55 protein-coding genes and 1 pseudogene (1 of these 56 running past the window's edge) are annotated in these 57,671 nt (G+C 41.9%); 25 read left to right on the top strand and 31 right to left on the bottom strand.

The features are described from left to right. From B9T20_RS09550 to B9T20_RS09525, 5 genes are all read left to right on the top strand, one after another. Nucleotides 1-533 carry the 3' portion of a DUF975 family protein gene (locus tag B9T20_RS09550; RefSeq protein WP_094490839.1) on the top strand. It extends 145 nt beyond the left edge of the window, so the window shows 533 of its 678 coding nt (coding positions 146-678); its start codon lies off the left edge, out of view; it ends in the stop codon at nucleotides 531-533. 86 nt (nucleotides 534-619) lie between these two features. Then, nucleotides 620-1,363, top strand: coding sequence for a hypothetical protein (locus tag B9T20_RS09545; RefSeq protein ID WP_233491668.1), 744 nt, complete (start codon nucleotides 620-622; stop codon nucleotides 1,361-1,363). 16 nt (nucleotides 1,364-1,379) lie between these two features. Beyond that, nucleotides 1,380-1,982 (top strand): nicotinamide riboside transporter PnuC, encoded by a 603-nt coding sequence (pnuC, locus tag B9T20_RS09540; RefSeq protein WP_094490837.1) that lies wholly within the window; start codon nucleotides 1,380-1,382, stop codon nucleotides 1,980-1,982. Between the two features lie 312 nt (nucleotides 1,983-2,294). Continuing rightward, entirely contained in the window at nucleotides 2,295-2,774 is a 480-nt protein-coding gene (locus B9T20_RS09530; protein WP_094490835.1) for a protoglobin domain-containing protein, read from the top strand. Between the two features lie 217 nt (nucleotides 2,775-2,991). Then, on the top strand, nucleotides 2,992-3,471 hold the full coding sequence (locus B9T20_RS09525; RefSeq protein WP_094490834.1) for a hypothetical protein: 480 nt from the start codon (nucleotides 2,992-2,994) through the stop codon (nucleotides 3,469-3,471). Nucleotides 3,472-3,847: 376 nt separating this feature from the next. Here the strand turns inward: B9T20_RS09525 and B9T20_RS09520 are convergent, their stop codons facing one another. From B9T20_RS09520 to cls, 5 genes are all read right to left on the bottom strand, one after another. Next, a complete protein-coding gene (locus B9T20_RS09520) occupies nucleotides 3,848-4,093 on the bottom strand; it encodes a hypothetical protein (RefSeq protein WP_094490833.1) in 246 nt (81 codons plus the stop codon). Between the two features lie 16 nt (nucleotides 4,094-4,109). Then, nucleotides 4,110-5,216: a ribonucleotide-diphosphate reductase subunit beta gene (locus B9T20_RS09515; RefSeq protein ID WP_094490832.1), complete on the bottom strand. Its 1,107-nt coding sequence runs from the start codon at nucleotides 5,214-5,216 to the stop codon at nucleotides 4,110-4,112. A gap of 9 nt (nucleotides 5,217-5,225) precedes the next feature. After that, nucleotides 5,226-7,469 (bottom strand): ribonucleoside-diphosphate reductase subunit alpha, encoded by a 2,244-nt coding sequence (locus tag B9T20_RS09510; RefSeq protein WP_094490831.1) that lies wholly within the window; start codon nucleotides 7,467-7,469, stop codon nucleotides 5,226-5,228. Nucleotides 7,470-7,862: 393 nt separating this feature from the next. Continuing rightward, the gene (locus B9T20_RS09505) at nucleotides 7,863-8,105 is read right to left on the bottom strand and encodes a SemiSWEET family transporter (RefSeq protein WP_094490830.1); all 243 of its coding nucleotides are present in this window, start codon (nucleotides 8,103-8,105) and stop codon (nucleotides 7,863-7,865) included. A 23-nt stretch (nucleotides 8,106-8,128) separates the two neighbouring features. After that, entirely contained in the window at nucleotides 8,129-9,607 is a 1,479-nt protein-coding gene (gene cls / locus B9T20_RS09500) for a cardiolipin synthase (RefSeq protein WP_094490829.1), read from the bottom strand. A 59-nt stretch (nucleotides 9,608-9,666) separates the two neighbouring features. Here cls and B9T20_RS09495 point away from each other — a divergent pair, with 59 nt between their 5' ends. The 7 genes from B9T20_RS09495 (at nucleotide 9,667) to B9T20_RS09465 (ending at nucleotide 16,668) form a co-directional block, all read left to right on the top strand. Beyond that, nucleotides 9,667-10,185, top strand: a complete 519-nt coding sequence (locus B9T20_RS09495; protein WP_094490828.1) for an adenylyltransferase/cytidyltransferase family protein — start codon at nucleotides 9,667-9,669, stop codon at nucleotides 10,183-10,185. Nucleotides 10,186-10,250: 65 nt separating this feature from the next. Continuing rightward, on the top strand, nucleotides 10,251-11,762 hold the full coding sequence (gene ilvA / locus B9T20_RS09490; RefSeq protein ID WP_094490827.1) for a threonine ammonia-lyase, biosynthetic: 1,512 nt from the start codon (nucleotides 10,251-10,253) through the stop codon (nucleotides 11,760-11,762). Nucleotides 11,763-11,861: 99 nt separating this feature from the next. Continuing rightward, nucleotides 11,862-13,685, top strand: a complete 1,824-nt coding sequence (locus B9T20_RS09485; protein WP_094490851.1) for an ABC transporter ATP-binding protein — start codon at nucleotides 11,862-11,864, stop codon at nucleotides 13,683-13,685. A gap of 194 nt (nucleotides 13,686-13,879) precedes the next feature. Further along, nucleotides 13,880-14,887 carry an isopenicillin N synthase family oxygenase gene (locus tag B9T20_RS09480; protein ID WP_094490826.1) on the top strand — a complete coding sequence of 336 codons (1,008 nt, stop codon included), beginning with the start codon at nucleotides 13,880-13,882 and terminating at the stop codon, nucleotides 14,885-14,887. Between the two features lie 12 nt (nucleotides 14,888-14,899). Beyond that, entirely contained in the window at nucleotides 14,900-15,709 is an 810-nt protein-coding gene (locus B9T20_RS09475; protein WP_094490825.1) for a MetQ/NlpA family ABC transporter substrate-binding protein, read from the top strand. A gap of 27 nt (nucleotides 15,710-15,736) precedes the next feature. Next, a complete protein-coding gene (locus B9T20_RS09470) occupies nucleotides 15,737-16,396 on the top strand; it encodes an alpha/beta fold hydrolase (RefSeq protein ID WP_094490824.1) in 660 nt (219 codons plus the stop codon). A gap of 92 nt (nucleotides 16,397-16,488) precedes the next feature. Then, entirely contained in the window at nucleotides 16,489-16,668 is a 180-nt protein-coding gene (locus B9T20_RS09465; RefSeq protein ID WP_008316302.1) for an alanine-zipper protein, read from the top strand. A gap of 59 nt (nucleotides 16,669-16,727) precedes the next feature. On the opposite strand, the gene B9T20_RS09460 is transcribed toward B9T20_RS09465, so the two are convergent. From B9T20_RS09460 to polA, 24 genes are all read right to left on the bottom strand, one after another. After that, nucleotides 16,728-17,708 carry an NAD(P)H-dependent glycerol-3-phosphate dehydrogenase gene (locus B9T20_RS09460; protein ID WP_094490823.1) on the bottom strand — a complete coding sequence of 327 codons (981 nt, stop codon included), beginning with the start codon at nucleotides 17,706-17,708 and terminating at the stop codon, nucleotides 16,728-16,730. A 77-nt stretch (nucleotides 17,709-17,785) separates the two neighbouring features. Beyond that, on the bottom strand, nucleotides 17,786-18,970 hold the full coding sequence (locus B9T20_RS09455) for a porin (RefSeq protein WP_094490822.1): 1,185 nt from the start codon (nucleotides 18,968-18,970) through the stop codon (nucleotides 17,786-17,788). 214 nt (nucleotides 18,971-19,184) lie between these two features. Continuing rightward, complete coding sequence (gene coaBC, locus B9T20_RS09450) at nucleotides 19,185-20,387, bottom strand: bifunctional phosphopantothenoylcysteine decarboxylase/phosphopantothenate--cysteine ligase CoaBC (protein WP_094490821.1); 1,203 nt, start codon at nucleotides 20,385-20,387, stop codon at nucleotides 19,185-19,187. Nucleotides 20,388-20,393: 6 nt separating this feature from the next. Beyond that, a complete protein-coding gene (gene rng, locus B9T20_RS09445; protein WP_094490820.1) occupies nucleotides 20,394-21,917 on the bottom strand; it encodes a ribonuclease G in 1,524 nt (507 codons plus the stop codon). Between the two features lie 9 nt (nucleotides 21,918-21,926). Next, nucleotides 21,927-23,102, bottom strand: coding sequence for a phosphoglycerate kinase (locus tag B9T20_RS09440; RefSeq protein WP_094490819.1), 1,176 nt, complete (start codon nucleotides 23,100-23,102; stop codon nucleotides 21,927-21,929). 10 nt (nucleotides 23,103-23,112) lie between these two features. Then, on the bottom strand, nucleotides 23,113-24,066 hold the full coding sequence (gene trxB, locus B9T20_RS09435) for a thioredoxin-disulfide reductase (RefSeq protein ID WP_094490818.1): 954 nt from the start codon (nucleotides 24,064-24,066) through the stop codon (nucleotides 23,113-23,115). A 99-nt stretch (nucleotides 24,067-24,165) separates the two neighbouring features. Then, entirely contained in the window at nucleotides 24,166-24,528 is a 363-nt protein-coding gene (locus tag B9T20_RS09430) for a roadblock/LC7 domain-containing protein (protein ID WP_008316295.1), read from the bottom strand. Between the two features lie 25 nt (nucleotides 24,529-24,553). Continuing rightward, nucleotides 24,554-25,204 carry a hypothetical protein gene (locus B9T20_RS09425; RefSeq protein ID WP_094490817.1) on the bottom strand — a complete coding sequence of 217 codons (651 nt, stop codon included), beginning with the start codon at nucleotides 25,202-25,204 and terminating at the stop codon, nucleotides 24,554-24,556. After that, complete coding sequence (locus B9T20_RS09420; protein WP_094490816.1) at nucleotides 25,201-25,731, bottom strand: ATP/GTP-binding protein; 531 nt, start codon at nucleotides 25,729-25,731, stop codon at nucleotides 25,201-25,203. Before B9T20_RS09420 ends, B9T20_RS09425 begins: the two co-directional genes overlap by 4 nt. Nucleotides 25,732-25,752: 21 nt before the next feature. Beyond that, a complete protein-coding gene (locus B9T20_RS09415) occupies nucleotides 25,753-26,985 on the bottom strand; it encodes a hypothetical protein (protein WP_094490815.1) in 1,233 nt (410 codons plus the stop codon). A gap of 11 nt (nucleotides 26,986-26,996) precedes the next feature. Then, complete coding sequence (locus B9T20_RS09410) at nucleotides 26,997-27,332, bottom strand: hypothetical protein (RefSeq protein WP_008316286.1); 336 nt, start codon at nucleotides 27,330-27,332, stop codon at nucleotides 26,997-26,999. Between the two features lie 22 nt (nucleotides 27,333-27,354). Further along, nucleotides 27,355-28,452 carry an extracellular solute-binding protein gene (locus B9T20_RS09405; RefSeq protein WP_094490814.1) on the bottom strand — a complete coding sequence of 366 codons (1,098 nt, stop codon included), beginning with the start codon at nucleotides 28,450-28,452 and terminating at the stop codon, nucleotides 27,355-27,357. A 68-nt stretch (nucleotides 28,453-28,520) separates the two neighbouring features. Beyond that, on the bottom strand, nucleotides 28,521-28,952 hold the full coding sequence (locus B9T20_RS09400; protein WP_094490813.1) for a cytochrome c: 432 nt from the start codon (nucleotides 28,950-28,952) through the stop codon (nucleotides 28,521-28,523). Nucleotides 28,953-29,053: 101 nt separating this feature from the next. Further along, nucleotides 29,054-30,679, bottom strand: coding sequence for a ubiquinone biosynthesis regulatory protein kinase UbiB (ubiB, locus tag B9T20_RS09395; RefSeq protein WP_094490812.1), 1,626 nt, complete (start codon nucleotides 30,677-30,679; stop codon nucleotides 29,054-29,056). Between the two features lie 16 nt (nucleotides 30,680-30,695). Then, nucleotides 30,696-31,445: a bifunctional demethylmenaquinone methyltransferase/2-methoxy-6-polyprenyl-1,4-benzoquinol methylase UbiE gene (gene ubiE, locus B9T20_RS09390; RefSeq protein ID WP_018122483.1), complete on the bottom strand. Its 750-nt coding sequence runs from the start codon at nucleotides 31,443-31,445 to the stop codon at nucleotides 30,696-30,698. Nucleotides 31,446-31,478: 33 nt separating this feature from the next. Beyond that, nucleotides 31,479-32,297, bottom strand: a complete 819-nt coding sequence (gene aroE, locus B9T20_RS09385) for a shikimate dehydrogenase (RefSeq protein WP_094490811.1) — start codon at nucleotides 32,295-32,297, stop codon at nucleotides 31,479-31,481. Further along, nucleotides 32,298-34,142: a DNA mismatch repair endonuclease MutL gene (mutL, locus tag B9T20_RS09380; RefSeq protein WP_094490810.1), complete on the bottom strand. Its 1,845-nt coding sequence runs from the start codon at nucleotides 34,140-34,142 to the stop codon at nucleotides 32,298-32,300. It lies immediately after the preceding gene. Nucleotides 34,143-34,197: 55 nt separating this feature from the next. After that, nucleotides 34,198-35,244, bottom strand: coding sequence for an outer membrane protein assembly factor BamC (bamC, locus tag B9T20_RS09375; RefSeq protein ID WP_094490809.1), 1,047 nt, complete (start codon nucleotides 35,242-35,244; stop codon nucleotides 34,198-34,200). Nucleotides 35,245-35,310: 66 nt separating this feature from the next. Further along, nucleotides 35,311-36,183, bottom strand: a complete 873-nt coding sequence (gene dapA, locus B9T20_RS09370; RefSeq protein WP_094490808.1) for a 4-hydroxy-tetrahydrodipicolinate synthase — start codon at nucleotides 36,181-36,183, stop codon at nucleotides 35,311-35,313. Nucleotides 36,184-36,240: 57 nt separating this feature from the next. Further along, nucleotides 36,241-37,008, bottom strand: a complete 768-nt coding sequence (gene xth / locus B9T20_RS09365) for an exodeoxyribonuclease III (protein ID WP_094490807.1) — start codon at nucleotides 37,006-37,008, stop codon at nucleotides 36,241-36,243. A gap of 1 nt (nucleotide 37,009) precedes the next feature. Continuing rightward, nucleotides 37,010-38,635, bottom strand: coding sequence for a DUF6056 family protein (locus B9T20_RS09360; protein WP_094490806.1), 1,626 nt, complete (start codon nucleotides 38,633-38,635; stop codon nucleotides 37,010-37,012). Beyond that, entirely contained in the window at nucleotides 38,632-39,561 is a 930-nt protein-coding gene (locus B9T20_RS09355) for a glycosyltransferase family 2 protein (protein ID WP_094490850.1), read from the bottom strand. The genes B9T20_RS09360 and B9T20_RS09355 overlap by 4 nt, the downstream gene beginning before the upstream one ends. Before the next feature lie 30 nt (nucleotides 39,562-39,591). Then, nucleotides 39,592-39,936 (bottom strand): GtrA family protein, encoded by a 345-nt coding sequence (locus B9T20_RS09350; protein WP_094490805.1) that lies wholly within the window; start codon nucleotides 39,934-39,936, stop codon nucleotides 39,592-39,594. After that, a complete protein-coding gene (gene polA / locus B9T20_RS09345; RefSeq protein WP_094490804.1) occupies nucleotides 39,936-42,680 on the bottom strand; it encodes a DNA polymerase I in 2,745 nt (914 codons plus the stop codon). The genes B9T20_RS09350 and polA overlap by 1 nt, the downstream gene beginning before the upstream one ends. A gap of 172 nt (nucleotides 42,681-42,852) precedes the next feature. Here polA and B9T20_RS09340 point away from each other — a divergent pair, with 172 nt between their 5' ends. The 13 genes from B9T20_RS09340 to B9T20_RS09280 all read left to right on the top strand — a co-directional run bounded on the left by B9T20_RS09340 (nucleotide 42,853) and on the right by B9T20_RS09280 (nucleotide 56,359). Beyond that, nucleotides 42,853-44,127 (top strand): Wzz/FepE/Etk N-terminal domain-containing protein, encoded by a 1,275-nt coding sequence (locus B9T20_RS09340; protein ID WP_094490803.1) that lies wholly within the window; start codon nucleotides 42,853-42,855, stop codon nucleotides 44,125-44,127. A gap of 20 nt (nucleotides 44,128-44,147) precedes the next feature. After that, on the top strand, nucleotides 44,148-45,209 hold the full coding sequence (gene rfbB / locus B9T20_RS09335; RefSeq protein ID WP_094490802.1) for a dTDP-glucose 4,6-dehydratase: 1,062 nt from the start codon (nucleotides 44,148-44,150) through the stop codon (nucleotides 45,207-45,209). Next, nucleotides 45,206-46,084 carry a glucose-1-phosphate thymidylyltransferase RfbA gene (gene rfbA, locus B9T20_RS09330; protein ID WP_199415242.1) on the top strand — a complete coding sequence of 293 codons (879 nt, stop codon included), beginning with the start codon at nucleotides 45,206-45,208 and terminating at the stop codon, nucleotides 46,082-46,084. Before rfbB ends, rfbA begins: the two co-directional genes overlap by 4 nt. Continuing rightward, entirely contained in the window at nucleotides 46,085-47,194 is a 1,110-nt protein-coding gene (locus B9T20_RS09325; RefSeq protein ID WP_094490800.1) for a DegT/DnrJ/EryC1/StrS aminotransferase family protein, read from the top strand. Beyond that, nucleotides 47,191-47,895, top strand: a complete 705-nt coding sequence (locus B9T20_RS09320; RefSeq protein WP_094490799.1) for a WbqC family protein — start codon at nucleotides 47,191-47,193, stop codon at nucleotides 47,893-47,895. Before B9T20_RS09325 ends, B9T20_RS09320 begins: the two co-directional genes overlap by 4 nt. Before the next feature lie 16 nt (nucleotides 47,896-47,911). Continuing rightward, nucleotides 47,912-48,484: an acyltransferase gene (locus B9T20_RS09315; RefSeq protein WP_094490798.1), complete on the top strand. Its 573-nt coding sequence runs from the start codon at nucleotides 47,912-47,914 to the stop codon at nucleotides 48,482-48,484. 6 nt (nucleotides 48,485-48,490) lie between these two features. After that, nucleotides 48,491-49,984, top strand: a complete 1,494-nt coding sequence (locus tag B9T20_RS09310) for an oligosaccharide flippase family protein (protein ID WP_094490797.1) — start codon at nucleotides 48,491-48,493, stop codon at nucleotides 49,982-49,984. Further along, nucleotides 49,959-50,918: a glycosyltransferase gene (locus B9T20_RS09305; protein ID WP_094490796.1), complete on the top strand. Its 960-nt coding sequence runs from the start codon at nucleotides 49,959-49,961 to the stop codon at nucleotides 50,916-50,918. Before B9T20_RS09310 ends, B9T20_RS09305 begins: the two co-directional genes overlap by 26 nt. A gap of 238 nt (nucleotides 50,919-51,156) precedes the next feature. Continuing rightward, a complete protein-coding gene (locus B9T20_RS09300; protein ID WP_148138456.1) occupies nucleotides 51,157-52,215 on the top strand; it encodes a hypothetical protein in 1,059 nt (352 codons plus the stop codon). A gap of 31 nt (nucleotides 52,216-52,246) precedes the next feature. Then, nucleotides 52,247-52,984, top strand: a complete 738-nt coding sequence (locus B9T20_RS09295; RefSeq protein ID WP_158520539.1) for a glycosyltransferase — start codon at nucleotides 52,247-52,249, stop codon at nucleotides 52,982-52,984. Continuing rightward, nucleotides 52,981-53,727, top strand: coding sequence for a glycosyltransferase family 2 protein (locus B9T20_RS09290; RefSeq protein ID WP_094490793.1), 747 nt, complete (start codon nucleotides 52,981-52,983; stop codon nucleotides 53,725-53,727). The genes B9T20_RS09295 and B9T20_RS09290 overlap by 4 nt, the downstream gene beginning before the upstream one ends. Before the next feature lie 15 nt (nucleotides 53,728-53,742). Continuing rightward, the gene (locus B9T20_RS09285) at nucleotides 53,743-54,906 is read left to right on the top strand and encodes a nucleotide sugar dehydrogenase (protein ID WP_094490792.1); all 1,164 of its coding nucleotides are present in this window, start codon (nucleotides 53,743-53,745) and stop codon (nucleotides 54,904-54,906) included. A gap of 55 nt (nucleotides 54,907-54,961) precedes the next feature. Next, nucleotides 54,962-56,359: a phosphomannomutase CpsG gene (locus tag B9T20_RS09280; RefSeq protein WP_094490791.1), complete on the top strand. Its 1,398-nt coding sequence runs from the start codon at nucleotides 54,962-54,964 to the stop codon at nucleotides 56,357-56,359. 34 nt (nucleotides 56,360-56,393) lie between these two features. Here the strand turns inward: B9T20_RS09280 and galE are convergent, their stop codons facing one another. Both galE and B9T20_RS09270 read right to left on the bottom strand, forming a co-directional pair. Beyond that, nucleotides 56,394-57,413, bottom strand: a complete 1,020-nt coding sequence (gene galE, locus B9T20_RS09275) for a UDP-glucose 4-epimerase GalE (RefSeq protein ID WP_094490790.1) — start codon at nucleotides 57,411-57,413, stop codon at nucleotides 56,394-56,396. After that, nucleotides 57,406-57,671 (bottom strand): annotated as a pseudogene (locus tag B9T20_RS09270) (glucose-6-phosphate isomerase); the annotation flags it as partial. The gene galE and the pseudogene B9T20_RS09270, both read right to left, overlap by 8 nt.

Genomic DNA, 57,671 nt, shown 5'->3' with positions numbered 1-57,671 from the left:
TGGTGGCCACCATTCTTTTGTATGTGTTGGCCGGTGTCATTTTCTCAGGGATTTCTGAACAAGCGGCGGCCATTGCCATTTTTCCCATTGAGCTCATCGCCTTTACATTGGGGTTTGGCCTAATCATTGTGAGCTTAAAACTCTCTAATCGTGAAACCGTGAATGTTTGGCAAGATTTTCTCTCCTTTAGACATTACTTTTGGCCGTTGTGCTTAATGGTGATCGTGACTGGCATTGTCACCACAATTGGTTTTATGCTGCTCATCATTCCCGGCATCTATTTAGTCACCGCCTATTCTCTCACCTATTGGATTTTGATCATCCATCCGGATGCGGGCTTTTGGAACATCATGGAAGCTTCCCGAAAAATCGTCACGCGCCATTGGTTTAAATTTTTCTTCTTAAATTTAATTCTTGGCATCATTCTATCGATTTCTGCCATTCCCTTAGGCATTGGCTTAATTTGGACGATTCCGCTCTTTACATTAAGTTATGCGGCGCTCTTTAAAAAGATCTTCATCAAAACCCCATAATGCATCAATCCTAAGCGAAGCGCCCGATCAGGGCGCTTTTGCGCTATACTACATAGATCTTTTGCAGTACATCTATTTAGGTTTTCATGAAGTCACTCTCTCGACTCCTTCGGTTTTTCTGGTATCTTTTCATCCCGAATAATGTCTATGCGATTCCAAAAAGCGTGGGCAAAGGCTATTGCATGTTGCGCCATCCAGTGGAATTCATCATTACCAAACGCAATACAAGCTGCGAGTCGCAACACATCATCCAACGCATTAAAGGCGGCGGCAATCAGCTCAACACCATTTGGATCAACACGCATCTACACGATTATTTAGACCGCTCCTCCTGTAAACCTTGGAAAAACCAGCGTCCGATGTTTAGGCTCTTTGGCAGCAAAAATTTAGAGCGCGGTTACATGATCGGCACTTGGGCCAATGGTTTTCATTTTGTGACTTATGATCATCATGGGCGCGGTAAATTGAATTTATATCGCTGGGATGCTGTCACCCATTTAGTGACCGGTTGGACAAGCCTTGTCAACTATCCTCAAAAAGAGCTCAATTATCTCCTCTATCAACTCTCTTTACTCGGCTCAGGTCGTTCCACACAAATTTTAGATGCCATTTTAGGCATCGGCATTGATTTGGTTGAACTGGCGCTTGGGCTCATTTACTCCGTGCTTGGCGTTTTCATTGGGGCATTGATGCACCCATTTGATACCCTTCGCAACCTCATTCCCGGCGCATTATTGCTCATCACAGGTTCGATCCAAGCCATTCGTCAATTGCTCTCTGGCTTTGCTGCTGTCTTAACGGTGGGCAAAGTGGGCGGCTGTTCCCCTTAAATTTATGGATATCACTATGGATGCCATCCTCAACTATCTTGCCACACACACCTTTGACGTCATTGGCATGGTCATTGGCCTGATTTATCTCTACCTTGAATTCAATGCTCAAAAAAGCATGTGGATTGTCAGCCTCATTATGGCCGTGCTGTACATTTACATTTTCATGGAGAGCAAAATGTACGCGATGAGCCTCATTTATGTCTATTTCTTTTTTGCCTCCATCAATGGTTGGCGCGAATGGCATAAAGTGACACGGCGTAAAAAAGTGGTGCCCATCATGCGCATGCCCCATCAATACAGCGCTGTGATTGCGCGCCTCTTTCTGGTGGCATCGGTCGCGATCTTCCTGCTTTTAAAGCTCCTGACGGACAATACCATGGAAATGATCATGGGAGATACCATTGCCACCGCTTTGAGCGTGGTGGCCATCTGGATGGCGGCTAAACGCTGGGCAGAACAATGGTGTTTACTCATTCCGGCAAATTTATTCACCTGTGTGATTCTCTATGGACAAATGGAATACGCCTCAAGCTTCCTCTTTTTCATCTATTTCGTTGCCTCCATTTTTGGCTTTCGTCGCTGGGTGCAACTTGCTCAACGCAATCAACCGGCCTAAAGGGTTGCCCTGACGCATTCAAGGCGATGCGTTCTTTACATTCAAAAAATCGAGAACACTCATTTTTTTGACATAGATCATATTTATATTGATCAAAGAGTTAATACAACCTCTAAAACTTACACTTCTAAAATAATAAAAATATTTAATAACAAAACTAGTAATATTTATTTTTTGTATTACAATAGCCCATATCGTATAGATATTGAGCATGCTCAATGTTTGAAACAAGAGATTCATCAGGGTCCATTCATTCTAATCTCGCCTTGATAATCACTCATACAATCCACTTAAATGAAGGCAGAAGCGATCATGATTTGTACAGAAGTTAAGAAACACATCAACGAATTGGCTGTTTTAAATGAATTATCACAAAATGACATTGATAAAATGCATTTAATCAATGCACATTTACAAAATGTGATTCCGGGATTAACAGAAGATTTTTATCGCTCTGCATGGGCGCCTTCTTTGGGCATGAATTTCCCTGAGCTCTCTCAAACGGCTGTAGAAGTGATCTTTAACACATGGATCAAAAGCGTATTGAGCTGCCCAACGACTGCCCCACAAAAATACACAGAAGCATTATGGACCATGGGCGAATTACATGCAGAACATCGCCTTTCACCCGTTGTGCTTGCCGCTGCGATTCCATTTATGAAAGAGACAGTGAAACAATGCTTAGTACAAAATGATTCAGCCTTGCCATACACATTAAAATTGGAATTGGCGGCATCTTTACTGAAAACATTAGAGATGAATGAGTCGATTTTATACGATTGCGTTGCATAATCTTATGGTGAACATTTGATTACAAACTCGCTTCGGCGAGTTTTTTTAATGCCTCATTCTTAGATTATAAGACTTTTTCATCCATAACCACCCGTGTTTTCCTATGTTTTGATAATGATAAATAAAATTTATTCTGAGATTCATTTTTTATCTGATATATCTATTTATCAGCCAAATATTTCAAATATAAATTAAAAAATATTATTGAGGGTTATTTATGATCAATGCAGAAATCAGTAAAAATGTAGAGAAATTTGTTGTATTCAATGAAATGTCGCAGTTTGACATGGATAAAATGCATCTCATCAGCGCAAATCTGCATGAGATCATCCCAAGATTATCGAATGATTTTTATTTAGATTGGCAATCACATGCCGGTATGTATTTCCCCGAATTATCTGAATCCATGGTTAAACATCTTGCCACCGCATGGTTGCGTAACTTTTTTGATTGTCCAAACTCCACCCATGAAAAATATGCCAATACCTTATGGGCACTCGGTGAATTACAGTCACAAGATCGCCTTGCTCCCGTTGTGATGGCAGCCATCATCCCCTTTATGCAATCTGCCATTGAGCAGTTCATACAAGCAAAAGATCACACCATTGCCTACCATGTGCGCTTAGAGTTGGCGACATCACTATTTAAAACCTTGGCAATGAATGAAAATATCTTATATCACTGTGTGGCTTATTAGTTTTAGACAGCCCTTTCGGGCTGCCTTAATCAGCGCTAAATTACAATGTATCAATCAGTGATAACCAATTTTGTATGCCTACTGGTAAGTCCACAACTAAAAATTGGACAACGATATAGCACATAAATTGTTTGGAACTCATACAACTCCTCCTGCATTTATGCATGTTATAAGGGCTGCCTCACAGATTGACCAATCATTACGCAATGACCAATCAATAGCTTAGCAGTCTTGATTTGATTATGATCTACCTTATAAGATACAATAAATACGCCAATATTCTGTTTGTAATCTTATTATGAATAGACCAAAGCGGTTTAACCGCTGTTAAAGCTCAGTCGTTTCGATTGGGCTTTAATTTTTGCAACACATCGATTTACAATTCTCTAAAGATTGCATCCTGCAATTGCCGAAGCCTTGCCACATCAATCAAGTGGCCGCCGGATGCTGTCATTTGAAGCATCATTAAAACGTCTTCAATGTATTCATTCAGTTTTTGTAATTCTTTTTGGTGTTTATTATTTTTAAGGGCTTGAATCTCTTCATCCGTAATCGCGGACAAAAAAGCGATGATGTCATCAGGTTCTTCATTTATTTGCTGAATCCACTGATCGAATCTCATTCAAGCCCTCATGTCATTAAATGTCAAAAATTTCGTCTTCTGAGTCATCTAACACGCTGTTTAAGCGGTAGTTAGTGTTGTCTGACTCTTGGTTCGCGTTTTGCGTTTTGTTCAAATCTAACCAGTTGTCCATCCAAACCAATGGTTTGGTTTTGATCACAGGATAAGGATTGTCCACGCCTAAGAAACGATATAAATCTTGAGCGTTATACAACACCCATTCATTCAATAATGTTTCATTCAAACCCACGATGGAACGATTTTCACTGAACAAATATTTGTTCCATGAGAACTCTTGCTCAATCACTTCACGAATGATGTTTTCCACATCGCCACGAATTTCACTGAGCACCACTTGCCACTCTTCATCCGCTAAGAGAATCTCTAAAATGGCCTCATCCATCATCACATGTACTTGCTCATCTTGGGCAATTTTTTGCACCAATTTTGCAATGCCTTGGAAAATGTTTTGCTCAGCTAAGGCAAATGTACAAGCAAATGAGCTCATGAACTCAACTTTTTCCAAACAATACAATGCCACAAAGCCTTTGAGCACCACTTGTTTTAACTTAGGATCATTTTTATCCACTTGACCCAATTTATAGAGCGCACCATATTTAGACAACTCATTGAAGGTTTCAATCACAGTGGTGGAACGATTTAACACTTCATCGTTCTTCATCACTTCTTGGAACACTTCTTTAGGATCAGAGATGCATTGACGAATGATTTCTGAATACGTCAATGCATGTAAGTTCTCAACTTCAGATTGCTTAGAGAGCATCGCCCAAAGCTCACTGTTTGACACAAAAGGTGCAAACAATGGTGCAATGGCACGCGCCGCCACAGAGTCTAATTCCCACTGGAACGCAAGGGTTTTGACCATGATGTCATAGTTATTTTTTGAGCAGTTCAACAAATCCATGCGCGACTGTTCAAGATTCACTTCATCTTCTGTCCAGTCCATGGATTTTTGTAACTTATACAAATCAAACAACTTTGGATAAGGTACATTGACGCTGTCGTATAAACCGAGCGCTTCACCTAACACTAATGGATAACGGCCTGTTTGCCAGGCGCTGTTGTCCTGGTTAAAAATTGAGGCTGGCTTACTCTCTTGCATGGTATTCTCCTATAAAGTACAAGCGCCGCCCGCACACCCTTTATCTTCCACGGTTTCAACAAAAGATTCATGGATGATGCCTGAGGCGCTGTTTAAATAATAACGCGTTTTACAGCCCATCTTCATCATATAGATGTAATCTTTGAGCAACTTACTTGTGGAGATATTTCCCTCTTCTTTTAAGTTTAAATAAAGATCCGCCGAGATGGCTTGGCCTGTAAACTTCTGAATGATTGCATACATGTCAATGAGGTCTTTCGACTCTAAATTCCATGCGATGTCATAAAATGGTCCCAATTCATCTAAGTCTGGTGCTAACAACAAGTTTTTATTGTTGCTTGATGTTTTCATCACACGAAGGTTACGAATCGGGTAAACGCCATTGGTGGTGTTGGTCAATTGACTTGATGACTCAACTGGCATCATTGCTTCTAATACGCTGTGACGGATGCCGCCTTGCGCTTTGATCTCTTTACGAAGGGTTTCCCAATCGAACAACAAGGCTTGATTGTGCACATCATCCACTGCTTTGCAATACGTATCAATTGGCAACCAACCTTCTGGATATTTGGTTTTACCAATCCATTTGGCATTGCCCTTCTCTTTTGCTAAACGAAGCGATGCTCTGTGCAACCAATAGCTGTGGCGCTCTGCAATTTGATGGATGTAGTTTTTACCCTCTTTAGAGGCATAACTTAATTTTTGTTTCGCCATTTCGTGGGCAAGGTTTGTGATGCCAACGCCAATGGAGCGACGCGCTTGCGCTGTTGTTTTCAATGATGGGAATGGATATTCCATCAATTCGATCACGTTATCGATCATCAATGCAGTGTAATACGCCACATCTTCATATTCTTCAGGCTCAACGCGACCCACCACAATAGAAGCTAAACTACATAAACCAATTTCACCTTCAGGATTTTCAGAATAAAGATCTTGAATGTCACGGAAAGGCTTAGTTGGCAATGCAATTTCTAAACACAAGTTACTTGAATAAATGGTGTCTTTAAATGGCGTGTGACGGTTCATCTCATCGATGTACGTCATGTAAATTCGGCCAGTTTCAGCCGATTCAGTTAAGGCTTTAACCGCAATGTCACGGGCTTTAACGATCTGTTTTTTGCAATCTTTGGCAAAGTAGAATTCATACAATGATTTAAATTTGTCATAATCATTGGCATAAAATGCATCGTATAAATCTGGCGCGATTTGATAGCTGATGAGCATCCAATCTTCATTTTTCGCCACTTTTTCTACAAACAAGCGGTTTGAGAGCATCGCGTAATCGATGTCACGAATGCGTTTTTGTAAAACGGTGGTTGGGTTTTTCAACACCAATAAATCATAAATTTCAGGATCTAACACGTTAAAGTAAACGGTTGCGCTACCGCCACGGCTTGATTGCATGTTTGCATGCACCGCGCTTTGGATCATGCGGTAATATGGCAATTTACCTTGATGGATCACGCGGCCTTGTTTAACAGGATCACCTTTTGAACGGGTGAGTAAATGGGCGCCGATCCCTGCAGATGCGCACGTCATCATATAGGCAATGTGATCGCCTGTGGATAAGCTGTCCACATTGTCGCCAGTGGTGTAAACGCAGCAAGATGCATAGCCTTTATGTGGCGTACGCATGTTGATCAACATTGGGGTTGGGGTATTGATTTTCAGTTCATTTAAATAGCGATAAAGCTTTTTGATGTCTTCCATGCGGCGTGATTTTGGCTGATTTTGCATGTTTTGCATCGCCATGCCCATGAACATAAATTGCGGAGATTCCAAACAATAACCCGTCACACGGTTTTGAATCAAATACTTATCTTTCATTTGACGCAACGTGGTGTAGTTATAGTTGATGTCGATGGTGTGATCTAACACGCGATCTAACTCGATGAGCTCTTCATCGGTGTAATCCATCTTTTCCCAATGACCCAATTGAATCATGTGGTGATAAAACACAGTCAAGGATGGAATTTTACGAAAACCACCAAACGCTTCTTTATAGATCGAACCAATCAAAAAGCGGCCGGCCATTTTAAGATGCTTGTGATCTTCACGCTCAACGCATGCATCGATCATCGCTTTATGGAGTTCAAGGGTTGTGCAGCCGTCATAGCACTTGCGATACGCTTCTAAAACAATGGCACTCCAATCAACTTCATAATGTGCTGCAAACTCCGCCCATTTATTCAGTTTTTCAGCATCAAACTCTTCGCGTTCGCCACTGCTTTTTAAAATGTATCGAATCATTTCCCTCACCCACGTTTTTGAACTGTAAAAAAATAAAAAAGCGAGGAAAACAAAAAGCACACTGTCATTGCCAAGTCGCTTATAGAAGCTTCCTCGCCTCTAAAAAATTTATTCCCAAGTGGTGAATTATGACCACTTAGGAAAGGCGCGCATTATAGCATTTTAGAAAAAAAAAATTTGATCTTTTTATACCCTCATTGTCCCTATTGACAAAAGTTGATACTTAATAACTTATTGATATTTAAAAATTTGTCAGAAATTTCATAAATTTCAAATAAAAATGATTCTCATTTAAATAAGTCTATAGGATTCAACTCAAAACTGCAATATTTCAATGGATCAAGCCTTTTTTTGACTAAAATTTTGGGCAATTTTTTTGCCCATTTAATTTTTTTACAGCGCGGTTAAAAATGCTGCGGCTCCAAAAAGAACACCCGGCGCATTGGCAACCGCAATCGGGTAATCTTTTTGCTTTAAACCATAGATCACCCACAATAAACAGTTCACCATCGCGGCAAAAGGCTGAACAGGATTGCCTTTATGCCCCGTTAGATTGTCCATAATTTGCGGGATGTAAGACACATACATCCCAACTGCCGTACACGTGGCCACCCAACCCAATAGTTTGACGTTCATACATCCTCCAAAGACGTTTATTTTTATAATAATGATGAGGTTAAACGCGCCACTTTCTCAATAAAGCGCTGCGTTGCACTGCGGCGTTCCCACTCAACGGGATCTAAGCGCACCGATTGCTCAAGATCTTTATTGAACTCATCGCACATTTGCTGACCCAGCGCTTCATCGTACAGCATGCCATTGACTTCAAAGTTAAGGTTAAAGCTTCGGTTATCCATATTCGCTGTCCCAACGATGCTGAATTTTCCATCAAACACCGAGGTTTTCGCATGGATGAACCCTTTTTTATAACGATAAATCTCAACGCCCGCATTCATCAACGCCGTGTAATAAGAGGCTGAAGCAAGCTGCGTAATGAAAGAGTTGGTGGCATACGGCACCAAAAGTTTAACTTTAACACCGCTTAATGCCGCGTTTTTAATCGCCTCCATCACGCTTTCAGAGGGCACAAAGTATGGCGTTGTGATGAGGATCTCTTCTTTGGCCAACATAATGGCACGCAGCACTGTATACATGATCATCGGATATTTAGAATCTGGGCCACTTGCGGCAATCTGTGCAATGGTGCCCTCTTCTTGGCGCACATGACTTGGGAACAGCGGATCAACATTCAACTTCTCTTTGGCACAAAATTGCCAATCGCAAAGGAAAATGTATTGCAATGAATAGACAACGGGCCCTTCAACACGCATGTGCATGTCACGATGATACACTTTTGAATCCGGCAGATTAATGTAATCATCGCCAATGTTGATGCCGCCCACAAAGCCAATGCGGCCATCAACCACGATGATTTTACGGTGATTGCGATAATTTAAGCGGTTGGCCAATGCAATCCAGATGATTTTACGAAATGGGTACACAAGCACGCCATTTGCTTTGAGCTCCGCCACATAATCGCCGCGGATCGCTTTACTGCCAAAATCATCATAAATGAGGCGAACCGTCACGCCTTCTTTGGCTTTACGGATCAAAATCTCTTTGATTTGATTGCCAATTTTGTCATTACGGATGATGTAATACTCAAGGTGAATGGTCTCTTTAGCATTTTCAAGGGCTTCGATGATGTTGGGAAATGCATTTTCCCCATTGATCAAAATCTTCACTTTATTGCCAATGCTGATTTGATCGGCAAAATCATGCCCCACCAACGTGGCTAAACTTTTAAATTGATCCACCGCGGCACTTTTATAACTTAAAGCCTCGGTTGATATTTTCTCAATGTACGCCTCTGCCCCTTTCTCTAAATCTTTATTCATCAATAATTTTTTAGAGTACATTTGATTATTGCGATAATTGACGCCGAGAGAAAAATATAAAATCACACCAAACAGCGGCACAAACCAAATTAAGGTTAAATAGCCCAACGTTTTGGTGGCGCCCTCTTCATTGTTGATGATGATCACCGTCACCGTCAAAATGGCCAAAAAGTAGAGGATCGTGAAAACCCCCATGTATGTACCCCAGTTTGTGATAATATCGTCGAACAGCGCTTGCATTTATATTCCTTGTTCTTTTATGAGTTTACTCAACAGTATAGTCAATGGATTGAAAATCTATGAAAAAATATCAAACGGGCCTCATTTTCGGTAAATTTTTCCCACTTCATCCCGGCCATGTCCTTATGATGGAAAAAGCTTTATCAACTGTCAATGAGCTCTATGTTTTTGTGTGCAGCGATACAGAACGGGATCAAGCATTGTTTGAACAGAGTAAGATGATCAAAATGCCCACACGCCAAGAACGCTTGGCTTGGTTTGCCCCTTTAGTGGCCAAGCATCCAAACCTTCACCCGATCGACTTTAATGAAGATGGCATCCCATTTTATCCCAATGGCTGGCTTGAGTGGTCAAACCGCGTTAAAGCCGTTTTGACAGCTCAAAACATTCATGCCGATGTGATTTTCAGTAGCGAGCCACAAGATGTTGCACCCTATGAAGAATACTTTCAATTGCCCGTGCAACTCATTGATCCTGATCGCGCTGCCATCAATATCTCCGCCACAAAATTGCGCACCGATCCTGATGCTTACAAAACTTACTTATTAGATGAAGTTTACCCCTATTTTTTTGATTAAAGTGGTGCTAACTTACTAGATCCATCAAAATCTAATCTCAAAATAAGGACAAAGGTTATTTCACCATGGATAATTTAATCCGCAATATCCTCACGGCGCGTGTTTACGATGTCGCTGAACGTACATCACTCGACTTTATGCCACGCTTATCAAAAAATCTACAAACCAATATTTGGATCAAGCGTGAAGACACACAACCTGTTTTCTCTTTTAAAATCCGCGGCGCTTACAACTGCATTTATCAGCTCTCTCAAGAAGCGCGCCGCAAAGGCGTGATTTGTGTCTCTGCCGGTAACCATGCGCAAGGCGTGGCATTGAGCGGTCAAGCCCTTGGCATTGATACCACGATTGTAATGCCCATTACCGCCCCTGCCCTTAAAGTCAATGCCTGCCAAGCGCGCGGTGCGAATGTGGTGCTCTACGGGGATACATTTGATGATGCGAGCGAATACGCAGTGCGCCTTGCCAATGAAAGCGGCAAAACCTTGATTCACCCGTTTGATGATTGGGATGTGATCGCCGGCCAAGGCACCATTGGTAAAGAGATGATCGAGCAGCAACCAGATTTAGATGCCATTTTTGTGCCCGTCGGCGGGGGCGGTTTGATTGCTGGCGTTGCCGCTTACATCAAATTCATCGCGCCCCATTGCAAAGTGATCGGCGTGGAACCTGTGGAATCGGCCTCCATGAAAGCAGCGCTTGATCAAAATGAGCGCGTTAAACTCAAGCAAGTGGGCACTTTTGCCGATGGCACCGCCGTCAAACAGATTGGCGAGAACACCTTTGAAGTGGCCAAAAACTTGGTGGATGACATTGTGTGCGTCACCACAGATGAGATCTGTGCGGCGATGAAAGACATTTTTGAAGACACGCGCGCCATCACAGAGCCTTCTGGCGCCCTTGGCGTTGCCGGCATTAAAAAATATTTAGAGATGTATCCCGACATTGGCTTTAAAAATGTGGGCAACATTTTAAGTGGCGCAAACATCAACTTTGACCGTTTACAATACGTGGCAGAACGCACAGAACTTGGCGAAGGACGCGAAGCTTTATTGGCCGTCACCATTCAAGAAGAGCCCGGCAGCTTCTTAAACTTTGTCAATGTGATTGGTAAACGCCACATCACAGAGTTTAACTATCGCTATTCCAGTGATCGCCAAGCGATCGTCTATGTGGGCATTCAATTGCAGCATGGCAAAACAGAAAAAGAAAACGTCATCGAAGCGCTTGAAGGCCACGGTTTAGCGGTGGTGGATTTGAGTGACAATGAATTGGCAAAACTCCACATTCGTCACATGGTGGGCGGGAAAAAACCACGTTCGATTAAAGGCGAGCGCTTATTGCGCATCATCTTCCCACAGCAGCCGAATGCCCTTTTCCAATTTTTGCATACACTCAATGTACAGCTCAACATCACGCTGTTCCATTATCGCAATCATGGTTCAGATTATGGCCGTGCATTGGTGGGCTTTGCCGTGACAGAAGAAAATGAAGCCATCTTCCAAGAGTTTTTATCTAAATTGGGTTATGACTACATCGAAGAGACGGACAATCCTGCCTACGAGCTCTTTTTGTAATTAAAATGAAGGGGATGAATGACATCCCCTTTTTGATTGTCATTTGATAATAATTACCATTTGGCATAAGCTATGGCCTTTGCCGCTTTAGCCGATGCCATGAAAAAACTCAATTACTTCGAAAAGATCATCCAACCGTTTCAACCTGCGCCCACTCAAACGCCGCCCACAAGCTTATGGGGCTTTTATGCCTTTTATTTAAAGCAGGTGAAAGGCCCGCTCATTGCTCTATTCATTGTGGGTTTTTTCACAGCGATTTTGGAAATTGCCCTATTTAAATACATCGGCGAGATTGTGGACATCATCCAATCCGTCAAGGATCCTTCTGAGCTTTTTGCTGAGCACGCAAGCACGTTTATTTGGATGATGGTGGTGATTGTCCTCATTCGTCCGATGGTTTCTCTCATTCATGATCTATTGATGAATCAAGTGCTCACCACAAACTTCACATCCCTCATTCGTTGGCAGCAGCATAATCATTTGATTAAGCAAAGCCTGAATTTCTTTCACAGTAATTTTTCAGGCGGGATTGCCAGCCGCGTGATGAGCACAGGGCAATCGATCCGCAATTCCGTCTTAATGCTCACCGATTCAATGTGGCGCGTCACCATTTATGCGGTGACAACGGTTGTGCTCTTTGTGGAACTCAATGTTTGGCTTGCGTTACCGATGTTGATATGGATCGTGGCGTACATTCTATTGCTGCGCTACTTTTTGCCCAAAACCCGCGAGCGCTCTCATCGCTCCGCAAAAGCCCGTTCACGCTTAATGGGGCACATTGTGGACAGCTACAGCAATATTTTGACTTTAAAGCTCTTTGCCCATTCAGATCGTGAATCTGCCAAAACCCACGAACACATGCGTCATCAAACAAACATGGCGCTGCATTCGACGCGCTTAGTGACCGCCCTTGATTTCTCTCTCACAATGCTCAATAGTTTATTGATCGCCTGCACCATCGTGATCTCATTGCTGCTTTGGCAAAATGCCCTCATCACTGCGGGCGCCATCGCCTTTACCTTGAGTTTAGTGATCCGCATCAACACCATGTCCACTTGGGTGATGAAGGTGGTCAATGCAATTTTTGAGGACATCGGCAGCGTGCAAGATGGCATTAAAATCATGACGGCTGAGCACGAGATCACCGATGCACCGAATGCAAAAACGCTTCAAGTGACGCAAGGTGCCATTGCCTTTGAGCACATTCATTTTCATTATCATGCGGATAAACCCATTTATCAAGATCTCTCCTTAACCATTGCGCCTGGCGAAAAAGTGGCGTTAGTGGGGCCATCGGGCGCCGGAAAAACCACTTTGGTGAATCTATTGTTACGCTTGTATGACGTGCAGCAAGGGCGCATCACCATCGATGGACAAGCCATCACCGAGGTCACGCAAGAGAGCCTACGACATCACATTGGCGTTGTGGCGCAAGATACAGCGCTCTTTCACTGCTCCATTCGTGACAACATCCTTTATGGGCAACCGAATGCCAGCGATGAGATGATCAACGCCGTGCTCATCCAAACCAAAGCCTTAGATTTTGTGAATGATCTTGTGGATCAATATGGCAACAAAGGGCTTGATGCCATTGTGGGGGAAAATGGCGTTAAACTCTCTGGCGGGCAGCGTCAGCGCATTGCCATTGCCCGCGTTTTATTGAAAAATGCCCCCATTTTGGTGCTAGATGAAGCCACATCCGCCCTTGATTCTGAATCTGAAGCGGTGATCCAAGAGCACCTTGAAACTTTGATGGCCGGCAAAACAGTGATCGCCATTGCCCACCGTTTATCCACCATTGCCAAAATGGATCGCTTGGTGGTGATTGATGATGGCGCGGTCATTGAAAGTGGCACACATGCAGATTTAGTGGCTCAAAATGGGCTGTATGCCTCACTTTGGCAGTATCAACAAAATCAATGATGGAAAATTTTCGAGAAATGTTTGACATCCCTCATTTTTTACTTTAATTCTATGTGTATGCCGATTTGAAAAAACAGCTTGCGGGCATAACAGCTAAAGCGTCCATCTCTTTTTAGGGATCTTCCTTACGTGCTTCACGTATGGGCAAGTCAAATCAATCGGCATGGTTGAATTGATTTTGTTAGGAGATTCCCATGTCACATGCATTACCCATTTTAGATTTTTCTCAGTTTCGTGCTGGCGGCGAAGCGCAGGCGGATTTCATTGCCAAGCTTGCAGACGTCACTCACAACATTGGTTTTTTTTACCTCAAAAACCACGGCATTGATCAAACATTGATTGATGAGGCGCTCAACTTATCCAAAGCCTTTTTTGCACTGCCCATTGAAGATAAGCTGGCCATCGAGATGATCCATTCGCGCCACTTTAGAGGCTATACGCGCCTTTATAATGAGATCACCCGTGAACGCCCCGATGGCCGCGAGCAATTAGACTACATGCCTGAATATGAAGCCTTGCCGCAAGCCTCCATTCCTGACAATCAGCCTTGGCTGCGCCTTCAAGGGCCCAATCAATGGCCGGCACAATTGCCAGCGCTTAAACCCACATTGCTTGCCCTACAAACGGCACAAGTGGCATTGGCCAAAGAGCTCCTCAGCGCCTTTGCACTCGCCCTTGGCCAACCGGCGGATGCCTTTGCCCACACATATGCACACAAGCCTTCTGTGCTCTGTAAAGCGATCCATTACCCGGGTACAGAAGATACCAAGCAAGGCGTTGGCATCCATAAAGATGCGGGCTATTTGACGTTTGTTTCCCAAGATGAAGCATCCGGGCTTGAGGTGTTAAAAGGCGATCAATGGATCACGGCAACGCCCATTCGCGGCACCTTTGTGGTGAACATCGGTGAGCTTTTAGAGATTGCCTCCCAAGGCTATTTAAAGGCCACGCAGCACCGCGTCACAACGCCGCCTGTGGGCACAGATCGCTACTCATTGGCCTTCTTTTTAACCTCTCAATTAGATGCCACCGTGCCGCTTTTATCGTTACCGGCACATTTGCAGGCTGCCAATTTTGCCATCACGCAAGACCCCAAAAATCCGCTCTTTACAGAGATTGGTAAAAACTTCCTCAAAGGTCGCTTGCGCTCGCATCCCGATGTGGCACGCGCCCATTATGCTGACCTTTTGGCCCAATTTTAAGGAATGATGAATATGAAAAAAATCTTATTGTTGCTCTCTGCTTTATTGAGCTTAACCGCTTGCTCTGATCCCGCACCAAAGGCACAAACCACACAACCAACGGTGCGTTTAATCTCATCGCCTGGTGATTTTGCCGACATGATCCGCCAGCACATTGGCCCTGAACTTGAAAAGCGCGGCTTTCGTTATCAATTGAGTGAAACCACCAATGGCATTTTACCGAATCAAGCGGTGATTGAAGGCTCAGCAGAGGCCAACCTCTTTCAACACAAGCCCTATTTAGAGGAATACAATGCCCAAGTCAAAGGGGATTTGGTGCCACTTGCCCAAGTGCCAACGGCGCCGCTGGCCATTTATCGCGCGCGGTTATCCAGCCTTTCGGATGTTAAAGAAGGCAGCAGCATTGGCATTCCAAATAACGTCACCAACTTCGCTCGCGGCTTACGCATTTTAGAATCACTGGGCTGGATTGAATTAGATCCGAATGCCAACCCGATCACCGTTTCTGAAAAAGACATCATCCACAACCCACAAAAGGTCAAAATCGTGGCCATTGATGCGGCGCAAGTGGTGCGCTCGCGCGTGGATTTAGATTATGCCATCATCAACGGGAACTTTGCCCAAGATGCCAAAATTCCTGATGAGTACATCTTAAAAACTGAGCCCGGCAAACTCTTTGTGAACTGGATTGTGGTCAAAGATGGGCAGCAAAGCAGCGATTGGGCACAAGCATTGGTGGAAATCGTCAATAGTGAGGATTATAAAGCATATGTGAAGGCAAACTTCCCAGCCTTTTATAACCTGCCACCCGCTTGGGAATGATATGATTGGGCTTTGCACGAGGCGAACATGGCAACCATTTTAATCAACGGCATTGAGCTTTACTACACACAAACCGGCGAAGGGCCGCCGCTAATCTTTTTGCATGGCAATGGTGAGGATCACACCATCTTTACGCCGCTCATTGCTCAATTGAGCCGTGATTTTACCTGCTATGCCATCGATAGCCGCAATCACGGCAAAAGTGCTGCGCACCCTGATTATCATTATGATGCCATGATGAAGGATGTTCATGCCTTCATCACCGCTTTAGATCTTGCGCCGGTGCGCATTGTGGGCTTCAGTGATGGCTCAATCATCACGATGCTCTTGGCCATGCAATACCCAAACATGGCCGAGCGCATTGTGCTCCTTGGACCGAATCTCTCGCCAAAGGATTTTACGCCCGCGTGCACGCGCTATGTTGAGCGCATGTATCGCTTAGATCCGAATCCTTTGTACAAAATGATGCTCGAAGAACCGAACATTTTGCCGGAGGATTTGCATGCGATTACCGCAAAAACCCTCATCATGGGCGGAGAAAACGATGTATACATCGAGGGAACATTTGAAACCATTGCCCACAACATTGAGGGCGCGCAATTATTTATGCTAAAAGATCACGACCACAGTAGCTATATTGTGCAAAATGATTTAATTTATGCATGGCTGTATGATTTTCTAAAATAGACTATAATTCACTTGGAGAATTGATTTTATGCCAGAAACAAGGCATGATAATACAGTCAATTTGTTATCCAACTTTAACAAGGAGTTATACAATGAAAGGTTTATTAAAAGTAACAGGTTTAATCGCTTTAGGTTTAGTGGCTACAGGCTGTGCAACAAACGCACAAAAAACAGCTGACGAAGCATTAGCAACTGCAAATGACGCTAAAAGCATCGCATTAAATACACAAGCACAGTTTGACCGTTATTTCGCAAAAACTCGTTACAAATAGTCGTTGATTTGTTAACTGTATAAAATGCATCAAAGCCTCGAGCAATCGAGGCTTTTTTCTTATTCGCTTTTTGCTGAGCGCTCTAACAGATGGCTCATTGCTAAATGAGGCGGCAAATTCTCCATTAAGATTTGATACACTTCATTGACAATTGGCAGTTCGATGCCCTGCGCTTCACCAAGAAGCTTCATATTGATGACGTTGTTCGCACCTTCCACCACTTGAAAGACCTTCTCAAAGGCTTCCTCTTTCGTCAAGCCCTGCCCGATGAATTGCCCAAAGCGGTAATTGCGTGACTCTGTGCTGGTGGCGGTTAAGGTGAGATCACCGACGCCCGCAAGCCCTAAAAATGTTTCCACCGATGCACCAAGCGATGTGCCAAGGCGCGTCATCTCTGCTAAACCTCGGGTGATTAAGGCGGCGCGCGCATTACAACCAAAACCTAAACCGGCAGAAATCCCTGCTGCGATTGCAATCACGTTTTTATACGTGCCCGCCAACTGTACGCCAATAGGATCTGAGTTTAAATACACCCGCATGTGGTGATGATGAAAGAGCGGCAAAAAGGATTTGGCATCGCGCTCGTTTTTCGAGGCAATGGTGATGGCGGTGGGTAAATGACGCGCCACTTCCGATGCAAAGCTTGGGCCCGATAACACCGCTTGCACAGGATAATCAAACAACTCATCAATCAAGGTTGAAAAAAAGCGATTGCTATCATGCTCTAAACCCTTCGTCGCATTGATGAAAGATAAGCCCGGACGCTGATATTCCTTGATCTCCTGTAAAATGCCTTGCAAGGCAAAAGATGGCACCACAAACACCAATTGATCACACTGATCCACCACTTCTTTTAATTGTGTCGTGGCGGTGATGTTCTCAGGATAGACAATGTCCCCTAAATATCGTGGGTTGGTGCGGGTGTTGTTGATGCTTTCTACATCTTCGTTGTTAAATCCCCACAGCATCACATCTTGACATTTTGCGATGTGAATGGCCAATGCACTGCCCCAAGAACCGCTGCCGATCACGCCAATCATACATTCTCCCCATAAAAATAAAGCCCGCAATGCGGGCCTTATAGTATATAACGTTATGTGACTTTAGTCAGGTCAGATTAGAAATCGTGACGGATACCTAAAGAGAACACATCGTTGTGACGTTTTTTAGATTCTACTTCTAAACCTTTAACTTTGCTGTTTTGTTTAGCAAATTCAGCCCATACTTTTGTACGAGTGGATAATTTTTGTTCAAAGCCCAATGCCCAAACAGTCATTTTATCTTTTACTTTATCTTGATCTAATTCAGCAGCATATTTGTAGTTAGTTGTAGATTGACCTACAGTTGCACGTACTGTGCTGAAGTAATCAGGACCGAATGAGAATTGTGCGCCCACGTCCCAACCTTTAGAAGAGATTTTAGCTTGGTTTTCGTTTTTACGACCACGTTCTGCAGCACCGAAGTCAGCATTTACGCCGAATTGTTCGTTAGCAAAACCAACGTTCAAACCATAAGCGTTACCACGTTTTGCATCTTCATACACATCAGCGCCTAAGTATGCAGCTTTTGCGTAGAAGCCTGATTCGTGCTCATAGTTTAAACCTACTGTGTAGATGTCAAAACCTTTGCTTGAGTTATATGCAGCATCATAGCTATCTGCATCTGCTTTAGGTGCTTTAGCAATGCCTGCTACAGTGAAGCTGAAGCCTGAGAAAGAAGGTGATACGTAAGCAATAGAGTTACCTACGCGAGTATCCATTGAATCGAAACCAATATCATCACTCGATGGTTTTTTAAATCCAGTAACAGCACCTGTTAATGGATCTGTAATTACGTTTACACCAGCATATGGTGTTGCAAATACTGCACCTGTTGCAATGCGCAATGCAGAAGTGTAACTACCGTTGAATTCGTCAGCGATTGTGCCAGCGTTCAAAGATTCAGTGAATGGGTTGTTTTGACGACCTAAAGCAACTGTACCCCAGTCACCTGTTAAACCAACGTAAGCCAAACGGTTTTCGAAGCCTTTACCGTTTTGACCACCATCCATGCCATCAAAGCCCCATTCTAATTGATAGATAACTTTAGTGCCGTTACCTAAATCTTCAGAACCTTTTAAGCCTAAACGAGAACCGAAATCTTTCATTTGAAGACCACGTTTGTTCAATTCACCTTCTTTATTGAAATGGTTCTTTTGAACTTCTGCGCCTAAACGGATAGAACCGTATAAAACTGTTTCAGCAGATGCTGCTGTGAATGCCATTGCACCCGCTAATGCTACTACTACTAAGCTCTTTTTCATATCTTAAGCTCCAAATTGATTAAAAATAATTTAGATATTTAATGAGTCAACTCTCATATCTATCCATGTGGCTAATTTAATACTATTTGTGACTTTAATGCAACTATTTTTTTCATTTTTAATACATTTTGTTGTTGCATTATTTACACAGAAAAGTTTTTTTAAATTTATTTAATATAAATCAATAATTTATATTGTTGTATTTAGGATACATCTATTTTTGCGCTGCCAACTTTTTTATCGCCAAACGGACAATTTCTTTTGCTTGGTTTTGTTTTGTGTCGGTTTTCAGTTCATATTCGGTGTGATTTGTATCAATAATGACAATATGATTCTCATCTTGCCCAAAGACTTTACCGTGCGAGACATCATTGGCACAAATGAGATCGAGCCCTTTTGCCACAAGTTTGCCTTTGGCATATTCGATGACGTTGTCCGTTTCTGCCGCAAAGCCAATCACAAAGGGTTTATCCTTACGCGCAGCAATGGTGGCCAAAATGTCTGGGTTTTTCACCAACGTTAACGTGAGTGTTTCATTGCCTGCTGTTTTTTTCATTTTGTGTGTGGCAATGGTTTCTACGCGGTAATCGGCAACAGCTGCTGCGCCCACAAAAATGGCAGCATCCGTGATGATAGATTCCACCGCTGCGAGCATCTCCTGCGCGCTTTGCACCGGTAAAATGCGAACGGATTTTGTGGGCTTTGCTTCACAAGGGCCAAGCACCAACGTGACATCCGCGCCCGCTGCACAAAAAGCATCGGCCAACGCTGCCGCCATTTTACCGCTGGAATGGTTACTGATGTAACGGACAGGATCAATGGCTTCGCGCGTTGGCCCGCCGGTGATCACAACTTTTTTCCCTTTAAGCGGTAAATCCTTAGGATCATGATCCGCCATTAAACGCGCTGCAATGTGCTCCGGCTCTGCCATGCGCCCTTCGCCCACTTCACCGCAGGCTTGCTCGCCGCTTTCTGGCGCGATCATCACATAGCGCCCGCTGCCCGTTAATGTTTGGACATTGTTCACCGTCATCGGGTTTGCCCACATCAAGCGGTTCATGCTTGGGGCAATGTGAATGGGCTTTGGAGAAGCTAAGCACATTGCGCTCACTAAATCATCGGCCAAACCGTGCGCCAATTTCGCCAGCATGTTTGCACTGCACGGCGCAATGATGATTTGATCCGCCCAGCGCGACAATTCAATGTGCCCCATGCCCATTTCATGGGCGGGATCTAAAATGTCATCCACCACAGGATGACCAGACAAAGCTTGCAGCGTCATCGGCGCGATGAAGGCCTTTGCGCCTTTGGTCATCACTACGCGCACTTCACAGTCAGCTTTTCTCAATAAACGCACCAAGTGCGCTGCTTTATACGCGGCAATACTGCCGGTGATGGCCACCACAATCTTTGTCATAAGTTCCTACAGTAAAATGATGTCAAACTGCTCCACATTATATAAGGCTTCGGCTTGCAGTTTAATGTTGAGTTTCGTGAAGGTTTGCAATTCTGCTAAATGATGCGCCTCTTCATCGAGAAGCTGCTCGATCACATCGGCAGAGGCTAAAATCAAAATGCCGCTGATGTTTGGATATTGCTTGGCTTCCCTGACCACTTCGCGGAAAATCTCATAGCAGATGCTCTCTTTGGTTTTAATGTACCCTTTGCCTTGGCAAGTTGGGCACTTTTCACACAAAATATGCTCTAAACTTTCGCGCGTGCGTTTACGGGTCATTTCCACCAAACCAAGGGACGTCACCGCGCTGATCGTGGTGCGCGCGTTGTCCATCGCTAAGTGGGATTGCAATTCATCAAGCACACTTTGCTGATGCTCAGGATTGGTCATGTCAATAAAATCGATGATGATCATGCCGCCTAAATTGCGTAACCGCACTTGATGGGCAATGGCGCCTGCCGCCTCTAAATTGGTTTTAAAAATGGTCTCTTCTAAATTGCGGTGCCCCACATATGCGCCCGTATTGACGTCAATTGTGGTCATCGCTTCGGTTTGCTCGATGATGATGTAGCCGCCGGACTTTAAAGAGACATGGTTAGAGAGCGCCTTTTCAATCTCCTCTTCAATGTTATAGAGATCAAAAATGGGGCGCGAACCTTTATAGAGCTGCAAATTGTCCAGCGTTTCTGGCAGAAAATCCTCTGCAAAGCCGCGCATTTTCTCAAAAGGTTCGGCCGCATCCACGCGAATTTGCTGAATGCCGCGCCCAACGTAATCGCGCAAAATGCGAAGCTCTAACGGGAAATTGCCATAAATGAGATCGCCCGCTTTTGATTGCTTGATGCGCTCAGAGACATTGTCCCAAAGGCGTGATAAAAACTGCATGTCCGCCCGTAAAACCCAAGGATCCACGCCTTCTGCGGCTGTTCTGGCAATGTAAGCGCCGCCCAATTCTGCTTGATATTGGGTTAAATGCTCTTTTAAACGCGTGCGTTCTTCCTCTTGCTCAATGCGAATGGAGACGCCGATCACGTCGCTTTCGGCCAAATAGACTAAATAACAAGAGGGAATGGAAATTTGTGTGGTCAAGCGTGCGCCTTTAGTGCCAAGGGGATCTTTGATCACCTGCACCACCACTTCTTGACCTTGATGCAAAATGGCTGTGATGTCCGCTTTTGGCGGCGCGATCACAGGTTTTTCGTCATTGGTGCTGCCTTCATCTTCATCGGGTAACACTTGCTTTTCCAACTCTAACGAATTGCGCACCGTATGAATGTCATTGACATGCAAGAAAGCAGCCCGTTCTAGACCAATGTCTACAAAGGCTGCTTCCATGCCGGGCAATACTCGGACAACTTTGCCCTTATAAATATTGCCCACCAAAAGGTTTCGATCCGTCCTCTCAATTAATATTTCTTGTAAAACACCATCTCGCATCACCGCTGCGCGCGTTTCGTATGGCGTTTTATTAATTAAGATTTCGTCACTCATATTCATCCTTTAGTTCGCTTTTCTTTCTAACATGGCCACGGCAGGTAACTCTTTGCCTTCTAAAAATTCTAAGAAGGCGCCGCCTGCTGTAGAAATGTAAGAGATGCTGGGCGTTAAACCAAATTGCTCAATCGCCGCAACTGTATCACCGCCGCCAGCAATGGAGAATGCGCTGCTGTTTTTAATCGCTTCGCCCACCGCTTTTGTCCCTTCTGCAAAGCTTGCAAATTCAAACACGCCCACAGGACCATTCCAGACAACGGTTTTCGAAGTTTTGATGAGATCTGCATAGAGTTTTGCCGTCTCAGGCCCAATGTCCATGATCATGTCATCGCTTGATACATCAGCAATTTTCTTCACTGTGGCTTCTGTGTTTGCATCAAAGGCTTTACCCACCACAACATCAACCGGCAACGGAATGTTTTTGCCAGTGGCTTTGGCTTTTTCAAGCAATGCTTTGGCATCGGCCACTAAATCTGCTTCTGCTAAGCTTTTGCCCACGCTAAAGCCTTCTGCCAATAACAAAGTATTGGTGATGCCGCCACCGGTGATGAGCACATCCACTTTATCTAACAATTGATTCAATACAGTGAGTTTAGTGGAGACTTTTGAGCCGCCCACAATCGCAACGATCGGATGCTCAGGCGCCATTAAGCCCTTTTTCAAAGCATCCAACTCTTGGGACAACACCATGCCAGCACAGGCCACTTTTGCAGCGTCGCCAACGCCCACAGTGGAAGCTGCCGAACGGTGCGCTGTGGCAAATGCATCCATGACAAACACATCACACAAAGCCGCCATTTTTTGGGCCAATTCAGGATTGTTTTTCCCTTCACCCACTAAAAAGCGCGTGTTTTCTAATAATTTGACTTTACCTGGCTCAACGGTGACGCCATCGATCCAATCTTTTACTAACGGTACGTCAAAGCCCAATTTGTCGCTGAGCCAAGTGGCCACCGGTGCAAGGCTGTATTCTTCATTGAAAACACCTTCTTCAGGACGACCTAAATGGGACATCACCAATACGCCCGCGCCTTGCTTTAAGGCTTGCTCAATGGTTTGCATGGATGCCACTAAACGCGCATCAGAGGTGATTTTGCCATCATGAATCGGCACGTTTAAATCTTCGCGAATCAATACGGTTTTACCAACGAGGTCCAAATTTTCCATTTTGTTGTAACGCATAATAAACTCCTTAATTGATTGTTTCTAAGTATTTTTCTACATCCAATGCTGCCATGCAGCCGGTTCCTGCGGATGTAATGGCTTGGCGATACACCGAATCCATTACATCACCACAGGCAAAAACGCCCGCAACACTTGTCGCTGTGGCATTGCCTTCGATGCCTGAACGCACTTTAATATAGCCGTCCACCATCTCTAATTGCCCTGCAAACATATCCGTATTTGGGTGATGACCAATGGCAATGAACACGCCTTGCACCGGCACAGATTTCACGGCATCCGTTGCCACATCCAAAATATTCACGCCTTGCACCACAGCGCCATCGCCCGTCACTTCATGCAACACGCTATTGAGATGGAGCTCAATTTTACCTTCTTCAACCTTTTGGTATAACTTTTCCACCATGATTTTTTCAGCGCGGAATGTATCGCGGCGATGAATCACATGCACTTTTGAGGCAATGCCACTTAAATAGAGCGCTTCTTCCACCGCAGTGTTACCACCGCCCACCACAACGACTTCTTGATCTTTATAGAAAAAACCATCACATGTGGCACAAGCAGAGACGCCCTTGCCTTTATAAGCCTCTTCAGAGGGTAAACCTAAATATTTTGCGGTCGCGCCCGTTGCGATGATCAAGGCATCACATTCATATGTACTGCTGCCGCCTTCTAAGATGAATGTAGAACCTGAAAGATCGACTTTTTCAATGTGATCCCAAATCATCTCTGTGCCAAAGCGCTCTGCATGTTCTGCTAAACGCGCCATTAATGCTGGCCCTGTTAAACCTGCTTCGCCGCCTGGCCAGTTGTCAATTTCTGTGGTGGTCATTAATTGACCGCCCTGCTGAATCCCTGTGATGATCACAGGTTTTAAATTTGCACGCGCCGCATACAATGCCGCTGTATATCCCGCAGGACCTGATCCTAATATGATCAATGGATGTTTGATTCGTTCACTCATAGTTGTCCATCTCAGCCAAAAGTTTCATTATACAAAAGATTTCACTTTTTAAGGGCGCAAAAAAACCCACTGTCAAAGTGGGCTTCTTTTTTAGCCATCTTATAGCATCGGCTTAATTGCTTCGGATGCTCGTTTGATGTCAAGGAAGATCAAACCTAAACGAGCATTTGACTTACACATGACTGATAAAACAGCATCATTACCCGCAGATGTCATAATGACATAACCAGAAGCCCCTTTAACCAACACTTGCTCTAACTCACCTCTCGCTAATTCCTTAGCGATACGTTCACCTAAAGATAACATTGCCGCACTCATCGCACCGACGTGATCTTCGTCCATACTTGCCGGCAAGAGTGAACTCATGATTAAACCATCTGTCGAAATAATCGCAGAAGCCTCTATATCCGCAGATGTACCATTCAATTCACTTAAAATTGAGTTCAACACTTCTTCACGCATATACTTTTATCCTTTTATTATATCTCTAGTTCTTTTTGAACTTAACATTGCCATATCGATATACTAACACCCATATTAAATCTCGAAAAGCTTTTTGATTTAAAAAAGGGATACCCGCAATCGTCAAGGTAAATTGATTACCTGAAACGTCCATAGCATAAATACCCAACTGCGTCATACCCTGATAGTTAGTAATACCAACACCGACATGACTATGCCCGCCTAAAATATTAGAAACCGTTGCGTAACTATCATCATATAAAGCGGCTAAACGCGTACTCATTGCTGCTATTCCGTTCAGCTCTTCATCAGGAAAACCAACGTTACCTAATAAAAACCCTAGTTGATCCGAAAGTAACGCTTTCCCTAAACTAGAATACATTGATAACATTGACGGCAGATCATTCTCGAAGTTAATCATTGGCACAGAGACAACTTTGGTCTCGGCCTGAATGAAATGCATAATCTCTAACTGGTAAAAAATGGCTTTAGCCAATTTGATTTTATCAGCATCAAAGCCGGTCAATTGACAAATCAAATCATCCGACAATTCGGGACTTTCCTTCATACTCAGCAACTTCAACAAGACATTACGCACCGCCTGATTGGTCGTTGACTTCTGTACTGCATATAACGCGCCTTGGGCCGTTACTGTAATATATTTTTTTCCTATCATCGTTCGTTAGCCTTTACAACCATCTTCTCGACCAGTTTAAGAACATCATGTTTTTTCCTAACGTCCGCGGTCATTGTATCAGAAAGCGATGGGTGATATTGAAAAATTGCGTTTAAAAATAGATCGATTTCGCCCTGATCAAACCCTTCAGATTGTGTCACACCCACAATGCAAGGCGTGCTTTCGATCACTTGCAAATATTCATATAAAATTTGACCCACTTCTTCGACTTTAATGTGGCGCATGCTCAGTAATAAAATGGTGCCAATGGTGCCTTGCATTAAAATGTCATGCATAAAATGAAAACGCTCTTGACCGGGCGCGGCATAAATATGCAATTTCAAGCCACTATTGAACGGCAAAATACCATAGTCTAAAGAGACTGTCGTATCGCCTTTAATTGACGCCACTTCATCACTGGTTTTTTTACAAGTTGTCACAACATTATCTTCGCCGCATAAGCTTTTGACTGCGGTGGTTTTACCGCTGGCAACAGGACCGACAAATAATATCTTATATTGTTTCATTGATTTATACCTTTAATTGCTTTATAGCTTTTGTAACTCTGACAACAACGTATTTAAATCCAATTGATTCCTGTTTTTATGATCCTCAACTTTGCGATCAAAATAACCGTAAAGATCGCACATCGTGTAATAGGAAAAGATGTGGTACGGATTGACTTCCGTGAGTAATTCCGCAGTATCGCGCAATGACACATTGCGATAGCGCCAAATGTTCTCCATCTCTTTTGCATGAGGCAGCGTTAAAACCATCTTCGCTTGCCCATCGTGCTTCATTAAACCTAAGGGCTCTTTGATGTCTTTACCATTGATGATTCGGCCATTTGCCCCCATCAACACTGCTCGGCACATAATGCCAAGCGCATTCCCATACGAATATTGCTCATACCGATTGAGCAATGATAAAAATTCTGCCTCAGAGGCCACGGCTTTTAGGACGATCTCATCTTTTGTGGCTTTTGAAAAATCATGCAATCTTTCCACTGCTAAGTTTGATAATACAATACCATCGGCAAATATAAATACAATACCATCGAGATAATCAAAGTAGTAGATCGGCCCTTTTGGATCCATTTTAAGCACTTTTTCAAAAAGCCAAACGCTGGCATGCTCTTTCATGTCCACAAAGCACTCTTCTTGATTGCCATATAGACACGAAGAGTCATATAAATCTTTCCCGGCCGTTTGTTCTAAATAATTGTCATATGTATATTTGGTCAGCCCTTTGCGCTCAACAAGTTCATCTTGCCATGTGCTAAACAGACGATAATCCTCTTGTTTAGGCACCGCTTCAACTAGTAACTCAGGCGCTTGATGACCTTTTTCCACAATGGCGGCAAAGGTGTTTTGCCCAGCTTTATGTTTGGCAATGTAACTTGGGTCTAAAAATTTGGCAAAAGGATTGCCGGAGACTTTGGCATCAACCATCGCGTCATTCGGTGCTTCTTGAATGGGCGGGATCATTGATGGCGCTTTGGCCGCAACTTTTTCAAGCACCGCCATGAGTTCATCAATTTTGATGGGCTTTTTCACAAAAAAGGGATGATCCCACTGTTCTGGCATGACAGAGAGAATAATGGTGTGATCATCTAAATGTTTTTGTAATGCCTTTTTCCCTTCAATGGAGTCGGCATCAATCAATGTGATTGTCCCTTTATCTGCAAGGACAAAACGATCTTTTGATTTTAATTTCAAAAATTGGGCAATGCTCGCGCGAAACCTAGCATCGGCGCCTAACAGTTCTATGGCTATGTTCATGCTCGATCAAATCAATAAGGGTTGGCAATAAAATCAAAGGTGCCTTGCACATCTTCTGTCAAGACACTTTTACAACTGCGTGGCAAAGGTGTACACGGATGCACACTCTTTTCTAAATGATCATAAAAAAAGAGCAACCAATCGTCATCTAATTGAAACATACCATCTTTCGTCACTTTAGTGCGATCGATGCTCGATTCAGCATCTGAGACAATGAAATAGTCTAATAATGCGCCCACTAAGTTTTCCGCATCCCCATGTTTGAGTTCAAACTGAATGCGCAACACATGATCGTTCGTTGTCGCTTGTTTGTTAATGATGGAGCTCAAAAACTCCTCACGACGCATTATCTCCATGACACTCTCCCCTTTACTTCCTATTTTTTAGATTCTGCCAAAATTTTACCAATTTTTTTTGATCTGAGCGCGTGTAAGGTTGCTTAATGTGAAGTTTATTGAGATCTTCTTGACCAGGATACAAGATCTTGTCATTAATAAGGTGCTCACTCACATAAGGAAAGGCCGCTTCGTTTGATGTGGCATACTCAACATAGTTCGCAGAACGGGCATTGTTTTGAGGATCTAACATAAAATTAATGAAGGCGTAGGCTTCATCTTTGTTCGGTGCATCATCTAAAATCGTGAACTGATCGAACCAAACCAGGCTGCCTTCTTTTGGCACAAAGTATTTAATGTCCACACCGGTTTTAGCCTCTTCCGCACGCGCACGGGCTAAATAAACATCGCCCGACCAACCAAACGCCACACACGCATCGCCATTGGCCAAGGCTGAAATGTATTCAGAGGAGTGGAATTTTTTAATGTAGGGACGAATCTGTTTTAACGCATCATACGCTTTGTCTAAATCTTTTTGATCGGTGGATTCTGCCGGAATGCCCAAATACATATTGATCACCGGCAACACTTCACTTGGGTTATCCACCATGTAAATGCCGCAGCTTGCCAATTTCTCAGCATATTTTGGATTCATGATGAGTTCTAAAGAATCCGTCGGTGCATCCGGAATCAATTCTTTAATTTTATTGGCATCATAGGCAATTCCGGTTGTGCCCCAAAAATACGGCACAGAGTGCTCATTCATCCCGTTAAAGGCGCTTAAACGCTCAGTGACAAACGGCCAAATGTTTTTAAGATTGGGGATTTTATCGGCTTCAATGGGCGCTAATTTATTCGCTTGAATGAGGTAAGCCACCGTATAATCCGAAGGCACAACAATGTCATAACCTGAATTACCCGCTAAACTTTTTGCCAACAATACATCATTGCTGTCAAAGGTGTCATACACCACATCAATGCCCGTCTGTTTTGTGAATTCGGTGACGAGCTCAGGATCAATATAATCCGTCCAGTTATAAATGCGCACTTCTTTCGCAAATGCCGTGGTGCCTAAGGCCATTAAACCGGTCAAAGCAGCTAAGCGGCTAAGTTTACGAACCATTGTTGTCATCAATTCCCTCTCCTATTAAAGTAAAAACAAGGTGAACGGGCACCTTGTTTATGGTTTAACCGAGCAGATTAGTCCGCACGGAAACTGTCATGGCAGCTCTTACAAGTACTGCCTAATTTACCCAATTGTGCTTTTAATGTGGCTTCAGAGCTTGCAGCTGTGATCATCGCTTCGCTCTCTTTCACAAAGTTCGCAGCATCTTTTGCAAACACTTCAGGCTTTGTATTGATTTCAGAGCGCACTTTAGAACCTGCGTAGCTGCCTGGAATGAACACTTCATCTAAAGAGATGGCCATGGCATTCATCACTTTTGCAGCTTTTTCAGCTTTAGCGGCATCAAAAGGAATTTCACCTTTGGCCATGCCCGCTAATGTGCCCATTTCCCATGCAGCCACTTGGAACATCGCTTGACGCACTTTTTTCGCTTGTTCTAAATCTTGCGCAAAACCTGCACTCATCGTGGCAACAGACAAAGCAGCCAATAATGCTAATTTCTTCATTATTTTACTCCCAAATTATTAATATTTTGACAACCGGTGTGATCAGATCACGGAGTGATTATAACGAAAATATCCGCATTGTTTAAATTCTTTACAGCCCTTTACTCGCGAAGTGCTTGATAAAATGCAAAAACTGCCAATAAGATGAGAAAAACGCCCAAGAAATCTTCTAAATTATGCCAACTAACGATCGTGGCAACCAGCGCTGCTGCACCGAGCAATCCATACACTTTGCGTGTGGTTTGTTTGGCTTGAATTTTCTGATATTTTTCCAGCGTTTTCTCATTAAGATCCGTTTTAAACTGCCCGCGCACCATGTCTTGAGAGATCAAATAGAGATTTTGCATGGCGTCCGGTAAATGATCAATCCAACTTGGGATGGCATTTTGATACTTACGCAGCACCGTTTTGGCACTCTTTTGATTTTTCACAAATTTGACTAAAAAGGGTTTAGCCGTTTTCCATAAATCCAATTCAGGATAGAGTTTGCGCCCAATGCCTTCAATGTTAAAGAGCGTCTTTTGCAACAATACCAATTGTGGCTGCACCACCATATTAAAACGGCGCCCCGTTTGAAAGAGGCTCAACAACAATCCACCGAAAGAAATTTCACTGAGCGGCTTATTGAAAATCGGCTCACAAATGGAACGAATGGCCGATTCTAACTCTTCAATCGAAGTATCTGCGGGCACCCAACCAGATTCCACATGCAATTCTGCCACGCGGCGATAATCACGGTTAAAGAACGCCAAAAAGTTACTGGCCAAATAGTGTTTATCTTCTTCACCGAGCGTGCCAATGATGCCGTAATCCAACGCAATGTAAGAAGGGTTCGCAGGGTCGGTGGCATCCACAAAAATATTCCCAGGATGCATGTCTGCATGGAAAAAGCTGTCCACAAACACTTGTTTAAAGAAGACTTCCACGCTGAGCTCTGCCAATTTAGGAATATTGACGCCAAGGTCACGCAACGTTTCCACATGATCCACCGGAATGCCGCTGATTTTCTCCATCACCATGATGTTTTTAGAAGTGTATTCTAAATAAATGTGTGGCACATACATCTCGTGGCTGCCTTCAAAGTTGCGCTTTAATTGCAAACCATTGGCCGCTTCACGGGTTAAATCAAGCTCGCTTAAAATGGTGCGTTTGTATTCTGCCACCACTTCCACTGGGCGAAGGCGATCACCGCCGGCCACATATTCCTCCACCGCTTCAGCAATCATCTCCATCAATTGCACATCCCGTAGGATCACTTTTTGGATGTTTGGGCGCACCACTTTGACCACAACGTGATCACCATTTTTAAGGATGGCGCTGTGCACTTGGGCGATTGATGCGGCCGCCATCGGCACTTCATCAAACTCACGGAACACTTCACTGATCGGCTGCTTTAACGCGCGCTCAATAATCTCAATGGCAATGTTTGAATCAAAAGCAGGCACATTGTCCTGAAGCTTTGAGAACTCCTCAATGTAATCTTCCGGAAAAAGATCATTACGTGTAGAGAGCACTTGCCCAAGCTTCACAAATGTGGGGCCAAGGGCTTCAAGGGCTAAACGAATGCGCACCGGTAACGGCGTATCCTTATATTTATTCAGCAAGTTGACTAAGGGCTTTAAAAACACAAAGAGTCTGAAGAACGGAATCAAAAACACCAATTCATACAAACCATAACGCATTAAAATCCAATGAATTTTTAACGCACGAAGCCAACGTGAGAACATAGATTACCCTTTTAGATTAAAAAACAAAGCCGCGGTGAATCGCCACGATGCCGCCCGTTAAATTTTTGTATTCCACTTCATCAAAGCCCGCTTCTAGCATCATCGCTTTCATGGTTTCTTGATCCGGATGCATGCGGATGGACTCTGCTAAATAGCGGTAGCTGTCTTCATCATTGGCGATGATTTTGCCCATCAATGGCAAAGCTTTAAAAGAGTAAAAATCATAAATGGGCGCTAAGCCTGGGGCAACGGGTTTTGAAAACTCCATCACCACAGTGCGACCGCCAGGTTTTGTCACGCGGCGCATCTCTTTGAGGGCTTTGAGTTTGTCTGTCACATTGCGTAAACCAAAACTGATGGTGACCAAATCAAAGGTATTGTCCGGAAAAGGAATCTCTTCTGCATTGATGATTTTAAAGGAGATCATTCCGCCAAAGCCTGAATTGATGACGCGCTTTCTGCCCTCTTCAAGCATCGATGAGTTAATGTCCGATAACACCACATGCCCTTCATCACCCACACGCTTGGCCACCTTCATGGCGATCTCGCCCGTGCCACCGGCTAAATCGAGTGCCATTTGCCCTTTACGCGCGCCTGTTAATTCAATCATGGTGCGTTTCCATAAGCGGTGCACACCCATGCTCATGACATCATTCATTACATCATATTTAGATGCAACCGAGTGAAACACTTCAGCAACGCGCTCTTCTTTTTCATCTTTATCAATGGTTTCATAGCCAAAGTCGATTTTTTCTTTGTCACTCATGACTCTCATTCCTTTCATGCAAAATTATGGGCATCATGATAGCAGAATTTGACGCAAATCTTGATAAACCGTTTCAGTTTGTGGTTTGATGCCCTGCCAAAACTCAAAACTGAGCGCCGCTTGCTCCACAAGCATCCCTAAGCCATCATAAATTTTACCCGCGCCCTGTTTTGCTAAATAATCCATAAAGACGGTGGGTTTTGCACCATACATCAAATCATAACCAATGGTTTGAGCATCCATCGTACAAGGGAGCGGCGTGAATTCACCATGTAATGAACTGCTTGTGGCATTGATGATCACATCAAAATGCCCTGTTAAGTCTGCCCAATCTAATGCAAACACATTGCCTGATGCATTAAATTGCTCAGCGAGCGCAACAGCTTTACTGAATGTGCGATTGCTGATCAAAATTTCTGACGGCAACTGACGCAACAACGGCCCTAAAATGCCTTTCGCAGCGCCCCCTGCCCCTAACACCAAAATGCGGCGATTGCTCAATTCAACGCCACAACGCTCTTTCAAATCACACATCAAGCCATTGCCATCGGTATTGTGCCCAAAGATCTCACCCTTTTTAAATGCAAGAGTATTGACGGCACCGGCCTCTTTCGCTTCCACCGTTAAGTGATTCGCTAAACGAAAGGCATGTTCCTTAAAAGGCACCGTAACATTTGCACCTTGTAAGCCTTGATCCATGAGCGCTTTGAGCGCACCTTCAAAATCATCGATTGGCAAACAATACGCAGAATAATCGAGCTCAATGTTCGTCAATGCTGCAAAGGCCGCATGAATCATCGGAGATTTAGAGTGGGCAATCGGATTGCCTAAAACGCCATACATGGGTTGCATTTATTGTCCTCGTAAAAATAGATTGTCTAGTTCCGTTAAACCAATGGACATCCAAGTTGGCCGCCCATGATTGCATTGATCAGCGCGTTCGGTGCGCTCAATGTCACGCAGCAGCGCATTCATCTCTGGCAATGTCATTTTACGGTGATGACGAATCGCGCTGTGGCATGCCATTGTGCTCAAAATTTCATTAATGGCCGCTTTGATCTTTTGGCTAGAACCATAACGCTCAAAATCCTCAATCACTGCGGTGATTAAGGCATCCACATCACCATTGACAAGCGAAGCGGGCACTTCACGGATCACCACTTCTTTATCTCCAAAGACATCTGCCACAATGCCCACGCCTTCTAATTCTGCCCTAAACTCTGCCACCGTTGCCACATGGCGTGCACTTAAAGTGATCACTTTCGGGATCAATAAAGGTTGGCGTACCAATGGCTCACCGTTGTGAATGTTATTTTTAAAGCGCTCATAAATGATGCGCTCATGCGCCGCATGCATATCCACCAGCACCAAGCCTTGCTGATTCTCTGCCAAAATATAAGCGCCATGCAGTTGCCCAAGGGCATAACCTAAAGGCGCATCGTCATCGCTCACATCTGTTGCCGCCGCTGCTTTAGAGTTTGGCACAAAGCTTGAGAGTGTATCTTTCTCCCCTAAGCCAAGGGCCGCATAGACATTCACTGGCTCACTTTTCGGCGCCACATATGTAGAATGACCGCTGCTGTATGCTGCTTTAAAATTGAGGCGACTTTGCTGTTGTGGGCGCATCGATTCAATGGGTGCACTTTGTCGCATTGGGCTTTCGGTCTGCGCTTCCATTTCCAACAAGGGTTTGGCCACCACTTGATGAATGGTGCGAAAGAGAAAATCATGCACAAAACGCGATTCCCGAAAACGCACTTCATGCTTTGCAGGGTGCGCATTGACATCCACACCTTCAGGATCCATCGTCAAATAAACAATGAACGCAGGATGGCGCTGACCATACAATACATCTTGATACGCTTGTTTAATGGCATGCGCCACAAGGCGATCTTTCACCATCCGACCATTGACATACACAAACTGCCAATCGGTTTGTGGGCGCGAAAAGGTGGGTTTGGCAATCCAACCTTTTAAAGTGAGATCCCCACGAATGTCTTCCATCGTATGAGTGAAGTAAAAACATTGATCCAAAAATTCTTGGCTAAAAATGGTGCGAATGCGCAGCTCTTGCTCTTCTTGCGTGGCACAAGCCTTTGTGTCAAACACCACTTTGCCATTGTGTAACAGCTTAAAGGCAATCTCAAAACGCACCAAAGATAAACGCTTGACCAACTCCTCAATGTGACTGAACTCCGTGCGTTCGGTGCGCAAAAACTTTTTACGCGCCGGCACATTATAAAAAAGATCTTTGACCTCAATGGTTGTGCCCAATGGATGCGCAGCTGGCATCGGTTTTTCAATGGTGTCATTGCCCGCACCGCGCACTTTAAAACCGTGGCTCGCGTCTTGCGTGCGCGTTGTTAAGGTGAGCTCAGAGACAGAGGCAATGCTTGCCAACGCTTCCCCACGAAAGCCTAAGCTTGAAACGCGCGCTAAATCTTGTGCATCGCGAATTTTACTGGTGGCGTGACTCGTCAATGCCAATAAAAGATCCGCTTCGTGGATGCCGCTGCCATTATCCCGAATGGTGATCTCTTTCATGCCACCTTCGACAATTTCAATCACAATCTCTGTGGCGCCGGCATCGATGCTGTTTTCCACAAGCTCTTTGACCACAGAAACTGGCCGCTCGATCACCTCGCCTGCCGCGATCTGATTGATGACTTGTGGGGATAATTTTTGGATTCTATTCATAATTCACACAAAAAAGAAACGCCTGTCAAACAGGCGCTCTTTACATCAACTCTTCTTAGTGAAGATTGGTTCTTAAACGTTGGATAATTTCGCCATTTTTCTCACCATCTAATGACGTGATGTTGATGGCAGTGCTGTTTTTACCGTTGTCCACGAGCTGAACTTTAAAGCGGTAATACACCGGTTTTTTATCCGTCCAGAACGCTAAACCGCCACCGGTGGTTTTCTTAGGATCTTTTTGCATCACAATGTAGCTGCGATCTTGACTGTTTTGTGATTCCACTTGGAACATTGCGCCATCATCGAGCACGTTGCCCACTTGCGCCCACAAAGAATCTACTGGGCGATTGATCACAACACCTGTTGGCGTTTCTGTGATGTTCACAGCATTGCCACGGTTGATCTCTTTGACATCTTTTGCGCCCAATTTCGCCACTAAACGCGACACCATTTCCGCTTCTAACTCAGCATCACGTGGACGATCCACCCATGTGTGGTATTCATTGTCACGGCCAGAGGCTTGATCTTTCATACCATAATGCGTCACATAGACAAGCACTTCGCCTTTATTGCCACGCTCTAAACGAATGCGGAATTTATCACGCGTTGGTGAGGAAAAGACATTGTCTAATGTGCTCTTCAATAATTGACGAATCCAAGAATCTGGCACATCGGCGCGGTTTTCTGCCCAGCCGGATTCTAAAATGCCCGCCTCAGGATTGCTGACTTCAATGGGTAAGCCCACTTCTTGGAACAACTGCACAGAGCGCGACCAAACATATTCAGGCGGCAATGTGGTCACAATCCAGCGATTGTCACCTGCTCGTTCAACGCGCACTGCATCTGAAGAGACCAAAACGCGATCGGATAAGTTGTTGCGATTGTTCACTTGTTTTTGATATTCGCTCAACATTTGTGTGGCTCGGTTGTTACTATCCACGCGGTGACCGCTGCTCACCAAATCAGGTGGCAACTCCAATGGATTGACAGAAGATGCATTTAAATAATCCAATCTACCTTTAGGCTGAATTGTACTAGTCGAGCAACCTGCAAGCACAACCAAACTTGCCAGCCCACCCATTAACACTTTGTTATATTTCATATAAATTTCCGGATAGTTTGAATACACAAATTAATGATTAAAATTGAGCGCCATTATAGCAACAAATTACGCATTCGGTAATTTTGCGATCAAATCCTGCATCGTCAAATGGTACTGTTTATCCAATCCAATCAATGGCAAACGAATGCCACCTTGAATTTTACCCATCTCTTTGAGCACCCATTTGACAGGAATTGGGTTGGATTCAATGAAGAGTAAACGGTGCAACTCTTTGATCTCTTCATTCAATGCTTCGGCCTTTTCACGATCGCCCGCCATCGCCGCTTGTGTCATTTTGTGCATTTGTAAAGGGGCAACGTTCGCAGACACAGAAATCACGCCTTTTGCACCGCGCAAAATCGCTTCACAAGATTCGCCATCTTCGCCCGTAAATACCGCAATGCGCTCGCCAACTTTATCCAGTAAAACATCAACACGTTCTAACGTTGAGGCTTCTTTGATGCCCACAATATTTTCAAAATTCGCTAAACGCTCCACAGTCTCTGGCAATAAATCCACACCTGTACGACCTGGCACATTGTAGAGAATTTGCGGGATGTCCACGGATTCTGCAATTAATTTATAGTGCTGAAACAACCCTTCTTGTGAGGGTTTATTGTAATATGGCGTCACCAATAAACAGGCTTGTGCACCATCTTCAGCCGCCCAATGAGTTAATTTCAACGCTTCTAATGTTGAGTTTGAACCTGTGCCTGCAATCACCGGCACGCGGCCATCTGCAAACTCTACAACACTGCGAATCACTTGACGATGCTCTTCATAATCTAAAGTTGCGGACTCACCGGTGGTGCCGACGGCAACAATGGCATCTGTTTTATTAATAATGTGCCATTCCACCAACTTTTCGAGCGCACCATAATCAACTCGGCCATCTGGATACATTGGTGTAACAATCGCAACTATACTTCCCGAAAACATTCACTAACCCCCAATTGGATAACTGTTTTTATGCAAATTCTTAATACAATAATTTATTTAATCTTTTAAGTAAATAGCCACCGGTGCATGATCAGATGGGCGCTCAAGTGCACGAATCTCTCTGTACACTTTTACGCGCGTCATTCGGGCGCTTGCTGAATTTGACAATAAAAAATGATCAATGCGCATGCCTTCATCTTTCTCAAATTGTCCTTGGCGATAATCCCACCATGTAAAGAGCGGATCATTCGTGGCAAAAATACGCAACGCATCTTGCAGACCTAAACTCAATAATCCTTCAAACGCCGCACGTTCCGGCGGTGAACAGAGGATTTTATCGCGCCACAACTCAGGTGCATACACATCATGATCCGTTGGCACAATGTTAAAATCCCCCATCACCACAACAGTATCATATTGTGCGAGAACATCGGCTAAATATTCATGAAAAGCATCGAGCCACGCAAGTTTATAGGCATATTTTTCTGAATCCACTTCTTGGCCATTTGGCACATAAACATTCACCACGCGCACGCCATTGATGGTTGCTGCAATCACGCGCTGCTGAGCATCCTTATAATTGGGTAAACCCACCGTGACATCCTTTGGTTCATCGCGGCTGATGAGCGCGACGCCATTGTAAGACTTTTGCCCGCTGGCCACTGCGTAATAGCCCAATTGCGTGATGGCATCAAAGGGAAATTGAGCCGTTTCACACTTGATCTCTTGAAGCCCCACCACATCGGGCATAGCATCCTTTAACAAGGCCTCAAGCTGAGGCTGACGAACATTGATGGAGTTGACGTTCCAGGTGATGAGTTGCATATTATTCTCCATAAATTTTTATAGGCTGCGTGACGGTTGCATTGGCAGAATGTAGCACGCCTTCAATGCGCACAATTTCTTTCGCTTTCATTTTCACAACGCCACCGATGATCCATTGCCCATCAATGGGTACAGATTCCATCGGCAATGATAATGTCACCGTTTTACCACTACGATTTGTTATGATGAGCTCTAACACATTATTTGTTTCTTGATGTGCCACCATATCCAACACAACCGTTGTTTTTTGTCCCAATATTCCTTCGGGTACAAGATAAATGCCTTGAATGCCAAGCGAATTATTCAATACTTGCTGTGGCAAATGTTCTTTGATAATGCTGTAATCAAATGCTATAGGTCTTAGATCAATGCGGTCAAAACCATAATATGTCGCCATCGAATCACTGCTATAATGCGCATCATATGAATCACGCTTACGCAGTGAGGGCACATAATAAAACTCTGGCAAAGTTGGCGCTGTCATTGCATGCGCATGTGCTGTTTTAATGGCATCTTCAAGCATCTTTCCTTGCACACATAATCGTTGATAGGAATGGGCAATCATGCCATAAGAAACAATAAAAATTGCAACAATTATGACCAAAGTTACACGATACACAGATCGCCACTGCGTAATCACATGATGCATCAAATAATGCAATAAAACGGCGATGCCAAGAAGTACAAATAAAATCGGACCACTTGTGGCGCGTGCACTTAATAACGGCGACATGACCATAGAGAGTAAACTCAATAAGCCGATCAAGACCAAAGCAATAGAGATTCTTTTATACTGTGCAGGCATTTGATTTTTCATTGCCACCATCCACAATACAATAAAAATTAATAAGGCAGGAGCCATGCGGCTCAAGCCCGTTGGGTAACGATACAACATAAAATCCCAAACTCGATGCATAAAGCTCATGGCGTAAAATTCATCAAAAGCACCACTGGCGGCACGTGCTGCATTGCCTGGGCTTAAAATAAAGAAACAAAAGCCCAACACAATGATGAGTGAAGAGAGCCAGATTTTACGATCCTGCTGATAACGCATCAAATAATAGGTCGAGGCAAACGAGAACAACACAACAATCCAAGTGGTGTTTTCATTACTAAACGCTGCAAAAGGCGAAATTATTAATACGCCCACCCACCACAAAATGGATTGAGATGATTGCGTATATTTAATCAAACAATATAAATAAATCACAATCGCTAAATTGGTGAACAAATAGTTCGCAGCACCCACTGTCCAAAAAATGGTTTGCCCCAACGTTGGGTTCGTCACCCAATAAATGAGAAATAACCCCACAAATACCGATGCGGATGCTTGCTGTTTTAAAACCAACGCAGGCAGTTTTGCTAGCAATGCAATCATGCTCACCACTGCCAATGCCAAAATACCACTGCGCAGCATGTCATTTTCTAAGTGCAATAAAATTGGGCTGATATAGTCAGACACCAATCGCCCACTCCATGAAAGATAATGGGACAAATGCGCAGACCACTGAAGCCCTATATTGTAATAGGCAAAATCATCTGAATGAATCGGTGTTAAATACGCAATGTAAAAGACCAATCCAAATGCGACTGCATAACTGAGATAACGCGGCCAAGCTTTCATCATTGTTTCTGACTCCCCGTCTGTTTTAATAAATACCGTGGACGCTGCTTGCTTTCCATATAAATCCTGCCCACATATTCGCCGAGAACGCCAATGCCAATGAGCTGCACGCCCCCTAAAAATAGGATCGACACCAAGATCGAAGGATATCCTGGCACGGGATTGCCAAACACAATCTTCTCAAAAATCATATACGCGCCATACGCAAAAGATAACAGCGCCACCACAAACCCCAAATACGCCCAAATGCGTAAAGGCGCCGTCGAAAAGCTTGTGATGCCCTCCACGGCTAAATTCCACAATTTCCAAGCATTGAATTTAGTGTCCCCAGCAGAGCGCTCTGCGCGCGCATATTCAACCACCGCTGTTCGACCGCCCACCCAAGAGAGCACGCCCTTCATAAAGAGATTACGTTCATGCAATTTTTTAATGTTTTCCACCACATTTCGGGACATTAAGCGAAAATCGCCAACATTTTCTTCAATTTTCGGTGTGCTGATTTTATTGTGAAGCTTATAAAATAATCCCGCAGATTGACGCTTTAAAAAACTGTCCGAGGAGCGATCAATGCGTTTAGCGAGCACCACATCAAAGCCTTCCTGCCATTTTTCAATCAGTTCAGGAATGACTTCAATGGGATCTTGTAGATCCACATCAATGGGAATCACCGCATCACCTGTGGCATGCTCTAACCCAGCAAAAAGCGCCGGCTCTTTACCAAAATTGCGGGTAAAACTTAAAGCTTGAACGCAATGATCCGAGATGGCCAATGCATTGATGATGGCTTCCGTTTGATCACGGCTGCCATCATTGATGAACACAATCTCAAGATCATAATCCTTCAGAAATGGCGCTTCTCGCACCGCTTGGTAAAAAATGGGCAACGCTGCCTCTTCGTTATAGACAGGGACCACTAAAGATATTTTTATGGGTTGGGTCATGGTTATATTTTTATAATGTTAATGAAAAACAATGAATTTAGAATACAGATAGCCCAGCACAAGGCTTAAAGCTGAAAAAACAATCAACGTTATGATGGGATAGAGCTGCCAATGATCCGACAATGCGCCAACCCCATAACTCATTAGCCCCATAAAGCTCACAAACAGCAGATATCGCACGCCGGTTGCCTGCTTTTTGAAGGTATATTTGGCATTCATATAAAAGGAAAATGTCACCGCCACCACAAAGGCCATAAGATTTGCGCTGCCCTGCCCAAGGCCAAAACCTTGTAAAGCAATGGCAAAAATCAACCAGTGCAGCAGCGTATTGAGAATGCCAATGGAAAAATATTTTTGAAACATCAGTGCACTTCATCCCAATTTTGACCAATCGCCACATCCACTTTTAATGGCACTTTTAAAGTGATGACGTTTTCCATCGCCGTTTTCAGCAAAGCTGCCACTTTTTCTGCATCGGCTTCGCTTGCCTCTAGCACCAATTCATCGTGCACCTGTAGCAATACTTTGGCATCCAATCCGGTTGCATGGAGCTTTTGATCCACTTCGATCATGGCAAGCTTAATGATGTCCGCAGCGGTGCCTTGTAAGGGCGCATTGACGGCAATGCGCTCAGCGCCGGCTTTTTGCATGCCGTTGCTGCTGTTGATCTCTGGCAATGGTAAGCGGCGCCCAAGCAATGTTTCCACATAGCCATTGGCACGCGCTTTTTCTTTCGCATCTTCCATGAATTGTAAAATGGTGGGATAACGGCTGAAATATCGTTGAATGTATTCTTGGGCTTGCGTGCGCGAAATGCCAAGCTGTTTCGCTAGGCCAAAAGCACCCATGCCATAAATCAAACCAAAGTTAATGGCTTTAGCAGAGCGGCGAAGCTCACCGGAGACTTCATCCAGCGGCGTATGAAACACTTCAGCTGCTGTGGCTTTATGAATGTCAAGGTCATTTTTAAAGGCATTGATCAACGTTTCATCACCGGAAAAATGCGCCATTAAGCGCAACTCAATTTGTGAATAGTCGGCAGAAATCATGCGGTAACCGGGCTTGGCAATAAAGGCTTCACGGATTTTTCGCCCTTCTTCTGTACGTACAGGAATGTTTTGTAGATTCGGCTTTGATGACGACAAACGCCCTGTAGACGTCAATGCTTGGTTAAATGAGGTATGAATGCGCCCGGTGTGCGGATTCACTTCTGCCACCAATGCATCTGTATAAGTGGATTTTAATTTAGAAAGTTCGCGATACTCGATCAACAGCTTTGGCAATGGATAATCAAGGGCAAGCTCTTGCAGCACTTCTTCATTGGTGGAAGGTTGGCCTTTGGCTGTTTTTTTCACAACGGGCAAACCTAATTTTTCAAACAAAATCGCGCCCAATTGCTTGGGTGAGCCAAGATTAAAGGTTTCGCCGGCAAGTTCATACGCTTGAGCTTCGAGCGCATCTAAACGCTGCGATAATTCTTGGCTCAATGCTTCTAAATGCGGGACATTAACCAAAATGCCTTCGTGCTCCATTTTGGCAAGCACCGTTAATAATGGCATTTCGATGTTTTGATAGAGCTTCTCTAAAGACTCAATGCTCGCAACTCTTGGCGATAATGCATGATACAAACGCAGCGTAATGTCCGCATCTTCTGCAGCATAATGGGTTGCTGTTTCCACAGGAATTTCATTAAAGGTTTTCTGTTTTTTACCTTTACCGGCGATCTCTTCAAATGGCGTTGTGGTGTGCCCCAAATAGTTCAGCGCCAAATCATCCATATTGTGCTTTTCTGTGGCATCCCATACATAACTTGCGAGCATCGTATCATCGGCGATGCCATTTAAGGTGATGCCATAACGTTTAAAGATGTGCCAATCATATTTTAAATTTTGCCCTACAAGCGCCACATTTGGATCTTCTAATAAAGGGGCTAAGCGATCTAACACATCCTGCATCGGCAATTGCTCTGGCGCCACCAACAAATCATGCTGCAATGGAATATAAATCGCTTCCCCGCCAGTGATTGCAAGAGAAATGCCCACCAATTTTGCTTGCATGGCATCTAAACCATCGGTTTCAGTATCCACAGCCACGCGATTGGCTTGATGAGCGCGCGCAATGAATGCATCTAACACGGCAATGTCCGTCACTGCAGTATATGTGATGGTGTTTGGCGGCGTTGGCATGATCCATTCTTGCGTGCGCGGCGCGATCACTTGCGAATTGAGCATCGGCTGAAAGCCGCTTGTGGGCTTGCCTGAGATCAACTGCTTTAACAATGAGTTAAACTCAAATTCTGTGTATAGTTTGGTGAGTTCATCAATGTTGGGATCACGCAGCGCTAAATCCTCCACGCGATACGGCAAATCTGCATCCATCAACAATGTGGTCAATTGGCGGGATAATTCTAATTGTGCCAATGAACTGCGTAACCGCTCCCCCACTTTGCCTTTAATTTTGTCAGCATTTTCAATGATGCCATCAAGGGTTTCATACTCTGCCAACCATTTTGCCGCCGTTTTTGGCCCAACGCCATCAACGCCCGGAATGTTATCGGCTTTATCGCCCATTAAGGTCAAATAATCACGAATGGCTTCCGGGTAAACCCCAAATTTCTCATACACGCCATCACGATCGAGCATGAGGTTTTTCATGCCATCAAACATTTTAATGGGGCCGCCCACAAGCTGAGCTAAATCCTTATCGCTCGATGCGATGATCACTTCATATCCCTTCGCCTTGCCTTCAAGTGCAAGGGTTGCGATCACATCATCAGCTTCAATGCCATCAATGCTCAACCGCGGAAAACCCAAAAAATCCACCACATCCATCAATGGCGCTATTTGCGCGCGTAGGTCATCCGGCATTGGTGGGCGATGGGCTTTATACTCTGCATATAAATCACTGCGAAAGCTTTTGCCCTTCGCATCAAATGTCACCGCAGCATAGGCTGGATTAAAAGTGTCTAAAAGCTTTTGAAACATCGTAATCACGCCACGAATGGCGCCTGTTGGCTGCCCTGCGCGCGTGGTTAATGGCGGCAATGCGTGATAAGCACGAAAAAGAAAATTAGAACCATCGATGATTAAAAAGGTTTGCTTAGACATAATCTTCCAAAAGTTGATGTGGGATGCGGTGATTTTACATGATTTGTAAAGGAGATGCTGTGTGAGATAATTTTGACCATTGCAAACCTTTAGATTAGAATATGGCACGCTTTTTTATTCAATAAATTTAATCATACAAGCGGTGCTTGTGTGCACTAGGTACTCCATCAATATGAATAATCCTCAACAAAATAATTTACCCCAACAAAATAATGACGAGATTGATTTATTTGAATTAGTGGCCACATTATGGCGCGGCAAATGGCTGATTGTGGGGGTGACATTTGCATGTACAGTGATTGCCATCATTGCATCACTCATGATGACACCTGTTTATAAAGTCAAAAGCGTGTTAAAACCTGTCAATAATGACAAAATTTTTGCCATTAATGATACGGGCGTGTATAGCACTACACCTGAAGCACTCTTTAATGATGTTGAACAGGAAGTCTATTCTTATCAAGGCCGTGAAAACTATTTATTAGACAATCAAAATTTATTACAGCCTTTACTTGAAAACACTTCTTTATCCACCGAACAAGTGATTGCGGCATTTGATGCAAATAACTTTAAAATCACACCTTCTAAAAAAGATGATCCGATTCGCTCGATTACAATTGAGCTCACTTACCCGAAAGGCATCGATGGTGTACAAATTGTCAATGGTTTTGTGAAGAAAGTCTCTTCTGCCGTTAAAGAAGAGATCCCAAACCTCATCCAAAACCGCATTGACCAAAGAAAACAAGAACTCAAAGATCAAATCACAGCATTGCGTGCAAGTTATAAACTTGACATTGACTCACAAATTGCGGTGCTCAATGAACAAGATAAACTCAGAACTGCCATGCTGAAAGATGAGTTGTCTGCCCTTCGTTTAGAATTAAAGCTTAAGCGAGAAAATCGCATTGCCCAGCTCAATGAAGCCATCAGTATTGCCACAAAGCTCAACTACATTAAACCAACCTCTTTAAGCGCGGCATCTGATAAAAAGGGTTCTGCTGAGATCAATGGCAACGTGATTTTAACAGAAATCAACAACCAATCTTTACCCCTATATTTTATGGGTACAGAAGCCTTAACCGCTGAACGTGATGCATTACTCAGCCGAACCAATGATGATTTCACCAATCCGCGCATTGCTGAAATCGAAAAAGAATTAATGTTACTGCAAAACAACCGTAAAGTTGAATTGCTGAAGATTCGTGAAAATCATGACCTATTTTTAGCCGACATTACCTTGATCGAAAAACAAATTGCGAAACTCAATACCATCAATCCTAACATTACCCGTTTTTCTGTGGTCAGTATTGATGAAAAAGCACAAATGCCTCTCAAAGCAAGTAAGCCTAATAAAGCTTTAATTACAATTATTGGCTTTTTGTTAGGTGGCATGCTCGGCTGTATGATTGTGTTGATTCGCCAAGCGGTGCGTAATCGTAAAATATAATTATGCACGGAGAAATAATTATGAAAATTCTCATCACAGGCGGCGCAGGGTTTATTGGCTCTGCAGTTGTCCGTCATATCATTGAACACACACAAGATCATGTATGCAACATTGATAAACTCACATATGCAGGTAATTTAGAGTCGCTGCGTTCAATAGAAAATCATTCGCGTTATCAATTTAAACAAATTGATATTTGTGACAGAGTTGCTTTAAATGAAGTGTTTGAATCCTTTCAGCCTGATTGTGTGATGCATTTAGCGGCAGAGTCTCATGTTGATCGCTCAATTGATGGGCCAGCTGCATTCATCGAAACCAACATTGTGGGCACATACACATTACTAGAAGCGGCTCGTCAATATTGGCTCACTTTAGATGATGCTAACAAAAGCGCTTTTAGATTTCATCACATCTCAACAGATGAAGTTTATGGTGATTTAGCAGGCACCAATGATTTATTTACAGAAACCACGGCTTATGCACCGAGTTCCCCATATTCAGCCAGCAAAGCGAGTTCAGATCACTTAGTGCGCGCGTGGGAGAGAACATATGGTTTACCCACAATTGTGACCAATTGTTCTAATAATTATGGGCCATATCATTTTCCTGAAAAATTAATTCCACTGATGATTCTCAATGCATTGGATGGTAAACCTTTGCCCATTTATGGTGATGGTCAGCAAATTCGTGATTGGTTGTATGTTGAAGATCATGCACGCGCTTTATATAAAGTGGTCACAGAAGGAAAAGTGGCACAAACTTATAACATTGGTGGCCATAATGAAAAAGCAAATATTGAAGTTGTGAAAACGATTTGTCGTATTTTAGATGAATTAAAACCGCGTAATGATGGCAAGCACTATGCCGATTTAATCACATTTGTAAAAGATCGCCCAGGACATGATTTACGTTATGCCATTGATGCGAGTAAAATTCAAAGAGAATTGGGCTGGGTACCAAAAGAAACTTTTGAGAGTGGCATTCGTAAAACAGTTGAGTGGTACCTCAATCATTTAGATTGGTGTCGCAATGTACAAGATGGTAGCTATCAAAGAGAAAGATTAGGAGCAAATGTATCATGAAACAAACAAAGGGCATTATTCTAGCAGGTGGTTCAGGGACGCGTTTGTATCCCATTACCAAGGGTGTATCAAAACAGCTTCTGCCCATTTATGATAAACCCATGATTTATTATCCTTTATCTGTCTTAATGCTTGCGGGCATTCGTGAAGTTTTAGTGATCAGTACGCCAGAAGATATGGAAGGTTACCAACGTTTGTTGGATGATGGCTCCCAATTTGGGATTACAATCAGCTATGCCATTCAACCAAGTCCAGATGGCTTGGCGCAAGCTTTTTTAATTGGTGAAGAATTCATTGGTGATAGCAATGTTTGCTTAGTGCTTGGGGATAATATTTTTTATGGCCAAGGCTTTACCCCAATGCTGAAAGAAGCAATGAATCGATCGACAGGTGCGACAGTTTTTGGTTATCAGGTGAAAGATCCAGAGCGTTTTGGTGTGGTTGAGTTTAATGAACATAAACAAGCCATTTCGATTGAAGAAAAGCCCACAAAACCCCGATCAAATTTCGCAGTAACCGGTTTATATTTTTATGACAATGATGTGGTGGAAATGGCGAAGAATGTACAACCTTCACCACGTGGCGAATTAGAGATCACAAGCATTAACCAAGCGTATTTACAGCGCGGTGATTTGCACGTTGAATTGATGGGACGTGGTTTTGCTTGGTTAGATACAGGCACGCATGAAAGCTTATTAGAAGCAGGGATGTTTGTAGAAACCATCGAAAAACGACAAGGCTATAAAATCGCATGTTTAGAAGAGATTGCTTTTAATAATGGCTGGTTATCGAAAGAGGATCTACTCAAAATCGGGCAAAGCATGAGTAAAAATGCTTATGGGCAATATTTGATTTCATTGGTCAAAGGAAGTTAAATGTCTCAAGATCATAAAATTTTTGTTACTCAACCATCGCTTCCACCATTAGAAGAATTTATTCCTTATCTGGAAAAAATATGGGATAGTAAATTCCTTACTAATAATGGGCCAATGCATCAAGCTTTAGAGCAGGCTTTATGTAAACATTTAGGTGTTCCTTACATCTCACTATTCAATAACGGTACAAATGCGTTATTAACGGCATTACAATGCTATGGTTTATCTGGAGAAGTCATTACAACGCCTTATTCTTTTGTTGCTACATCTCATGCATTAGTGTGGAATAATTTAACCCCTATTTTCATTGATATTGATCCGATAACTCTCAACATAGATCCCGGTAAAATAGAAGAAGCTATTACTGACAAAACAACCGCAATCTTAGCTGTTCACTGTTATGGAAATCCCTGTAATGCGGAAGAAATTTCCAAAATTGCTCAACAACATAATTTAAAGGTAATTTATGATGCTGCCCATGCATTTGGGGTTGAAGATCAAAATGGTAGTATTCTCAATTATGGGGATCTTAGTATTTTAAGCTTTCATGCTACAAAAGTATTTAATACTTTTGAAGGTGGCGCAATAATTTCTCATGATCTAGAAACCAAACAACATATTGACCGGCTCAAAAATTTTGGTATCTCAAATGAAGTAGAAGTAACAGAGATAGGTAGCAACGGAAAGATGAGTGAAGTTAATGCTGCATTTGGTTTATTGCAACTAAATTATGTCGATCAATTTATAAATTCTCGCAAAAAAATTGCCGATATTTATATGGAACAATTAAAAGAAATTCCAGGTATATCATGTATCCTAGATTTAAAGATACAAAAACATAACTACTCTTATTTCCCTATTCTCATTAATGAATTGCAATATGGTAAAGAACGAGACTGGCTATATGAGGAATTAAAAAAACATGAAATCTATGCAAGACGGTATTTTTATCCTCTGATAACTGATTTCGCTGCTTATAAGAATTATTCAGATGTTTCATTGCCGATAGCAGCTAAAGCATCAGAACAAGTTTTGTGTTTACCTATTTATCCAACTTTAACAGATCAAGATATTCATAGAGTCATTCAAGTAATTAAAGGAAAATTATGAAACTGGCTATAATGCAACCTTATTTTTTTCCATATATTGGCTACTTTCAATTAATTTATGCCGTAGATAAATTCATATTTTATGATGATGTGAGCTTTATAAAAAAAGGCTGGATTAATAGGAATAATCTTCTAGTTAATAACTCATCATCTTTATTCACTGTTCCCTTGCATAAAGCAAGTCAAAATAGCAAGATCAATAACACAAAAGTTAGTGAAGAAGCATTTTATAAATGGAAGAATATTTTTTTAAAAACTTTAGAATTTAACTACAAAAAAGCGCCCAACTTTTCAAATGTTTTTAATATTATTCAATCTGTTTTAAATAAACCTATATCTAATGTCTCCCAGCTAGCGACCCAAAGTGTAATTCAAATTTCGGAATACCTAAATTTGCCGACAAAGTTTATTCTCAGTAGTAAGCTCAATCATTCACATGACACTACTGGTTCTGAACGCATATTAAATATTTGTATACAAGAAAAAGCAGATGTTTATATTAATCCAATCGGTGGGCAAACCCTATATTCAAAAGATCAGTTTAAGGAAAAAAACATCGAGTTGTTTTTTTTAAAAAGCGGAAGTATTAGTTATCCTCAGTTTTCTAATGACTTTGTACCCAATCTATCAATTATAGATGTCTTGATGTTCAACTCTATAGAAGAAACTCATAAATTAATTAAAGAATATACTCTTATTTGATAAAGGAATAACTAATATGGCTTTTTATTCAGATGATGAATTAAAAAATATTGGGTTTAAAAGACTTGGTAAAAATGTGAAAATTAGCACAAGAGCCGCAATATATAGACCGGATGAAATGCTAATCGGAGATAATTGCCGAATTGATGATTTTTGTTTATTATCAGGTAGAATTTCACTAGGAAATAATGTTCACATCGCTGCTTTTTCCAATTTATCTGCTGGAGAATGTAATATCCAGTTACATGATTTTTCTGGTTTGGCTTATGGATGTCATGTATTTACAGGTACGGATGACTATAGTGGTAAAACATTAACTAACCCTACAATTCCTATCCAATACAAGGGGTTATCTGAAAAAAATATCATTATAGGTAAGCACTCAATTGTAGGAACTAATTCTATTATTTTCCCTGGTGTTCATTTAGCAGAAGGTACTGCTGTTGGCGCTTTATCTCTTGTTAATAAGAGTACAGAGGCTTGGTCTATTTATGCCGGAAGACCTGCTAAAAGACTAAAAAGAAGAAGAAAAGATTTATTAGAATTAGAGATAGAATACCTCCAGTCATTAAAAGAATTAAAGGACTAAAAAAACTTGAAGCATAATCTGCTAGCTAACTATATAAGCCAGATATATACCGCTCTTATAGGGATATTAATCCTACCTCTGTACGTTCAATATATGGGGGCTGAGGCCTATGGACTCATCGGTTTTTTCACGATGATGCAGTCCATATTTATGCTCTTAGATTTAGGGTTAACGCCAACAATTAGTCGAGAAACAGCAAGATACCAAGCTAAGGCTATATTACCATTAGAATTTAAACAGCTCTACAAAGTTCTGCATCTCCTCTTTATTGCTATTGCTGTTGTTGGAGGAGGAGTATTAATAACTCTATCATCATATATAGCTGATCATTGGTTAACTATTGAAGAACTAAATGTTTCAGATGTTATTTTCTCTATACAAGTAATGTCTATCTCCATAGCTTTGAGGTGGGTTTCCGGTCTTTATAAAGGCATTATTACAGGATCTGAAAAAATTGCTTGGATAAGTTATTTCAATATTATTATTGCAACTTTAAGATTTATCGCAGTTTTTGTTGTTATGTATATATGGGGATATACTATTAAGGTATACTTTATATATCAATTGATTATTGCGATCATCGAGTTTATCGGGATGCGTTATAAAGCTGTTACAACTTTAAGCTTACCCATTCAATCAATAAAACTATCGTTAGCACCTATAAAGCCTATTTTGAAATTCACTTTAACAATAGCTTTTACATCTGCGGTATGGGTTCTCATTACACAGTCAGATAAATTTATTCTTTCAGGTATCCTACCTTTAGACCAATATGGTTATTTTATTTTAGCTGTTAGCTTAGCTAGCGGTTTAACTATTATTAGCGGCCCTATCAGCACTGTAATTATGCCAAGAATGGCACATTTACATGCGCAAAATAATAATAAAGGTTTAATAAGCACGTATGAAAAAGCAACACAAATGATTACGATAATTATCGGAAGTGCGGCAATTACATTAATTGTTATGGCGAAAGAAACATTAATTGCATGGACGAATAATCCTGTAATTATTGAGGAGTCATCATCTATTTTACAGCTGTATACTTTTGGCAACGCTCTTCTTGCTTGGAATGCTTTCCCTTACTATTGGCAATATGCTCACGGAAACTTAAAATATCATCTATTAAGTAATATCTTTACTGTCATTATCCTAATACCTTCAATTATAATTTTTGCTCATGCCTACGGTGCTATTGGCACTGGCTTTGTATGGACTATTTTAAATATTGTTACACTACTATTTTGGACTCCGTTTGTTCATAAAAAAATTGGCTATGATTATCACTTTAAATGGTTCTTCCACTATATTCTTAAGACAATAATTCCAACAGCAATTATCGTATACTTAATTTCGTTATTACTACCACTATCACTAAATAGATGGGTTAACTTATTTTATGTAACTCTTATATCCATCGTCACTTTAATAATTACATTTTCTCTTTCCAATTTTCGTTCTGAAGCTATTCAATATGCAAAACTCAAATTCAAACATTAAGGTGTCTGTATGTGTTGTTACATACAACCAAGAAAAATATATTGGAGAATGTCTTGAGAGTCTAGTCACTCAAGAAACAAACTTTCCTTTCGAGATTATAGTGGGTGATGATGCGTCTACAGATAATACCCCAAATATTATTTTACAGTACCAACAAAAATATCCTGATATTGTTATTCCTGTATTGCGACAAAAAAATATAGGTCCTGTTGAAAATATGGTGGATATCTATAAAAAAGCTAACGGTGAATATATTGCGCACTTAGATGGTGATGATATGGCCTTACCTGGAAAACTACAGATACAAGCAGATACGTTAGATGCAAATCCTGATTGTATGATTTGTTCACATAATGTTTTACTATGGAATGGACAAATGACAGGGCGAACATTTAGAAAAAAAGCAGAGGGGATTTATACTTTATTAGACTTATACAAACAGCTTCCTTTTTTTGCACACTCCTCGAAAATGTTTCGAAATAATCAAGAAGAGGGTTTTTGGGATCAATTTTCAAAGACGGCTTTAGATGTGACTGTTCACGTAGCTCAAGCAAAGGTAGGAGATATATACCATATAGATGATTCTCTTGGAATTTATAGAGAAAGTATTGGCATTGCTACAGTAAAACAAGGGCTGAATCCTATTATCCCATTAGAAGTAGAAAAGATATATCAACAAGCTATTGAAAATCAATATCTTAATGATAGTTTCTTAATAGAGGTATACGCAAAAAAGTTTTTTGAGTTTGCATATCAAAGTGCACTGTTTAAAAATAAACAGGACTTAAAACATTTTATTAAGAAATCTTATTCAATAAAAAAATATAATTGGAATCAAAAAGCATTTTATATGCTAAGGAACATTCCGACCTTTGTAATAATTATATGTAATGTAAGACATCATATAAAAGGGATCTTATCAAATAAAGATTAACTTTATGAAAATAAATATTAGCTTAATAAAAAAAACATGCATATATACAATATTATTATTCATGTTTATATATTCTATACCTCTATTTGGATTATTAAATAGTAGCCATTTGGCTACCACTATAGCTTTTATTATAGTTATATGTAACTGCTCAAGAAGATCAATTGCATACGCTTTTTTAAAAGAAAAAATATCTATCTTTATAATTTTATTTTATGTTTTTATTATAACGTACTCGATGGCTATCGCTTATATTAGCGGTACTTATGATTTTTATATAATAAAACCTTGGATTAATAATGCTATTAGTGTCGTTGGATCTATATTACTTATAACTCTTTACATATCCTTTTTTTCTCAAAAGGACCGCTTTGAAAAATTTTTATTCTATGTATTGCTTATTCAAGCCCTATATATCTTTATCGCAATTTTAATGCCAGAATTATCTAATACTGTACAAGCCCTGATTAGAACTCAAGCTGAAATTGAAAGAATGGCTGTGTACGGTGGCATTAGAGGAATTGCGATTTCAGGTTCTATAGCGTTTGGATTGGCAACTACGATGTCTTGCCTCGGTTTTTTTAGTACAATTTGGCTATTTAAATATTCAAAAATTAATATCTTTTTAAGGTATATTTTCTTTTTTATATGCTTTTTTGCCTCCCTATCAGCTGGAAGAACTGCAATTTTAGGATATATATTAGGAATAATTTTTGTCTTTCCTTATGTATTTAATAAGAAAAATACTATTGTATTTTTAGTTTTATGCCCGCTATTTATAATAGTTTTTATATATCTATATGAAGATAACCTATTATTTCGTACGATTTTTGATAAATATAGCGCTTATGTCTTTCAACCCATTATGCATTTTTTAGATACAGGTAGTTTTAAAGTATCATCTTTAAAATCTTTAGAATCAATGTATTTTATGCCACCAATTGATACCTTCATAATTGGGGATGCAAGATATGTAGACCCATCTAATCATGATTTGTATTATATGGGGACAGATTCAGGTTATATGCGCTTTATGTTGTACTACGGTCTATTAGGTAGTCTTATCCCTTACTTTGCTTTTTTATTCTTTTGTTTTTATATCGTAATTAAATATAATAGCAAACAAATTTTAAAGCTATACTTACTAAGTATAATAATGACCTTTATTTTTCACTATAAAGGAGAAGTAGTATTTTTTGCAGTAGACTATATGAAAATACTTTTTTTAATAAGTTTTTATACCCTTTTAAAAAACCGAAGCCTGAAAGCCCAAAAAAATGAAATATTGTTCAACTGATTTCCCATTAATAGAAATAGTTCTATCAACAATGAATGACGGTATTTTTAGTTTGAAACTAAATCCTAATTTTAAATATACCATCGTTCACCAAATACCTAATCTATCTGACTTACCTAAATATGAATCCAAAAAAAATGAACTAAAAAAGATTGGGGTCAACTATGTCCAATCAAATACCTCAGGTTTATCAATAAGCCGAAATATTGGGATAGAGAATGCAACTGGTGACTATATATGGATAATGGATGATGATGTAGAGATCTATTCTGATGCAAAAGAGGTATTGCAGAAGTATATAGTTAATCACAATGCCGATATATACGTATTAAATTATGATTCTGATAAAAAAAAGATTCAACATAATTATTTGTATGAAAAAAAATTAAATTATTTAAGCACAATGTCTGTCTCTTCCATTAAGATGTTGATAAAAAGAACAGCTATCGGCTCGATGAGGTTTGATGAAGATTTTGGACTTGGAGGGAAATTCCCATCTGGAGAAGAATATATTTTTTGTTGTAATATGCTCAAACAAGATAAGATAATATGGCAAACTAATCTCACCACCTGTTTTCATCCATCAGTGACATCCGGACAGGATTTTTATTCAACACCATTGAAGTTAGCTACAAAAAAACACATGTTTATGCGCGCTCATAATACATATATAGGTTTTTTTCTGTACATATTGTTCTTAATTAAAAAGCTTCCTACAATCACTAAAAATAAAGCCATTAAAAATATAATAAAATCCTTTAAACTATGAAACCTACACTTTCAATTATTACTCCTTGCTTTAATCCAAATAAAGAACTAATAAACACTATTAGAAGTATACAAGTACAATCTTTTAAAGACTATGAACATATCATCATTGATGATTGTTCAACAAAGCCTTTTTCTGAAGAACTATTAGAGATTATTGATAGTGATCCTAAGATATTATTTATTAAGCGCTCTTGGAATGCGGGTCCAGCAGTTACACGAAATAGAGGTATCAGTGAAGCTAAAGGAAAATATATTGCTTTTTTAGATGCAGATGATACTTGGCTTCCTGATAAATTAGAGAAACAAGTAGCTTTTATGGAAAAGACACAATGTCCGCTTTCATACACCAATTATAATGTGGTAGATGAAGAAGGGACATATCTTGGAACACGAGAGGCACCGTTAGAGTTATCATATAGAGAATTAATTAGAGTTAATCGTATAGGATGTTTAACTGCAATGTACAACACTGAAATATGTGGAAAACAATATATGCCTAACATTTTAAAACGCCAAGATTATGGTCTATGGCTTAAAATTACTAAAAAATTTGGGCCAGCACAAGGGATTGATGAAGTTCTTGCTAAGTATCGCTCATCTAAAAGATCTTTATCCGGAAACAAGCTTAAAGTGTTAAAATACCAGTGGCGATTATATCGAGAGATTGAAAATTTAAGCTTGCTTAAATCTCTTTATTGTTTAATTAACCATGCTTGGAATGGAATTTCTAGAAAAGCATAACAGATGAGTTTTATCATGAAAATTACAGTAGTTGGAACAGGGTATGTTGGTTTATCTAATGCAATGCTTTTTTCAAAAAAGCACAATGTTATTGCGCTAGATATTGATGAGGATAAAGTTAATCAGTTGAATGCTAAGATATCTCCCATTCAAGATGGTTTAATTCAAGAATATTTAGAAGTAACGACTTCTTTTCAGGCAACGTTATCTGAAGATTTAGCTTATAAAGATCCCGATATTGTTATTATTGCGACTCCAACAAATTATGATGAACAGCGAAATTTCTTTGATACATCATCGATAGAGCAGGTTTTATCAAATTTATCTTCTCGTAAATGTAAGGCTAAAATTGTAATTAAGTCGACAATTCCGGTGGGCTTTACCGAAAAAGTTAAAAAACAATATCCTAGTTTAACGATTGTTTTCTCTCCAGAGTTTCTAAGGGAAGGCAAGGCCTTATATGATAATCTGTATCCATCTAGAATTGTAATCGGTGATAAAACTGAAATAGGTAGAGAAATTGGTGATCTTTTTTGCGAGGCTTGTTTAAAAGATAGTGTTGAGGTTTTATTATTGAACCCAACAGAAGCAGAGGCTGTTAAATTATTTTCTAATACATATCTTGCTATGCGAGTGGCATATTTTAATGAATTGGATAGTTACTGTGAAAGTAGGCATTTAAATAGTAAAGATGTGATTAGAGCTGTCTGTCTCGATCCTCGTATTGGGAATCATTATAACAATCCCTCTTTTGGATATGGTGGTTATTGTCTTCCAAAAGATACAAAACAATTGCTAGCAAATTATCAAGATGTACCACAGAATTTAATCGAAGCAATTATTAGCTCAAATCGTACCCGAAAAGACTTTATTACAAATCAAATTTTAAAACATAATCCTAAAGTTGTAGGAGTGTATCGTCTAATAATGAAACAAGGTTCTGATAATTTTAGAAAATCAGCAATTCAAAGTATTATGAAAAGACTGCATATACATGGAATTAACCTTATAATTTTCGAACCCAATATTCAAACACACTCATTCAATGGTTTTGATATTATTACAGATCTCAATGAGTTTAAAACCATGAGTGACCTTGTAATAACCAATAGAATGACTGATGACCTATTAGATATTCAAGAAAAAGTTTATACACGAGATCTATTTGGAAGTGACTAACTTTAATATCACTCATATGCACTCAAACTTTATAAATTATCGATCAACTTATAATATGTTATACAAATATCATTTTAATTCTGTATCACTTCCATCTTGCTTCAAAGCCTACGACATTCGCGGCAAACTTGGCACAGAAATCACAGAAGAATTGGCCTATAAAGTCGGCCGTGCTTATGGTCAAATTTATCAACCTAAAACCATCGTTGTGGGCGCTGATGTACGCCTAACAAGCGAAGGCTTAAAAAAAGCCCTCAGCCGCGGTTTAAATGATGCCGGCGTTGATGTGCTTGATTTAGGCTTAACGGGCACCGAAGAGGTCTATTTTGGTGCGTTTCATTTAGATGTTCAAGGCGGTATTGAAGTGACGGCCAGCCACAATCCAATGGATTATAATGGTATGAAGCTGGTGCGTGAGAATGCGCGCCCCATTGGCTTAGATACTGGGCTTAAAGCCATTCGTGATCTGGTCATCAGCGAAGATTTTACGGAATCACTACATCAAGGCACCACAAAGCCTTATAACATTTTACCTGAATACATTGCTCATCTATTATCCTATATCGAGCCCAGTAAAATTCGCCCCCTTAAATTGGTGGTGAATGCTGGGAACGGTGCCGCTGGCCACGTGGTTGATGCGCTCGAGGCTGAATTTAAAGCCCTCAATATTCCACTTGAACTCATCAAAATCCACAATGATCCAGATGGCACCTTCCCAAATGGCATTCCTAACCCAATCTTAATTGAAAATCGCGCGGTGACAAGCGAAGCTGTGCTTGAGCATCAAGCGGATATGGGCATTGCATGGGATGGCGATTTTGATCGCTGTTTCCTATTTGATGAGAAAGGTCAGTTCATTGAAGGCTACTACATCGTTGGCCTTTTGGCGCAAGCATTTTTATTAAAATCCAAAGGTGAGAAAATCGTGCATGATCCGCGCTTGGTGTGGAACTCTATCGATGTCATCAATGAATACAATGGCATCGCCGTGCAATCGAAATCCGGCCATGCTTATATGAAAGATGTGATGCGTGAGCACAATGCCATTTATGGTGGTGAGATGAGCGCTCATCACTATTTCAGAGATTTCGCCTACTGCGACAGCGGCATGATTCCGTGGTTATTGGTGACCATGTTATTGTCAGAAACCCAGCAAAATCTATCCACGCTTGTGGAAAACATGATCGCGAAATTCCCATGCAGCGGGGAGATTAATTTCACGGTTACAGATACAGAAGCCACCATCGAAAAGATCGTCAATCACTACAAGCCACTTAATCCTGTGATCGATACCACAGATGGCTTTGGGCTTGATTTTGGTGCATGGCGCTTTAACATTCGTGCATCGAACACCGAGCCATTGCTGCGCCTGAATATTGAAACCAATGCGGCTATGAATCCTCGAGCAATGCAGGATTATGTGGATGAACTCACAACACTCATCACCGAGTAACACAAAGCCGAGCAATGCTCGGCTTTTTCATGTCTTACGATCGATAACCCTTCGGATTTTGCTGCTGCCAATGCCAGCTGTCACGGAGCATGTCTTCTAATGTGTGTTCTGCATGCCAATTGAGCTCACGATTGGCGCGGCTGCAATCTGCGTATGAAGTCGCCACATCCCCTGCTCTGCGTGGTGCAAATTTAAAAGGCACAGGCACGCCATTGACTGCTTCAAAAGCATTTTTTACCTGTAAGACTGAATGGCCGTTCCCCGTTCCGATGTTCCATGCGCGGCAACCCGTTTCATTTAAACGATTATTGAGTGCACACAAATGCGCTTTGGCCAAATCCACCACATGAATATAATCGCGCACGCCGGTACCATCAATGGTGTCATAATCATTGCCAAAAATGGAGAGTTCCGCACGCATGCCAACGGCCACTTGCGTGATGTACGGCATGAGGTTATTTGGGATGCCTTGCGGATCTTCCCCAATGCGGCCACTTTTATGGGCGCCCACCGGATTAAAATAACGCAATAAAGCGATCGACCAGCGCGCATCAGCCATGGAGAGCTTTTGCAATAACTGCTCCACAATCAATTTTGTGTAGCCATAATTGTTCGATGGCATGCCCGTTGGCATCTCTTCATTCAGTGGTGAAACATTCGCTTCATCATACACCGTGGCCGATGAACTGAATACCAAATGAAACACACCTGCTTTTGCCATCGCTTTGGTCAAGGCAATTGAGCCTGCAATGTTATTGTCAAAGTAAACAAGAGGAATCTCTTGGCTTTCGCCCACCGCTTTTAAACCTGCAAAGTGAATCACCGCATCGATTGAATGATCGCTAAACAGCGCATCTAAAGCCGCTTCATCACGAATGTCCCCTTGAATAAAGGTCACACTGCGGCCAGTTAATTCTGTCACGCGGCGCAATGATTCTTCTGAGCTGTTTGATAAGTTATCGAGTACCACCACATCGTGCCCTGCTTCTAACAATTCCACGCAAGTATGGGAGCCAATGTAGCCTGCGCCCCCGGTCACTAAAATATTAGCCATGATGTTTATCCATTAATTGTTGTAATAATCCGATCGTTGAGCCATCAAGATCCGTTGTATCCATCGATTGCCCCGCTAAAATTGGCAAAATTTGATTGGCAATCGCCTTGCCCTTTTCAACGCCCCATTGATCAAAAGGATTGATGCGCCAAATCACCGATTGTACAAACACTTTATGTTCATACAGTGCAATCAGCATCCCCAAAGTGCGGGGATTGAGCTCATCGATCAAAAGTGTTGAACTTGGCTGATTGCCAT

The sequence above is a fragment of the Wohlfahrtiimonas sp. G9077 genome (assembly GCF_002252155.1).
Taxonomy (GTDB): Bacteria; Pseudomonadota; Gammaproteobacteria; order Cardiobacteriales; family Wohlfahrtiimonadaceae; genus Wohlfahrtiimonas.
The sequence above is the reverse complement of the archived record's forward strand: the minus strand, read 5'-3'. Positions and strand labels throughout refer to the sequence as shown.

Excerpts from the sequence above, each read along its gene's own strand:
- B9T20_RS09545 (WP_233491668.1), top strand. The coding sequence starts at position 620 with ATGAAGTCACTCTCTCGACTCCTTCGGTTTTTCTGGTATCTTTTCATC.
- pnuC (WP_094490837.1), top strand. The coding sequence starts at position 1,380 with ATGGATGCCATCCTCAACTATCTTGCCACACACACCTTTGACGTCATT.
- B9T20_RS09530 (WP_094490835.1), top strand. The coding sequence starts at position 2,295 with ATGATTTGTACAGAAGTTAAGAAACACATCAACGAATTGGCTGTTTTA.
- B9T20_RS09525 (WP_094490834.1), top strand. The coding sequence starts at position 2,992 with ATGATCAATGCAGAAATCAGTAAAAATGTAGAGAAATTTGTTGTATTC.
- B9T20_RS09520 (WP_094490833.1), bottom strand. The coding sequence starts at position 4,093 with ATGAGATTCGATCAGTGGATTCAGCAAATAAATGAAGAACCTGATGAC.
- B9T20_RS09515 (WP_094490832.1), bottom strand. The coding sequence starts at position 5,216 with ATGCAAGAGAGTAAGCCAGCCTCAATTTTTAACCAGGACAACAGCGCC.
- B9T20_RS09510 (WP_094490831.1), bottom strand. The coding sequence starts at position 7,469 with ATGATTCGATACATTTTAAAAAGCAGTGGCGAACGCGAAGAGTTTGAT.
- B9T20_RS09505 (WP_094490830.1), bottom strand. The coding sequence starts at position 8,105 with ATGAACGTCAAACTATTGGGTTGGGTGGCCACGTGTACGGCAGTTGGG.
- cls (WP_094490829.1), bottom strand. The coding sequence starts at position 9,607 with ATGCAAGCGCTGTTCGACGATATTATCACAAACTGGGGTACATACATG.
- B9T20_RS09495 (WP_094490828.1), top strand. The coding sequence starts at position 9,667 with ATGAAAAAATATCAAACGGGCCTCATTTTCGGTAAATTTTTCCCACTT.
- ilvA (WP_094490827.1), top strand. The coding sequence starts at position 10,251 with ATGGATAATTTAATCCGCAATATCCTCACGGCGCGTGTTTACGATGTC.
- B9T20_RS09485 (WP_094490851.1), top strand. The coding sequence starts at position 11,862 with ATGAAAAAACTCAATTACTTCGAAAAGATCATCCAACCGTTTCAACCT.
- B9T20_RS09480 (WP_094490826.1), top strand. The coding sequence starts at position 13,880 with ATGTCACATGCATTACCCATTTTAGATTTTTCTCAGTTTCGTGCTGGC.
- B9T20_RS09475 (WP_094490825.1), top strand. The coding sequence starts at position 14,900 with ATGAAAAAAATCTTATTGTTGCTCTCTGCTTTATTGAGCTTAACCGCT.
- B9T20_RS09470 (WP_094490824.1), top strand. The coding sequence starts at position 15,737 with ATGGCAACCATTTTAATCAACGGCATTGAGCTTTACTACACACAAACC.
- B9T20_RS09465 (WP_008316302.1), top strand. The coding sequence starts at position 16,489 with ATGAAAGGTTTATTAAAAGTAACAGGTTTAATCGCTTTAGGTTTAGTG.
- B9T20_RS09460 (WP_094490823.1), bottom strand. The coding sequence starts at position 17,708 with ATGATTGGCGTGATCGGCAGCGGTTCTTGGGGCAGTGCATTGGCCATT.
- B9T20_RS09455 (WP_094490822.1), bottom strand. The coding sequence starts at position 18,970 with ATGAAAAAGAGCTTAGTAGTAGTAGCATTAGCGGGTGCAATGGCATTC.
- coaBC (WP_094490821.1), bottom strand. The coding sequence starts at position 20,387 with ATGACAAAGATTGTGGTGGCCATCACCGGCAGTATTGCCGCGTATAAA.
- rng (WP_094490820.1), bottom strand. The coding sequence starts at position 21,917 with ATGAGTGACGAAATCTTAATTAATAAAACGCCATACGAAACGCGCGCA.
- B9T20_RS09440 (WP_094490819.1), bottom strand. The coding sequence starts at position 23,102 with ATGCGTTACAACAAAATGGAAAATTTGGACCTCGTTGGTAAAACCGTA.
- trxB (WP_094490818.1), bottom strand. The coding sequence starts at position 24,066 with ATGAGTGAACGAATCAAACATCCATTGATCATATTAGGATCAGGTCCT.
- B9T20_RS09430 (WP_008316295.1), bottom strand. The coding sequence starts at position 24,528 with ATGCGTGAAGAAGTGTTGAACTCAATTTTAAGTGAATTGAATGGTACA.
- B9T20_RS09425 (WP_094490817.1), bottom strand. The coding sequence starts at position 25,204 with ATGATAGGAAAAAAATATATTACAGTAACGGCCCAAGGCGCGTTATAT.
- B9T20_RS09420 (WP_094490816.1), bottom strand. The coding sequence starts at position 25,731 with ATGAAACAATATAAGATATTATTTGTCGGTCCTGTTGCCAGCGGTAAA.
- B9T20_RS09415 (WP_094490815.1), bottom strand. The coding sequence starts at position 26,985 with ATGAACATAGCCATAGAACTGTTAGGCGCCGATGCTAGGTTTCGCGCG.
- B9T20_RS09410 (WP_008316286.1), bottom strand. The coding sequence starts at position 27,332 with ATGCGTCGTGAGGAGTTTTTGAGCTCCATCATTAACAAACAAGCGACA.
- B9T20_RS09405 (WP_094490814.1), bottom strand. The coding sequence starts at position 28,452 with ATGACAACAATGGTTCGTAAACTTAGCCGCTTAGCTGCTTTGACCGGT.
- B9T20_RS09400 (WP_094490813.1), bottom strand. The coding sequence starts at position 28,952 with ATGAAGAAATTAGCATTATTGGCTGCTTTGTCTGTTGCCACGATGAGT.
- ubiB (WP_094490812.1), bottom strand. The coding sequence starts at position 30,679 with ATGTTCTCACGTTGGCTTCGTGCGTTAAAAATTCATTGGATTTTAATG.
- ubiE (WP_018122483.1), bottom strand. The coding sequence starts at position 31,445 with ATGAGTGACAAAGAAAAAATCGACTTTGGCTATGAAACCATTGATAAA.
- aroE (WP_094490811.1), bottom strand. The coding sequence starts at position 32,297 with ATGCAACCCATGTATGGCGTTTTAGGCAATCCGATTGCCCACTCTAAA.
- mutL (WP_094490810.1), bottom strand. The coding sequence starts at position 34,142 with ATGAATAGAATCCAAAAATTATCCCCACAAGTCATCAATCAGATCGCG.
- bamC (WP_094490809.1), bottom strand. The coding sequence starts at position 35,244 with ATGAAATATAACAAAGTGTTAATGGGTGGGCTGGCAAGTTTGGTTGTG.
- dapA (WP_094490808.1), bottom strand. The coding sequence starts at position 36,183 with ATGTTTTCGGGAAGTATAGTTGCGATTGTTACACCAATGTATCCAGAT.
- xth (WP_094490807.1), bottom strand. The coding sequence starts at position 37,008 with ATGCAACTCATCACCTGGAACGTCAACTCCATCAATGTTCGTCAGCCT.
- B9T20_RS09360 (WP_094490806.1), bottom strand. The coding sequence starts at position 38,635 with ATGATGAAAGCTTGGCCGCGTTATCTCAGTTATGCAGTCGCATTTGGA.
- B9T20_RS09350 (WP_094490805.1), bottom strand. The coding sequence starts at position 39,936 with ATGTTTCAAAAATATTTTTCCATTGGCATTCTCAATACGCTGCTGCAC.
- polA (WP_094490804.1), bottom strand. The coding sequence starts at position 42,680 with ATGTCTAAGCAAACCTTTTTAATCATCGATGGTTCTAATTTTCTTTTT.
- B9T20_RS09340 (WP_094490803.1), top strand. The coding sequence starts at position 42,853 with ATGAATAATCCTCAACAAAATAATTTACCCCAACAAAATAATGACGAG.
- rfbB (WP_094490802.1), top strand. The coding sequence starts at position 44,148 with ATGAAAATTCTCATCACAGGCGGCGCAGGGTTTATTGGCTCTGCAGTT.
- rfbA (WP_199415242.1), top strand. The coding sequence starts at position 45,206 with ATGAAACAAACAAAGGGCATTATTCTAGCAGGTGGTTCAGGGACGCGT.
- B9T20_RS09325 (WP_094490800.1), top strand. The coding sequence starts at position 46,085 with ATGTCTCAAGATCATAAAATTTTTGTTACTCAACCATCGCTTCCACCA.
- B9T20_RS09320 (WP_094490799.1), top strand. The coding sequence starts at position 47,191 with ATGAAACTGGCTATAATGCAACCTTATTTTTTTCCATATATTGGCTAC.
- B9T20_RS09315 (WP_094490798.1), top strand. The coding sequence starts at position 47,912 with ATGGCTTTTTATTCAGATGATGAATTAAAAAATATTGGGTTTAAAAGA.
- B9T20_RS09305 (WP_094490796.1), top strand. The coding sequence starts at position 49,959 with ATGCAAAACTCAAATTCAAACATTAAGGTGTCTGTATGTGTTGTTACA.
- B9T20_RS09300 (WP_148138456.1), top strand. The coding sequence starts at position 51,157 with ATGGCTATCGCTTATATTAGCGGTACTTATGATTTTTATATAATAAAA.
- B9T20_RS09295 (WP_158520539.1), top strand. The coding sequence starts at position 52,247 with ATGAATGACGGTATTTTTAGTTTGAAACTAAATCCTAATTTTAAATAT.
- B9T20_RS09290 (WP_094490793.1), top strand. The coding sequence starts at position 52,981 with ATGAAACCTACACTTTCAATTATTACTCCTTGCTTTAATCCAAATAAA.
- B9T20_RS09285 (WP_094490792.1), top strand. The coding sequence starts at position 53,743 with ATGAAAATTACAGTAGTTGGAACAGGGTATGTTGGTTTATCTAATGCA.
- B9T20_RS09280 (WP_094490791.1), top strand. The coding sequence starts at position 54,962 with ATGTTATACAAATATCATTTTAATTCTGTATCACTTCCATCTTGCTTC.
- galE (WP_094490790.1), bottom strand. The coding sequence starts at position 57,413 with ATGGCTAATATTTTAGTGACCGGGGGCGCAGGCTACATTGGCTCCCAT.